General features: G+C 69.5%; 50 protein-coding genes, 1 tRNA gene and 1 CRISPR repeat array (1 of these 52 only partly in view). Of the genes, 23 read left to right on the plus strand and 28 right to left on the minus strand.

The genetic code is table 11. From position 1 onward, the window contains the following. Nucleotides 1-133: 133 nt before the first annotated feature. The gene (locus V5F53_RS11800) at nt 134-1,837 is read right to left on the minus strand and encodes an AAA family ATPase (RefSeq protein ID WP_393997602.1); all 1,704 of its coding nucleotides are present in this window, start codon (nt 1,835-1,837) and stop codon (nt 134-136) included. Between the two features lie 379 nt (nt 1,838-2,216). Between V5F53_RS11800 and V5F53_RS11805 the strand changes: the two genes are divergently transcribed. Beyond that, nucleotides 2,217-5,141, plus strand: a complete 2,925-nt coding sequence (locus V5F53_RS11805) for an EAL domain-containing protein (protein WP_393997601.1) — start codon at nt 2,217-2,219, stop codon at nt 5,139-5,141. A 625-nt stretch (nt 5,142-5,766) separates the two neighbouring features. Here V5F53_RS11805 and V5F53_RS11810 read toward each other — a convergent pair. Further along, nucleotides 5,767-6,384: a YqgE/AlgH family protein gene (locus V5F53_RS11810; protein ID WP_393997600.1), complete on the minus strand. Its 618-nt coding sequence runs from the start codon at nt 6,382-6,384 to the stop codon at nt 5,767-5,769. Nucleotides 6,385-6,631: 247 nt separating this feature from the next. Between V5F53_RS11810 and V5F53_RS11815 the strand changes: the two genes are divergently transcribed. After that, a complete protein-coding gene (locus tag V5F53_RS11815) occupies nt 6,632-7,444 on the plus strand; it encodes a protein-disulfide reductase DsbD domain-containing protein (RefSeq protein WP_393997599.1) in 813 nt (270 codons plus the stop codon). Between the two features lie 95 nt (nt 7,445-7,539). After that, nucleotides 7,540-8,025, plus strand: a complete 486-nt coding sequence (locus tag V5F53_RS11820; RefSeq protein ID WP_393997598.1) for a peroxiredoxin — start codon at nt 7,540-7,542, stop codon at nt 8,023-8,025. Between the two features lie 81 nt (nt 8,026-8,106). Here the strand turns inward: V5F53_RS11820 and V5F53_RS11825 are convergent, their stop codons facing one another. After that, complete coding sequence (locus V5F53_RS11825) at nt 8,107-8,313, minus strand: YdcH family protein (RefSeq protein WP_393997597.1); 207 nt, start codon at nt 8,311-8,313, stop codon at nt 8,107-8,109. Between the two features lie 395 nt (nt 8,314-8,708). Here V5F53_RS11825 and V5F53_RS11830 point away from each other — a divergent pair, with 395 nt between their 5' ends. The 7 genes from V5F53_RS11830 to V5F53_RS11860 all read left to right on the plus strand — a co-directional run bounded on the left by V5F53_RS11830 (nt 8,709) and on the right by V5F53_RS11860 (nt 18,082). Continuing rightward, a complete protein-coding gene (locus V5F53_RS11830) occupies nt 8,709-8,888 on the plus strand; it encodes a YdcH family protein (protein WP_393997596.1) in 180 nt (59 codons plus the stop codon). 192 nt (nt 8,889-9,080) lie between these two features. Beyond that, the gene (locus V5F53_RS11835; RefSeq protein ID WP_393997595.1) at nt 9,081-10,901 is read left to right on the plus strand and encodes an ABC-F family ATP-binding cassette domain-containing protein; all 1,821 of its coding nucleotides are present in this window, start codon (nt 9,081-9,083) and stop codon (nt 10,899-10,901) included. A 293-nt stretch (nt 10,902-11,194) separates the two neighbouring features. Beyond that, nucleotides 11,195-12,424 (plus strand): argininosuccinate synthase, encoded by a 1,230-nt coding sequence (locus tag V5F53_RS11840; protein WP_393997594.1) that lies wholly within the window; start codon nt 11,195-11,197, stop codon nt 12,422-12,424. 76 nt (nt 12,425-12,500) lie between these two features. After that, entirely contained in the window at nt 12,501-14,633 is a 2,133-nt protein-coding gene (locus tag V5F53_RS11845) for a LodA/GoxA family CTQ-dependent oxidase (protein WP_393997593.1), read from the plus strand. Between the two features lie 30 nt (nt 14,634-14,663). Continuing rightward, nucleotides 14,664-15,908 (plus strand): FAD-dependent monooxygenase, encoded by a 1,245-nt coding sequence (locus V5F53_RS11850; protein ID WP_393997592.1) that lies wholly within the window; start codon nt 14,664-14,666, stop codon nt 15,906-15,908. A gap of 116 nt (nt 15,909-16,024) precedes the next feature. Beyond that, nucleotides 16,025-17,002, plus strand: coding sequence for an iron exporter MbfA (gene mbfA / locus V5F53_RS11855; protein WP_393997591.1), 978 nt, complete (start codon nt 16,025-16,027; stop codon nt 17,000-17,002). A 90-nt stretch (nt 17,003-17,092) separates the two neighbouring features. Continuing rightward, complete coding sequence (locus V5F53_RS11860; protein ID WP_393997590.1) at nt 17,093-18,082, plus strand: zinc-dependent alcohol dehydrogenase family protein; 990 nt, start codon at nt 17,093-17,095, stop codon at nt 18,080-18,082. A 436-nt stretch (nt 18,083-18,518) separates the two neighbouring features. On the opposite strand, the gene V5F53_RS11865 is transcribed toward V5F53_RS11860, so the two are convergent. From V5F53_RS11865 to V5F53_RS11885, 5 genes are all read right to left on the minus strand, one after another. After that, entirely contained in the window at nt 18,519-20,459 is a 1,941-nt protein-coding gene (locus V5F53_RS11865) for a PHA/PHB synthase family protein (RefSeq protein WP_393997589.1), read from the minus strand. 278 nt (nt 20,460-20,737) lie between these two features. Then, on the minus strand, nt 20,738-21,640 hold the full coding sequence (locus V5F53_RS11870; RefSeq protein WP_393997588.1) for a CHAD domain-containing protein: 903 nt from the start codon (nt 21,638-21,640) through the stop codon (nt 20,738-20,740). Between the two features lie 191 nt (nt 21,641-21,831). After that, the gene (locus V5F53_RS11875; RefSeq protein ID WP_393997587.1) at nt 21,832-22,365 is read right to left on the minus strand and encodes a biotin transporter BioY; all 534 of its coding nucleotides are present in this window, start codon (nt 22,363-22,365) and stop codon (nt 21,832-21,834) included. Between the two features lie 36 nt (nt 22,366-22,401). After that, nucleotides 22,402-23,013 (minus strand): CbiQ family ECF transporter T component, encoded by a 612-nt coding sequence (locus V5F53_RS11880; RefSeq protein ID WP_393997586.1) that lies wholly within the window; start codon nt 23,011-23,013, stop codon nt 22,402-22,404. Continuing rightward, complete coding sequence (locus V5F53_RS11885) at nt 23,010-23,762, minus strand: energy-coupling factor ABC transporter ATP-binding protein (RefSeq protein ID WP_393997585.1); 753 nt, start codon at nt 23,760-23,762, stop codon at nt 23,010-23,012. Before V5F53_RS11885 ends, V5F53_RS11880 begins: the two co-directional genes overlap by 4 nt. 140 nt (nt 23,763-23,902) lie before the next feature. On the opposite strand from V5F53_RS11885, the gene V5F53_RS11890 reads away from it, so the two are divergent. Further along, nucleotides 23,903-24,667 (plus strand): GNAT family N-acetyltransferase, encoded by a 765-nt coding sequence (locus V5F53_RS11890; RefSeq protein WP_393997584.1) that lies wholly within the window; start codon nt 23,903-23,905, stop codon nt 24,665-24,667. Nucleotides 24,668-24,775: 108 nt separating this feature from the next. Here V5F53_RS11890 and V5F53_RS11895 read toward each other — a convergent pair whose 3' ends face one another. Then, the gene (locus V5F53_RS11895) at nt 24,776-25,225 is read right to left on the minus strand and encodes an arsenate-mycothiol transferase ArsC (protein WP_393997583.1); all 450 of its coding nucleotides are present in this window, start codon (nt 25,223-25,225) and stop codon (nt 24,776-24,778) included. 338 nt (nt 25,226-25,563) lie between these two features. On the opposite strand from V5F53_RS11895, the gene V5F53_RS11900 reads away from it, so the two are divergent. Continuing rightward, complete coding sequence (locus tag V5F53_RS11900; protein WP_393997582.1) at nt 25,564-26,490, plus strand: hypothetical protein; 927 nt, start codon at nt 25,564-25,566, stop codon at nt 26,488-26,490. Between the two features lie 80 nt (nt 26,491-26,570). On the opposite strand, the gene V5F53_RS11905 is transcribed toward V5F53_RS11900, so the two are convergent. From V5F53_RS11905 to V5F53_RS11920, 4 genes are all read right to left on the minus strand, one after another. After that, the gene (locus tag V5F53_RS11905; RefSeq protein WP_393997581.1) at nt 26,571-27,185 is read right to left on the minus strand and encodes an OmpA family protein; all 615 of its coding nucleotides are present in this window, start codon (nt 27,183-27,185) and stop codon (nt 26,571-26,573) included. Between the two features lie 32 nt (nt 27,186-27,217). Beyond that, nucleotides 27,218-27,631, minus strand: a complete 414-nt coding sequence (locus tag V5F53_RS11910; RefSeq protein WP_393997580.1) for a hypothetical protein — start codon at nt 27,629-27,631, stop codon at nt 27,218-27,220. Nucleotides 27,632-27,729: 98 nt separating this feature from the next. Beyond that, a complete protein-coding gene (locus V5F53_RS11915) occupies nt 27,730-29,073 on the minus strand; it encodes a multidrug effflux MFS transporter (RefSeq protein WP_393997579.1) in 1,344 nt (447 codons plus the stop codon). A 9-nt stretch (nt 29,074-29,082) separates the two neighbouring features. After that, nucleotides 29,083-29,553, minus strand: a complete 471-nt coding sequence (locus tag V5F53_RS11920; RefSeq protein WP_393997578.1) for a MarR family winged helix-turn-helix transcriptional regulator — start codon at nt 29,551-29,553, stop codon at nt 29,083-29,085. A 119-nt stretch (nt 29,554-29,672) separates the two neighbouring features. Between V5F53_RS11920 and V5F53_RS11925 the strand changes: the two genes are divergently transcribed. Continuing rightward, the gene (locus V5F53_RS11925; protein WP_393997577.1) at nt 29,673-30,782 is read left to right on the plus strand and encodes a site-2 protease family protein; all 1,110 of its coding nucleotides are present in this window, start codon (nt 29,673-29,675) and stop codon (nt 30,780-30,782) included. A 14-nt stretch (nt 30,783-30,796) separates the two neighbouring features. Here the strand turns inward: V5F53_RS11925 and ubiG are convergent, their stop codons facing one another. Then, the gene (gene ubiG, locus V5F53_RS11930) at nt 30,797-31,537 is read right to left on the minus strand and encodes a bifunctional 2-polyprenyl-6-hydroxyphenol methylase/3-demethylubiquinol 3-O-methyltransferase UbiG (RefSeq protein ID WP_393997576.1); all 741 of its coding nucleotides are present in this window, start codon (nt 31,535-31,537) and stop codon (nt 30,797-30,799) included. Between the two features lie 252 nt (nt 31,538-31,789). On the opposite strand from ubiG, the gene V5F53_RS11935 reads away from it, so the two are divergent. From V5F53_RS11935 to fdxA, 3 genes are all read left to right on the plus strand, one after another. Next, the gene (locus tag V5F53_RS11935; protein ID WP_393997575.1) at nt 31,790-35,092 is read left to right on the plus strand and encodes a helicase-related protein; all 3,303 of its coding nucleotides are present in this window, start codon (nt 31,790-31,792) and stop codon (nt 35,090-35,092) included. 154 nt (nt 35,093-35,246) lie between these two features. Next, entirely contained in the window at nt 35,247-35,489 is a 243-nt protein-coding gene (locus tag V5F53_RS11940; RefSeq protein WP_393997690.1) for a S4 domain-containing protein, read from the plus strand. 80 nt (nt 35,490-35,569) lie between these two features. Continuing rightward, nucleotides 35,570-35,905 (plus strand): ferredoxin FdxA, encoded by a 336-nt coding sequence (fdxA, locus tag V5F53_RS11945; protein ID WP_393997574.1) that lies wholly within the window; start codon nt 35,570-35,572, stop codon nt 35,903-35,905. Between the two features lie 770 nt (nt 35,906-36,675). Here the strand turns inward: fdxA and V5F53_RS11950 are convergent. Next, nucleotides 36,676-37,053 carry a hypothetical protein gene (locus tag V5F53_RS11950; protein WP_393997573.1) on the minus strand — a complete coding sequence of 126 codons (378 nt, stop codon included), beginning with the start codon at nt 37,051-37,053 and terminating at the stop codon, nt 36,676-36,678. A 183-nt stretch (nt 37,054-37,236) separates the two neighbouring features. Here V5F53_RS11950 and V5F53_RS11955 point away from each other — a divergent pair, with 183 nt between their 5' ends. The 3 genes from V5F53_RS11955 (at nt 37,237) to V5F53_RS11965 (ending at nt 40,225) form a co-directional block, all read left to right on the plus strand. Then, complete coding sequence (locus V5F53_RS11955) at nt 37,237-38,859, plus strand: peptide chain release factor 3 (protein ID WP_393997572.1); 1,623 nt, start codon at nt 37,237-37,239, stop codon at nt 38,857-38,859. A gap of 64 nt (nt 38,860-38,923) precedes the next feature. Then, nucleotides 38,924-39,784, plus strand: coding sequence for a 2,3,4,5-tetrahydropyridine-2,6-dicarboxylate N-succinyltransferase (gene dapD, locus V5F53_RS11960; RefSeq protein WP_393997571.1), 861 nt, complete (start codon nt 38,924-38,926; stop codon nt 39,782-39,784). A 351-nt stretch (nt 39,785-40,135) separates the two neighbouring features. Then, nucleotides 40,136-40,225: transfer RNA gene (locus tag V5F53_RS11965), tRNA-Ser, on the plus strand. A gap of 65 nt (nt 40,226-40,290) precedes the next feature. Here V5F53_RS11965 and V5F53_RS11970 read toward each other — a convergent pair. Together V5F53_RS11970 and V5F53_RS11975 are read right to left on the minus strand one after the other, a co-directional pair. Continuing rightward, a complete protein-coding gene (locus V5F53_RS11970; protein WP_509212297.1) occupies nt 40,291-41,280 on the minus strand; it encodes a tyrosine-type recombinase/integrase in 990 nt (329 codons plus the stop codon). 59 nt (nt 41,281-41,339) lie between these two features. Then, nucleotides 41,340-41,582: a hypothetical protein gene (locus V5F53_RS11975; protein WP_393997569.1), complete on the minus strand. Its 243-nt coding sequence runs from the start codon at nt 41,580-41,582 to the stop codon at nt 41,340-41,342. A 500-nt stretch (nt 41,583-42,082) separates the two neighbouring features. Between V5F53_RS11975 and V5F53_RS11980 the strand changes: the two genes are divergently transcribed. From V5F53_RS11980 to V5F53_RS11990, 3 genes are all read left to right on the plus strand, one after another. Further along, entirely contained in the window at nt 42,083-42,289 is a 207-nt protein-coding gene (locus tag V5F53_RS11980; RefSeq protein ID WP_393997568.1) for a hypothetical protein, read from the plus strand. A 218-nt stretch (nt 42,290-42,507) separates the two neighbouring features. Next, nucleotides 42,508-42,702, plus strand: a complete 195-nt coding sequence (locus V5F53_RS11985) for a hypothetical protein (protein WP_393997567.1) — start codon at nt 42,508-42,510, stop codon at nt 42,700-42,702. Nucleotides 42,703-42,716: 14 nt separating this feature from the next. Next, the gene (locus V5F53_RS11990; RefSeq protein ID WP_393997566.1) at nt 42,717-43,196 is read left to right on the plus strand and encodes a hypothetical protein; all 480 of its coding nucleotides are present in this window, start codon (nt 42,717-42,719) and stop codon (nt 43,194-43,196) included. Here V5F53_RS11990 and V5F53_RS11995 read toward each other — a convergent pair. The 11 genes from V5F53_RS11995 to cas3 form a co-directional block, all read right to left on the minus strand. After that, on the minus strand, nt 43,102-43,512 hold the full coding sequence (locus V5F53_RS11995) for a hypothetical protein (protein WP_509212300.1): 411 nt from the start codon (nt 43,510-43,512) through the stop codon (nt 43,102-43,104). The genes V5F53_RS11990 and V5F53_RS11995 overlap by 95 nt on opposite strands. An 18-nt stretch (nt 43,513-43,530) precedes the next feature. Beyond that, nucleotides 43,531-43,839 (minus strand): metallophosphoesterase, encoded by a 309-nt coding sequence (locus tag V5F53_RS12000; protein ID WP_393997564.1) that lies wholly within the window; start codon nt 43,837-43,839, stop codon nt 43,531-43,533. Between the two features lie 218 nt (nt 43,840-44,057). Further along, nucleotides 44,058-46,712: a CRISPR direct-repeat array (repeat unit 29 nt; unit sequence CGGTTCATCCCCGCGCATGCGGGGAACAG). Between the two features lie 77 nt (nt 46,713-46,789). After that, nucleotides 46,790-47,071 (minus strand): type I-E CRISPR-associated endoribonuclease Cas2e, encoded by a 282-nt coding sequence (gene cas2e, locus V5F53_RS12005; protein WP_393997563.1) that lies wholly within the window; start codon nt 47,069-47,071, stop codon nt 46,790-46,792. Then, entirely contained in the window at nt 47,068-47,499 is a 432-nt protein-coding gene (locus tag V5F53_RS12010) for a CRISPR-associated endonuclease Cas1 (RefSeq protein ID WP_393997562.1), read from the minus strand. The genes cas2e and V5F53_RS12010 overlap by 4 nt, the downstream gene beginning before the upstream one ends. An 85-nt stretch (nt 47,500-47,584) precedes the next feature. Then, the gene (locus V5F53_RS12015) at nt 47,585-48,115 is read right to left on the minus strand and encodes a CRISPR-associated endonuclease Cas1 (protein WP_393997561.1); all 531 of its coding nucleotides are present in this window, start codon (nt 48,113-48,115) and stop codon (nt 47,585-47,587) included. A gap of 1 nt (nt 48,116) precedes the next feature. Further along, nucleotides 48,117-48,857, minus strand: coding sequence for a type I-E CRISPR-associated protein Cas6/Cse3/CasE (gene cas6e, locus V5F53_RS12020; RefSeq protein ID WP_393997560.1), 741 nt, complete (start codon nt 48,855-48,857; stop codon nt 48,117-48,119). Next, the gene (cas5e, locus tag V5F53_RS12025; RefSeq protein ID WP_509212303.1) at nt 48,854-49,501 is read right to left on the minus strand and encodes a type I-E CRISPR-associated protein Cas5/CasD; all 648 of its coding nucleotides are present in this window, start codon (nt 49,499-49,501) and stop codon (nt 48,854-48,856) included. The genes cas6e and cas5e overlap by 4 nt, the downstream gene beginning before the upstream one ends. Nucleotides 49,502-49,538: 37 nt before the next feature. Next, nucleotides 49,539-50,615, minus strand: a complete 1,077-nt coding sequence (gene cas7e, locus V5F53_RS12030) for a type I-E CRISPR-associated protein Cas7/Cse4/CasC (protein WP_393997559.1) — start codon at nt 50,613-50,615, stop codon at nt 49,539-49,541. After that, a complete protein-coding gene (casB, locus tag V5F53_RS12035) occupies nt 50,612-51,139 on the minus strand; it encodes a type I-E CRISPR-associated protein Cse2/CasB (RefSeq protein WP_393997558.1) in 528 nt (175 codons plus the stop codon). The genes cas7e and casB overlap by 4 nt, the downstream gene beginning before the upstream one ends. Next, nucleotides 51,136-52,629: a type I-E CRISPR-associated protein Cse1/CasA gene (gene casA / locus V5F53_RS12040; protein ID WP_393997557.1), complete on the minus strand. Its 1,494-nt coding sequence runs from the start codon at nt 52,627-52,629 to the stop codon at nt 51,136-51,138. Before casA ends, casB begins: the two co-directional genes overlap by 4 nt. Nucleotides 52,630-52,990: 361 nt before the next feature. Beyond that, the gene (gene cas3 / locus V5F53_RS12045; protein ID WP_509212306.1) at nt 52,991-55,492 is read right to left on the minus strand and encodes a CRISPR-associated helicase Cas3'; all 2,502 of its coding nucleotides are present in this window, start codon (nt 55,490-55,492) and stop codon (nt 52,991-52,993) included. A 472-nt stretch (nt 55,493-55,964) separates the two neighbouring features. Here cas3 and V5F53_RS12050 point away from each other — a divergent pair, with 472 nt between their 5' ends. Next, nucleotides 55,965-56,322 carry the 5' portion of a recombinase family protein gene (locus tag V5F53_RS12050; protein ID WP_393997555.1) on the plus strand. It continues 200 nt past the right edge of the window, so the window shows 358 of its 558 coding nt (coding positions 1-358); it begins with the start codon at nt 55,965-55,967; its stop codon lies beyond the right edge, outside the window.

The raw sequence follows: 56,322 nt of genomic DNA on the forward strand, positions 1-56,322 counted from the left end.
ATCTGGCGCGGGCGTGTGAACCTGGGGCGGCGCCCTCGTGTTCGGGACGCTGCATCATCGAAGGCGCCCGCGTCGCACGAGCGGCGCTCACAAAGGACGGCGCTCACATGGGCGGCGCTCACATGGGCGGCGCTCACATGAGCGGCACGTCGAGGGCGCGGAAGATGGCGCAGCGGCGGAACACCTCGATGGTGGGCAGCTGCTGCTTCTGGGCGCAGAACTTGGCCACCAGCTTGGCCAGGCCCTTGATGTCGCGGCCGGAGGTCTCCGGGAACTGGGCAACGAGGGTGTCGATCAGATCGTCCGACAGCGACAGCGCGAACTGGTCCGCCATCACCCGCCAGATCTTGCGACGGTCGTCGGGGCCGGGCGAATGGTATTTGATGAGGGCGATGCAGCGCGAGACGATGGCCTCGTCGATATCGTCCACCCGGTTGGTGGTGAGGAACAGCAGGCCGTTGAAATATTCCAGCACGCGAAGGAACACGCCCACCACCGCGTTCATGGTGAGGTTGTCCTGGCGGCGCTTGATGTAGACATCCGCCTCGTCGATCAGCATCACCGCGCCCCAGCGCTGGGCCCGGGTGAGGGCGTCCTTGAGCTGGCTTTCCATGGTGGCGACATCGAGCCCGAGCTGGCCCGAATGCACCCGGTACAGCGGGCGCTGGATGATTTCCGAATACACCTCCGCCGTCAGCGTCTTGCCGACCCCGGGCGGGCCGGCGCACAGCACCGTGGTGCCGCCCGACTTGCCCACGACGATGTCGTCCATGAGCGTGTTCATCTCTGCGGTGAGAATGTCGATCAGGTCGGTCTGCTCGGGCGGCAGAACCAGTTTCTGTTTCAGCTCCGGATGATATTCATATGGCTTGATGTCATCCACATGCACCCAGACATGGTGGTGCAGCTCCAGATGGAACATCAGGATCAGCGGGTGCACCGGCATGTCGGTGAAGGCACCCTTTGGAATATTGTCCTTAGCCTTCTTCAGCGCCTCATCCACGGCCATGTCGAAGCAATTCTGCTTCTCCGCCTTCTTCACCAGCTTGTCGAGGAAGAAGCCGGAGGTCTCCGCGCCCAGCACCCGGTCGCCGAGCAGTTCCTCGTCGTTCACCAGCCGCGTCGGCGCGCCGGAGGAGGAAAGCACCACGGTGGACTTGCGCGCCCAGTCGGTGTCGCGCCGGTTGGCGGTGGGGTCCTCGGCGAACAGGCCGGTGCCGGTGGCGGAGAATTGCTGGCCATAGCGCCCGCGCCAATCGAAATAGCGAACGATCTGGTCGTCGAACGAGGCCAGCAGGCCGGGGTCCTCCAGCAGCCAGCCCTTGGCCGCCAGCGTGCCGGGAATGGTGAGGCCGCGCAGATCCTTGGAGCGGATCAGCACGTTCTCCATCTGGGTCCGGCCCCGGCTGTTGGCCTTCAGCTCCAGGATCACGCGGCCCGCCTCCTCGTCGCCCGCGGGGGTGAAATCCAGGCGGGTGATGAGATAGGGCTCGGGCTTGCCGCCGGGGGTCATGCGGAACAGCCAGCCGCGAATGCAGGTGTCCACCAGGAACAGGGCCAGCGCGCCGGCCAGCTCCTCCAGGTCGTCGGGGCCGAAGGTCTGGCCCTGGTGCTGGAACACGCGCACCAGGTTGGCGAGCTGCTCATCCTGGCCACGGATCGGCGTCCCGCCATTCTTCTGCACCAGGTCATGCAGGTGGGCGAGTTCGTCCGGCTTCAGCGTGTCGAGCCCCACCTCGACCCGATTGGAGAAACGCGGCTGCGCCAGCAGGTGGGCATGATCGGGAAAGGTGTCCACCAGGGACTCGACGACCAGACGTTCGACGACGAGCTTCATCGATCACCTCATAGGCAGGAGCGATGTCCGGCCTCCGACAAAAACGACGGGCCCGGCATCGGCGGCATGTCACCGAGCGGTTCAGCAAGAAGCGGGCCGATTTTGATCTGGCTCAAATCGACCGGCGCGCAGGCGCTCCCCTGCCGCAGCGGCAGAAACAACCAGCGCCGAAAGCGCCCGGAGCCGCGCCCGTTGGGGATTCCCAGCGCTTCCCCGGCCGGCTAGAGTGGGGGCCGGTCAGGGATCGACGCGACGGCTCACGCCGCGTCTCGACGTGCACGGCAGTATTATGTTACGGTCGGAGCGCCTTGCTCCAGCCGCATGCCTTCGTTAGTGAACGAATCGCCGCCCGACCGTTTCCGGGTGCGGAGACTTGACGTTGCGTTCATTCCTCGCTGCGACCATCGCGCTTGTCCTGGCTGCCGCCTTCGCGTTCCTCGGGTGTGACCCGGCGCGGGCGCTGGAGCCCATCGCGCTGCGCCTCGACGCCAAGGTGACCGACCTCGCCCCCGCCGTGGAGCGCGAGACCACCGACAACGGCCGTTTCCAGATTTCCACCGCGCCCGACTCCGAAGGCGTGGTCCGCCGCATCGAGGTGCAGAGCTCCGACGGGCGCCAGCATGTGGACTGGATCGCCTTCGCCCTCACCAACAACACCGACGAGCAGGTGGATCGCCTCATCGTCGCCCCCTATTACCGCATGGTGGGCTCGGGCCTGTTCTGGCCGGACCTCGGCAACCGGCGCATCATCTCGCTGACGCCGAGCCAGGGCTTCAAGCCGGAGCGGCAGAATTCGCCCGACGCCGACGTGTTCCTGGTGACGCTTGATCCCGGCTCCACCGTCACCTTCGTGGCCGAGCTGGGCTCCCCCACGGTGCCGCAGCTCTATCTGTGGGAGCCGGACGCCTACAAGGACCGGGTGAACGCCTTCACCCTCTACCACGGCATCGTCATCGGCATCGCCGGCCTGCTGGCCCTGTTCCTCACCATCCTGTTCGTGGTGAAGGGCTCCGTGATGTTCCCGGCGGCGGCGGCGCTGGCATGGGCGGTGCTGGGCTATATCGGCCTCGACTTCGCCTTCTGGTCCAAGGTGTTCGGCCTCTCGCCGGTGGCCGAGCAATTCTGGCGGGCGGCGGGCGAGGCCATTCTCACCGCCACCTTGCTGGTGTTCCTGTTCGCCTATCTCAACCTCAACCGCTGGCATGTGCGCTACGTGCACGTGGCGGCCGGCTGGCTCACCTTCCTGGCCGCCCTGGTGGTGGTGGCGCTGCTCGACGCGCCGGTGGCCGCCGGCATCGCCCGCCTGTCGCTGCTGGCGGTGGCGGTGGCCGGCTTCGGCATCGTGCTGTGGCTGTCGCAGCACGGCTACGACCGCGCCGTGCTCATCATCCCCACCTGGTCGCTGCTGCTGGTGTGGGTGCTCATGGCCGGGCTCACGGTGGCCGGGATCATCAGCAACGACCTCGCCGCCCCTGCCCTGTCCGGCGGCCTGGTGCTGATTGTCATGCTCATCGGCTTCACGGTGATGCAGCACGCCTTCGCCGGCATCGGCGTCATCCAGGGCTCCACCTCGGAGCTGGAGCGCCGGGCGCTGGCGCTGGCCGGGTCCGGCCTCATCGTCTGGGACTGGGATGTGGATACCGACAAGATCTACACCTCCCCGGAAGCGGAAGAAGCGCTGGGGCTGAAACGCCATTCCCTGGAAACCGAAGCCGCCGGCTGGCTGGAGGTGCTGCACCCCGCCGACCGCGACCGCTTCCGCGCCACGCTGGACGGCATCATCGACCAGCGCCGCGGCCGCATCGACCAGGACTTCCGCTTGAAGGCCATCGATGGCCACTATCTCACCTTCAACCTGAAGGCCCGCCCGGTGGTGGGGGCCGACGGCGAGGTGGTGCGCTGTGTCGGCACCCTGTTCGACGTCACCGGCGAGCGCATCGCCGCCGAGCGCCTGCTGCATGACGCCGTGCGCGACAATCTCACCGGCCTGCCCAACCGCGAGCTGTTCCTCGACCGGCTCGACCAGGCCCTCACCCTCGCCCGGCTCGACCAGAAGGTGAAGCCGACGGTGATGGTGATCGACCTCGACCGGTTCAAGCAGGTCAATGTCCAGGTCGGCATGGCGGTGGCTGATTCCATCCTGCTCACGGTGTCGCGCCGGCTGATGCGTCTGCTGCGCCCGCAGGACACCCTGGCCCGCATCTCCGGTGACCAGTTCGGCCTCATCCTGATGTCCGAACGCGACCCCGAGCGCATCACCACCTTCGCCGACACCCTGCGCCGCTCGCTCCGCGCGCCCATCACCTTCGCCGAGAAGGAGGTGTTCGTGACCGCGTCCATCGGCCTGGTGCTGTCGGGCCCGGAGGTGGGCAAGCGCGACGACGTGCTCAAGGATGCCGAGCTCGCCATGTATTATGGCAAGCGCATCGGCGGCGACCGCATCGAGGTGTTCCGCCCCGCCATGCGCCAGCAGAAGATCGACCGCGTGGCCCTGGAAGCGGAGCTGAAGGCGGCCCTCGACAATGGCGAGATCTTCGTGCGTTACCAGCCCATCGTTCGCCTGGGGGATCGCGCCATCGGCGGCTTCGAGGCCTATATGCGCTGGAATCACCCGCGCCTGGGTGAACTCACCGCCGCCGAGTTCCTGTCCCTGGCGGAAGAGACAGGGCTGATCCTCGACCTCGGCCTGTTCGTGCTGGAGAAGGCCGCCGGCCAGCTCGCCATCTGGCAGCGCATGCTGCGCGTGGACCCGCCGCTGTTCGTCCACGTCAACGTCTCCTCGCGCCAGCTGCTGCGGCACGACCTGGTGCAGGACCTGAAATCGGTGCTGGCGCGCAGCCACGTGGCGCCGGGCTCGCTGAAGCTCGAGATCACCGAGACGCTGGTGATGGAAAACCCCGAATACGCCGCCGTGCTGCTCAACCGCGTCAAGGAGCTGGGCGCCGGACTGGTGCTGGACGACTTCGGCACCGGCTATTCCTCCCTCGCCTACCTGCAGCGCTTCCCCTTCGACACCATCAAGATCAACCAGCGCTTTGTGCGCGATACCGCCAAGGGGCCGGCGCGGGCGGCCCGGCCCATCATCGTCAACTCCCTGGTGGAGCTGGCCCACGAACTGGGCATGGATGTCATCGCCGAGGGGTTGGAGCGCGAAGGCGAGGCGGTGGAGATGGGCCGCTACGGCTGCGAATACGCCCAGGGCGTGGTGTTCGGCGAGCCGCTCACGGCGGAGGACTGCCGCGCCCTGATCGAGCCGGCACCGGCGGAGCCGAAGAAAAAGAAGAAGAGCGCCGCGGCGGAGTGACCCCGCCACGGGCCGTGGCCAACTGGCTTCCCCAGGTGGCTCCAAAGTGGCTCCAAAGTGGCTCAGCTCAGCGGTGTAGCCAAGTTACGCCGACAGGTGGCGCCGACAACAGGTAGCGTCGCCTTGCGGCGGGAACCCGACAGGGCGCGAAATCTTGCGCCCAAGTCGTACACCAAAGCACCGACGGGCAATGCGATTCGCGATGCAGCCGGAGAGCCGAGGGGGCCACGCGAGGCTGGCCAAGCCCCGCCAAACGTTGCGGTCGCTCGCTCCAGCTTGATGTCGCGATCCTGCGGGATCGCGGGAAAGGGGCCACGCGCGGCCTTTGCGAAGGCCGCTTGGCTGAGGCCGCTCGGCGCAGCCGACGGCGGCTGCCATCGGGCCGTGGCCGGTGGCCTCACACCCGCGTCGCACGCCCTCCAGCCCGAAAGCTCAAGCCGCAGGGCCGAACCCGTGCAAACCGAAAGGCGCGCCCAAAACGATGGCGCGCGCGTTTCGGCCGCGGAATCGCCCGCGGAGGCGCTCATACCAAAGCCTGTGAGCGTGGCTCATGGGCCTTAGGTCACGCCCGCGCGGCGCTTGAGCGGACCCATTTGGCACCGGTCGAAGACCGGGGCCGATGGCATCAGGCGTGTCCGGCCTCGCTGGAGAGCATGCCCGGATCGATGCCGAGCTTGCGCAGCGCCGCGTCGTAACGGGTCTCGATGCTGCGACGGAAGATCAGGTCCGGATCGGCCGGGCAGTTGAGCCAGCCATTGGCCTGGATCTCGGCCTCCAGCTGGCCGGGCGCCCACCCGGCATAGCCCAGCGCCAGCACCGCGCTGCGCGGCCCCGTGCCGCCGGCGATGGCCTTCAGGATGTCGAGCGTCGCGGTGAGGCAGATGCCGTCGTCGATGGGCAGGGTGGAATTCTCGATGAAATAGTCGGCCGAATGCAGCACGAAGCCGCGCCCGGTCTCCACCGGCCCGCCCTTCAGCACCTTCACCGACCCGGCGCTCTCCGGCAGCAGGATGCGTTCGGCCGCCGGCACCACGTCGAGCTGCACCAGCAGGTCGCCGAAGTCGATATGGCTGGCCGGCTGGTTCACCACGATGCCCATGGCGCCCTCGGCGGAGTGGGCGCACAGATACACCAGGGTGCGCGCGAAATGCTCGTCGCGCATGGTGGGCATGGCGATCAGCATCTGCCCGTCGAGGAAAGGCGGGCCGCCTGCCGGCGCATTCGGGGTTTCGGTCGCGCTCATATCACAAGCGTAACCCGGCTCCGGCATTTTGGGAATGCACCAGCACGGGCGGCGCCATCACTTCGGCTTGCCCGTGGGGTGGCGCGGCTGGCGGCCCTCACGGCCTTGTGCGTGCGGACACCGTCGCGGGACCTTTGCGGACGCCGCGCGAGGCGCTACCGCCAACGGCATGCAAGCTCCCGCCCTCCCCCCTGCCGCCGGGCCCGCCGGCCCCCGTCCCGGGCGCCTTCTGGCGTCGGCGGGCGCCTTGATCCTCCTTGCGGGACTGAGCGCCGCCGGCGCCGCCGAAACCGACGCCGTGAGCGTGACCGGCGCCGAGGTCCGGCTGATCGCCGCCGGCGGCACCGCGGCGGTGCGCGAGGCCGGCCTCGAGATCCGCCTGCATCCGCAATGGAAGACCTATTGGCGCTATCCCGGCGACAGCGGCGTGCCGCCGGATATCTCCTTCGCGGGGTCACAGAACGTGGCCGCGGTGACGGTGGACTGGCCGGCGCCGCGGCGTTTCGCGGACGGCGGCAACGGCTTCGCCATCGGCTACAAGTCGAGCGTGCTGTTTCCCCTCACGGTCACGCTGAAGGACCCGGCGCTGCCGGCGCGGCTGGACCTCGACCTGAATTTCGCCGTCTGCGAGGCGCTGTGCATGCCCGCCAACGCGCGGCTCGCCCTGGCCCTCGACGGTCCCGTCGATGCCACGGCGGCGCAGCGCATCGCCGCCGCCCGCGCCAAGGTGCCGGAGCCGGTGGCGCTGGGCGCCGATGGCGTCCCCGCCATCCTCGCCGCCCGCATCGACGCCACGGCGACGCCACCGCGCCTGGAGGTGGAGGCGCGCGTGGCCACCCCCATGGCCGATCTGTTCGTGGAGGGGCCGGACAGCCACTGGGCGCTGCCGCTGCCGCAGAAGACCGCCCTGCCCGGGGGCCTCGCCCGCTTCACCCTGCCGCTGGAGGGGATGCCGCCCGGGGCGGAGCCGCGCGACACGCGCCTCACTTTCACCCTCTCGGACACGCCCCGCTCGGTGACCGCCGAAGCGGTGCCCCAGGCCGCGCCGTCATCGCGATAAGGCGGGCCGGGCGGCGGTACCGGGCCTTTCCTCCTCCGTAAAACCCCGTATTGTCCGGTCGCGGCCACTTGGGCCGCGTCCTCGCGGAGAGAGCCATGTCCATCTCGGTCGGCGACAGCCTGCCCGCCGCCACCTTTCGCGTGCCGACCGCCGACGGTCCGGTGCTCAAGACCACGGACGAGATCTTCAAGGGCAAGCGCGTGGTGCTGTTCGCGGTGCCCGGCGCCTTCACGCCCACCTGCCACAAGAACCACCTGCCGGGCTATGTGGCCCATGCCGAGGCCATCCGCGCCAAGGGCGTGGACACCATCGCCGTGGTGGCGGTGAACGATCCGTTCGTGATGGGCGCCTGGGAAGCCGTCTCCGGCGCCGCCGGCAAGATCCTGTTCCTGTCGGACGCGGATGCCAGCTTCGCCACCGCCCTGGGCCTCACCCTGGATGCGTCCGCGGGCGGCCTCGGCATCCGCTCGCAGCGTTATTCCATGCTGGTCGAGGACGGCGTGGTGAAAACGCTGAACATCGAGAATGCGCCCGGCAAGGCCGACATCTCGGGCGCCGTGGCGCTGCTCGCGCAGCTCTGAGCACGGCGCAGCTCCGAGAATAGCGCGGCTGCGCGCACGGCGCGGGGCGGGGGCCTCCCGGTGCGCCAGCGCGGCGCGCCGTCAGGCGATGATGTCGGGAAACATCTGGTCCTCGAGATGGGTAATGCGGTCCTTCAGCTGCAGCTTGCGCTTCTTCAGCCGCTGCAGCTGGAGCACGTCGGAGCCGGCGACCCCGGTCAGCGCCTCGATGGCCACATCGAGGTCGCGATGCTCCTGCTTCAGCCGCTCCAAGAGGATCTTGAGATCCCGTTCCTCGTCACTGGTCATGCACCCATCCGTCGCAACCCGCGCCCGCCCCGTGCCCGCCGCCCCGCGAGGGAGCCGCGGCAGCGGCGATCCAGCCGCCGCACCGCACCACGGGCCATCCGCCGTCTTCCCCGCCGGCCCGTCCCGAACCGACGGCCTCCGACATCACGCCCCCAACCCGCGCCCCACCAGGACAAGCCCCGGCGACGGTCCCGAAACGATGCCGCCGATGCCTTTTCAGGCGGCGCGCTCGCGGCCTGGGGACGCCGCGACACCCGCCGCCGCGCCCGACGACTATGGCATGGGCGTTTCGCACTGCAAGACATCTTCCCGCGCCGCTCGCAAGAAAGGTGGTCGACTCAGTGTCAACTCCGTGACACACTCCATGGCGTGATGCAGACAGGGAGTGGCTCAGCATGTCCATCCAGTCGCACGTTCAGGAGTTGAAGCGTCGCCACGCGGCCCTCGATCAGGAGCTCGCCCGCGAACTCGCCTCCCCCGCCACGGACTCCGTCCGTGTTGCGGAGCTCAAGCGCAAGAAGCTTGTTCTCAAAGATGAAATGAGGCGCCTGGGCGGCGCGACCACCTTCCATTGATACCGGTTCGGGATGTCGTCGACGTCGGGCTTGCGCCCGGCGGTGATCGTAGCACTGCGCATGCGGCTGCGAGCCCCTGGGCCGGCGTCCCGCGTGAATGATATGTCGCATTCACGACAAAACCGGCGTGGAGCAGCGGCCGTGGAACGCACCCCCTTTGCGTTCCGGCGCCGGTGGCTTTAAGCGGGCGTCATGGCCCCACCGCTGATCCTGCTCCAAGACATCCACCTGCGCTTCGGCGCTACCCCTCTGCTTGATGGGGCGGAACTCTCCGTCTCATCGGGCGACCGCGTGTGCTTGGTCGGGCGCAACGGCTCGGGCAAGTCGACACTGCTCAAGGTGGCGGCGGGCTTGATCGCGCCCGATGACGGGACGCGCTTCTTCCAGCCCGGCGCCACCGTGCGCTATCTGCCGCAGGAGCCGGACTTTGCCGGCTTCGCGACCACCCTCGCCTATGTCGAGGCCGGCCTCGGACCGGGCGACGAGGCGTATCGCGCGCAATATCTTCTGGAGCAGCTCGGCCTTACGGGGCACGAGGATCCGGCGCACCTGTCCGGCGGCGAGGCCCGCCGGGCAGCGCTTGCGCGCGTCATCGCCCCCGAGCCGGACGTGCTGCTGCTGGACGAGCCCACCAATCATCTCGACCTGCCCGCCATCGAATGGCTCGAAAGCGAGCTGAAGGGGCTGCGCTCGGCGCTGGTGCTCATCAGCCATGATCGGCGCTTCCTGGAAACCCTCTCCCGCGCCACCGTGTGGCTGGATCGTGGCCAGACCCGCCGCCTGGAGCAGGGCTTCACCGGCTTCGAGGCTTGGCGCGACGGCGTGCTGGAGCAGGAGGAGACCGAGCGCCACAAGCTCGATCGCAAGATCGTCGCCGAACTGGACTGGCTGCGCTACGGCGTCACCGCCCGGCGCAAGCGCAACGTGCGCCGGCTCGGCCTGCTGCATTCCATGCGCAAGGACCGGCGCGAGGAGCGCCGCGCCCAGGGCAATGTGAAGCTCCAGGTGACCGAGGGCGAGACCTCCGGCAAGCTGGTGATCGAGGCCAAGGCGATCACCAAGGCCTATGGCGAGCAGACCGTGGTCAAGGCCTTCTCCACCCGCATCCAGCGCGGCGACCGCATCGGCATCGTCGGCCCCAACGGCGCCGGCAAGACCACGCTCATCAAGCTGCTCACCGGCGAGCTCGCGCCTGATTCGGGCACCGTGAAGCTCGGCACCAACCTGGAGATCGCCTCCCTCGACCAGAAGCGCGCCGCGCTCGCCCCCACCACCACCCTGCGCGACGCGCTCACGGGCGGCGGCTCGGACTCGGTCATGGTGGGCGGCACCCCCAAGCATGTGATGGGCTATCTCAAGGACTTCCTGTTCACCCCGGAGCAGGCCAACACGCCGCTGTCGGTGCTCTCCGGCGGCGAGCGCGGCCGGCTCATGCTGGCCCGCGCCCTGGCGGCGCCCTCGAACCTGCTGGTGCTCGACGAGCCCACCAACGACCTCGACCTCGAAACCCTGGACCTGCTGCAGGAGATGGTCGCCGACTATTCCGGCACCGTGATCCTGGTGAGCCATGACCGCGACTTCCTCGACCGCACCGTGACCAGCGTCATCATGGCCGAGGGCGGCGGCGTGTTCAGCGAATATGCCGGCGGCTATTCGGACATGGTGATCCAGCGCGGGCGCGGGGTGGAGGCCAAGGCCAAGGCGGCCGCGCCCGCCGCCGCGCCGAAGGCGGAGGGGCCGGCCAAAAGCGAGGCCGCGGCCGCCGGCAAGGGCCGCAAGCGCCTGTCGTTCCATGAGCAGCATGCATTGAAGACCCTGCCGGCCACCATCGAGAAGCTGAAGGCGGAGGCCCAGGCGCTCGCCGCCGTCCTGGCCGACCCCCAGCTCTATGCCCGCGATCCGGCCCGGTTCGAGAAGACCTCCGCCGCCCTCGCCAAGGCCCACGGGGCGCTGGACGCCGCCGAGGAGGAATGGCTGCGGTTGGAGATCCTGCGGGAGGAGCTGGAGGGCTGAGCCCCCAAGCCCGCCCCCCAAGCCCGGCCCCCAAGGCCGGCCCCCCAGCCCGCGCGCCCGCCGGCCCAGCCGGCGGGTCGGGATGCGCCTTGGGCCTCCTCCCCCTCCCTCCGCCCGGCCCACCACGGCCCGGCACTTCCCCGTGCGGGCGCTCTCGTCCGGAAAGGCCATCCCGGCGTGGGGCTCTCCGCCCGTTGGGGGGGCGTCCCCTGCAGGCGCTCTCTTGCCAGCGCGGCGCGCGGGCCTATAGTCCGCGCCGGTTTTCCCCTTATCCCCTTGCATCGAGAGACCTGATGGCGCGTGACGTGAAGAAGGTGGTGCTGGCCTATTCCGGCGGGCTCGACACCTCCGTGATCCTGAAATGGCTCCAGACCACCTACCAGTGCGAGGTGATCACCTTCACCGCCGATCTCGGCCAGGGCGAGGAGCTGGAGCCGGCACGCAAGAAGGCCGAGCTGCTCGGCATCAAGCCGGAGAACATCTTCATCGAGGACGTGCGCGAGGAATTCGTGCGCGACTACGTGTTCCCCATGTTCCGCGCCAATGCGGTCTATGAGGGGCTGTACCTGCTGGGCACCTCCATCGCCCGGCCGCTGATCGCCAAGAAGCAGATCGAGATCGCCCGCAAGACGGGGGCCGACGCGGTGTCCCACGGCGCCACCGGCAAGGGCAACGACCAGGTGCGCTTCGAGCTGGGCTATTACGCCCTCGAGCCGGAAATCACCGTCATCGCCCCCTGGCGCGAGTGGGACCTGACCTCCCGCACCCGCCTTCTGGAATTCGCCGAGCAGCACCAGATTCCGATCTCCAAGGACAAGCGCGGCGAAGCCCCGTTCTCGGTGGACGCGAACCTTCTGCACTCCTCCTCCGAAGGAAAGGTGCTGGAAGACCCGGCCGAGGACGCGCCGGAATATGTCTACCAGCGCACCATCTCCCCGGAGGCCGCCCCCGATGAGGCGACCCTCATCACCATCGCCTTCGAGAAGGGCGACGCGGTGGCCATCGACGGCGAGGCGCTCTCCCCCGCCACCCTGCTCACCAAGCTCAACGCGCTCGGCAAGGCCAACGGCATCGGCCGCCTGGACCTGGTGGAGAACCGCTTCGTGGGCATGAAGTCGCGTGGCGTCTACGAGACCCCCGGCGGCACCATCCTGCTCGCCGCCCATCGCGGCATCGAGAGCATCACGCTCGATCGCGGCGCCGCCCACCTCAAGGACGAGCTGATGCCCCGCTATGCGGAGCTCATCTACAACGGCTTCTGGTTCTCGCCCGAGCGCGAGATGCTCCAGGCCGCCATCGACCACTCCCAGGCCTATGTGACCGGCGAGGTCACCGTGAAGCTCTACAAGGGCAATGCCACGGTGGTCGGCCGCAAGAGCCCCTACTCGCTCTACAACCAGGAGCTGGTTACGTTCGAGGAAGGCGCGGTCGCCTATGACCACCGCGACGCGGCCGGCTTCATCAAGCTGAACGCGCTGCGCCTGCGCACCCTCGGCAGCCGCGCCCGCAAGATCTCGGAATGAGCGGGAACAGCTCAGGTTACGTTTGAAACCGCCCCCGTTTCGCGCCACATTTCGCGCGGAACGGGGGCGACACACCATGGATCGACGCGACCTTCTGAAGGGCGCCGCGGGCACCACATTGCTTGCGGCGACGGCGGCCCTGGGCGCACGGCCCGCCGCCGGCGAGGCGCGCACGCCGGCGGTGGCGCCGGAACGGACCATCCTGCGCATCCACCCGGCCATCGGCGTGGCGCGCGTGGGTAATTCCAGCGCCTATTACCTTGCCCCCGAAACCGCCGCCGGCGAGCTGCCGGCCAGCGGCCCCGCCGTCTGGGGCGGGCTGCCGCTCGACCCCGACACCGGCGCCCCCATCGCCGCCGACGACTTCCGCGACCCGGCCGGCGGCCTGAAGCGGCAGGCCGTGCGCTTCCGCATCCATGCCTACGACACCACTGCCTACCCCACCGGCCAGAGCACCGAGGTGACCCTCGGCGCGGTGGTGAACGGCAGGACGGTGGTGGACATCGTCTGGCAGGTTCACCTCGCCAACAAGAAGCTCTCCTCCTTCGTGCTGGAGGAGGAGCCAGGCCGCGTGGCCGGCCTCAACCGCTATGTGAACGGCCGGCTGCCGCCGCTGCGCAATGCCCGCTTCGGCCCGGCGGAGGCGGTGGAACGGCGCCGCGCGCTGGTCATCGACCCCGGCCCCCGCGCGCTCTCGGCCCGCTCCGACGCCGGCCGGGTGGTGGCCTTCGACCGGACGACGCCGGCCACCGTCACCGGCCCCTCCGGCGCGGTGGTGCCGCTGCCGGCCTATCCACGGAGCTTTCCGGCGGACCATTTCGAGCTCGACGCGCCGCTCGGCCCCATCGACACCCTGGGCGACATGCGCGCCGAGGCCGGCACCGGCCGGCTGGTGCTGGCCCCCGGGCTGGGGCGGACCGTGGGCATCCGTGTCGACGGCGCCGCCCCCACCCTCGGCGCCGGTTACGGCACCGAGAACGACCTGTGGTTCGACGACATCGCCGACGGGCCGGTGACGGCCACCGTGATCTATGCCGACGGCAGCAGCGAACCGGCGGTGGGCGCCTGGGCGTTGGCCGGCGACCCCGGCTTCGCCCCGCAGACGCGCAACGTCGTCACCGCCTGGGACGAGGTGCACGACACCTTCGTGCGCGAGCTGGCGCTCACCCCGCAGCTCTATGCCGGCGGCGCCTTCAACACCGGCTACACCGTCTCGTTCGATGATGACATCCGCCCCTTCTTCAATGCGGTGGTGCTACAGCGCTGGAACACCAACCTGAGCGACGTGGCGGTGGCCGCGCACGCGCTGATCGGCGCCATCACCCCCGCCGACGACCCGCGCACCAAGATCGCCAGCATTTCCGGCCTCATCCGCAACCCGCAGGACCCGGCGGCGCTGACCACCGCCGCCCCGCTCATGCCGCTGGCCCTGGGCGACAACAACAATCCCTATCTCACCGTCACCCCCACCCAGTATTTCATGCTGCGCCAATGGCATGCCGGCCGCTTCGCGCCGGGCCCGCGCCGGGCGCTGGGCGCCGGGGAGGAACTGGACCGGGTGGCCCTGGCCAATTGCCTCGGCGGGCGCTTCAGCCCGGGCATCGAGGTCACGTTCCCGGTGCGCGACCCCAATCTCTACATCCGCGACTGGGCCGACACCGGCCCCTTCCGCATCAATCCCGCGCCGCTCGACTATGCCGCCGCCCGCGCCGACCAGCCGTTCCTCGGCGTCGGCTACATCCCGCTGCGGACGGCGCCGGTGGAGCCGGGTGACGTCACCAAGTTCATGGCCGTGCCCTGGCATGTCGACTACAACCGATGCGCGCTGCATCCGCCAAATCCGAACCCCAACAACGACCAGACCCTCTATTGGTCGTGGCCGGCGGAGCGGCCGGTGGCGGTGTTCCCGGCGGCGCTCTCGCACTTCGATCCCGGCACCGGCTGGACCCCCGGCCGCCAGGTGTTCGCCATCCGCGGCGCCGGCACCGCCACCCTCTATCCCGGCAATTTCGGCCGCTTCCAGAACGACCGCGCGTTCGTGGAAAACTGGTTCAAGACCGGCTTCGTGGTGCAGGCGAGCCGCATCAATCCCGAGGCGCGGCCTCCCGCTGCGGACGATCCGCTGCTGGAGGTGGCCTGCGGCTTCGAGACCGGGCCGGACGACACCGCCCCGCCCTGGCCCCTGTACAATAGCCCCCCCGCGCCCTGAGCGCGGCGACACCTCGCCCCCATGGCGAACATGCAGAGACACGCAGCGCAGGAACCGGCGCACCACACGACGCAGGACACGGGCGCTGCGGCGCCCGTCCCCGAGGCGGCGGCAGTCGCTATCGTCGGCGCTGGAATCGCCGGCTGCGCCACCGCAGTGACGCTGGCACGGCTGGGCGTCCGCCATGTGGTGCTCATCGACGCCGAAGGCGCGGACGATGCCCCGCCCGCTCCCCGCATCGGCGAGACCATCCCTGGCGCGGCGCGGGCGCCGTTGCTGCGCCTCGGCCTGTGGGACCGGTTCCTGGCCGCCGGACACCTGCCCTCCAGCGGCAGTTCCTCGCGCTGGGGCAAGGCGCGCACCGGCTACAACGACGCCATCTTCGCGCCGCTGGGCGGGGGCTGGCACCTCGACCGCGCCGGCTTCGACCGCATGGTGCGGCAGGCCGCGCGGGACGCCGGCCTTCCCCTCCTGGCCCGGACCCGGCTGCGCGGGCTGGAGCCGGGGCCGGCCGGCGGCCATCGCCTGCGCCTCGACGGCCCGGGCGGCGCCGTCCGGCTGACGGCGCGGCTGCTGGTGGATGCCTCGGGCGCGGCGGCGGTGGCGGCGCGGGCCCTGGGCGTCGCCCGCAACGCGCTCGACACGCTGCATGTCCACCATGCGCGCCTGCCCCTGGCCGGAGCGATGCCCGCCCGCACCCTGCTGGAAGCCACGCCGGACGGCTGGTGGTACGCCGCTCCCGTACCGGGCGGCCATGCCATCGTCGCCCTCGCCAGCGACGCCGCCGCCCGGCGCGCGGCCGGCCTCCGGGAGGCCGGCGCATGGCGACAGGCGCTGGCGCGAACGCTGCTGGTCGGCCCCGCCTTGGCGGCGGCACAGGCGGACCTCGACAGGGCGACGCCGCACGCGTCCCCGGCCCCGGTCGCCATCCTCAGCGCCGTCGTCGGGCCGGACTGGCTGGCGGTGGGCGATGCCGCCGCCAGCGGCGATCCGCTGCTGTCCCAGGGCATCATGAGCGCGCTGCAGGGCGGTTCCGACGCAGGGCACGCGGTGGCGCAGGCGCTCGGCGGCAATCCGGCCCCGCTCCAAGCCTACCAGGCCGACGTGTTCGCGCGCTTCACCGCCCATGTGCGCCAGCGCGCCACCTTCTACGCCCTGGAAGGGCGCTGGCCCGACGCCCCCTTCTGGCATCCCCGCCGCCTGCCGGCCCTGGCGGCGCTGCTGGATGCCGCCCGCGACCCGGACCCCGGCGCGCGCACCATGCCAGCGGTTTGAGATATGATACCGGCCGGCCCGGCGCCCCGGGCAATGGCGCGCGGCACAAGCTCCCCATTGAAGCGGAGGCGGAACGGGCTACATTTTAGAATAATTCTACTTTAGGACATTCCACGATGCCCTCATTCTTCCCCGGCCGCCGCCGCTTCTCCGATCTCTCGGAACGGGACGTGCTCGCCCTCGCCATCTCCTCCGAGGAGGACGATGCGCGCATCTACGCCGATTATGCCGACTACCTGCGCAAGGACTACCCCGACACCGCCAAGGTATTCGACGCCATGTCGAAGCAGGAGACCGGGCACCAGCGCAACCTGACCCGCGAGTTCGAGCGCCGCTTCGGTCCCCACGTGCCGCTGATCCGCCGCGAGAGCATCGCCGGCTACTACCAGCGCCGGCCGGTCTGGTACGTGTGCAACCTCGGCCTTGCGCGCATCCGTCAGGAAGTGGGCCTGATGGAGGACGAATCGGCGAACTTCTACCGCCACGCCAAGGACCGGGCCTCCGATCCCGACACCCGCGCCCTGCTGGAGCGGCTGCTGGGGGAAGAACTCCAGCACGAGGAAATCGCCGGCGAATTGGCCGAGCGGTACCTGCCCGTGGACAAGAAGGAGGAGGAGAACGAGAAAGCCCGCCGCCAGTTCGTGCTGACTTGGGTGCAGCCGGGGCTGGCCGGGCTCATGGACGGCTCGGTCTCCACCCTCGCTCCCATCTTCGCCACCGCCTTCGCCACGCAGAATTCCCACACCACGCTGCTGGTGGGCCTGGCAGCCGCGGTGGGCGCCGGCATCTCCATGGGCTTCACCGAGGCGGTGCATGACGACGGCGTCATCTCCGGGCGCGGCTCGCCGGTCAAGCGCGGCATCGCCTCCGGCTCCATGACCGCGCTGGGCGGCCTCGGCCATGCCCTGCCCTACCTCATCCCGGACTTCTGGACCGCCACCGCCATCGCCATCGCCGTGGTGTTCGTGGAGCTGTGGGCCATAGCCTTCATCCAGAACCGCTACATGGAAACCCCGTTCTGGCGCTCGGTGATGCAGGTGGTGCTCGGCGGCGCCCTGGTGCTGGCCGCCGGCATCTTCATCGGCGGCAGTTGAGCCGCGCGCCGCCGGCGTTGCGAAAGATCATGGCGCCGGCGCATCGCCTCGGGCGTAGCATGGGCGGTGCCCGAACCGAGGAGGCCGCCTGTGTTCGCCATGGTCCTGCATCACGCCGGAGGGACGCTGGTCGGCGAGGAGCGGCCTGATCCCGCACCCGGCCCCGGCCAGGTCCTCATCCAGGTCACCGCCTGCGGCGTCTGCCGCACCGATCTGCACGTGGTGGACGGTGAATTGCCCCAGACCCGCCTGCCCATCGTGCCCGGCCATGAGATCGTCGGCCGGGTGGCGGCCCTCGGCGCCGGCGTGTCCCACCTGCGACGCGGCGAACGGGTGGGGGTGGGCTGGCTCGGCCACGCCTGCGGCACCTGCCCCTATTGCGCCGCGCAGGAGGAAAACCTGTGCGACGCCCCGGACTTCACCGGCTGCACCCGCGACGGCGGCTTCGCCACCCATGCGCTGGCCGATGCCGCCTTCGCCTATCCGCTGGGGGAGGATGGCGCGGACGCCGCGCTGGCGCCATTGCTGTGCGCCGGCCTCATCGGCTGGCGCACGCTGAAGATGGCGGGAGACGGCCGGCGCATCGGCCTCTACGGCTTCGGCGCGGCGGCCCACATCATCGCCCAGGTGGCACGCTGGCAGGGACGAGAGGTCTATGCCTTCACCCGCCCCGGCGACACCCAGGCCCAGGCCTTCGCGCGCAGCCTCGGCGCCACCTATGCCGGCCCTTCGGATGCGCCGGCGCCGGAGCCGCTGGACGCGGCCCTGATCTTCGCCCCGGCGGGAGAGCTGGTGCCGCAGGCCCTGCGGGCGGTGAAAAAGGGCGGGCGCGTGGTGTGCGGCGGCATCCACATGAGCGACATCCCGTCCTTCCCCTATCGCTGGCTGTGGGAAGAGCGCAAGATCCTGTCGGTGGCCAACCTCACGCGGGCCGATGCACACGAATTCCTGGCGCTGGCGCCGCGGGCCGGCGTCACCACCCATGTGACGCCCTACCCGCTGACCCAGGCCAACGCGGCCCTTGATGACCTGCGCAGCGGCCGCCTCAGCGGCGCCGCGGTGCTGGTGCCCGACGTCTGAGCTGCCGCACCCCAACCCGCGCGCCAGCCCTGCCTTTCCGAATGCCCCCGCCCCTGCCGCGAGGGCGGTCCGGCGCCCCCCGGATTCGGCGCGCCACACTGCAGCACCTCCAACCCGGGCACCGGCAAGGGCAACGCCCCCGCCGCAGGCCCCCCGCTGGTAGCGCGCTCAATCGCCGCGCCAGCAAGTTCGGCCATCGCTCACGCGACACCCACCGAGTGCAGCGCCCGACCACGGGCGGAGCCCCTCACTTCGGCCCCCAAACGCGGCCCCCAAACGCGGCCCCTGACATGCGGCGCCGGCACGCCGGGCGTTTCCCGATGCGGGGCGCACCGCGGGCCGGGGGCCTGGAAAACCCGGCTTCGCTCCCGAAGGCCACCGGCCGCACCTCCAGCGGGTGGCCGCCGCGCGGCGGTGGCGACGGATGAAGCCGGCGTCAGCGCTCCAGCACGTAGGTCCCCGGTGCCGGGCACAGTGGCGCATAGCCGGGGGCGCCGAGGGGCGGCAGGCTGTAGCTGCCAGCGGACGACCGCGCGCTGAGCCAGGCTTCCCACTCCGGCCACCAGGACCCCTCCTCCGGCCCCAGCACCTCCACCCATTCGTCAGGACCGAGATGCAGTTCGCCGAGCTTGGTGGTGTGGATGCGATAGTGGCGGTGCTTGTGCCCCGGCTCGCTGACGATGCCGGCATTGTGCCCACCGGAAGCGAGCACGAAGGTCACGTCGGTATCGGTGAGCTGGTGGATCTTGTACACCGAGCGCCACGGCGCCACATGGTCGCGTTCGGTGCCCACCACGAACAACGGCACCCGCAGGTTCAGCAGCGACACCGGCCGGCCGTCCACCTCATAGCGGCCGGCGGCAAGGTCGTTGTCCAGGAACAGCTTGCGCAGATAGTCCGAATGCATGCGGTAGGGCATGCGGGTGGCATCCGCGTTCCACGCCATCAGGTCGTTCATGGGCGCGCGCTCGCCCATAAGGTATTCATGCACCATGCGCGACCATACGAGATCGTTGGAGCGCAGCATCTGGAACGCGCCAGCCATCTGCCCGGCGGACAGGTAGCCTTGGTTCCACATCATGCTTTCCAGAATGTAGAGTTCGCTCGGGTCCACGAACAGTTGCAGCTCGCCGGCCTCCGAGAAATCGGTCTGCGCCGCGAACAGGGTCACCGAGGCCAGCCGGTCGTCCTTGGCCCGGGCCATGGCGGCGGCGGCCACCGACAGGATGGTGCCGCCCAGGCAATAGCCCGCGGCGTGGATCTTGCGCCCCGGCACCACCGCGCTCACCGCGTCCAGCGCCGCCATCACCCCCAGCCGGCGATAGTCGTCGAAGCCGAGGTCGCGGTCTTCCTCCCACACGTTCCGCCAGGAGATGCAGAACACCGTGTGCCCCTTGTCCACCAAGTAGCGGATCAGGGAATTATGCGGCGAAAGGTCGAGGATATAATACTTCATGATCCACGCCGGCACGATCAGCACCGGCTCGGCCTTCACCTCGCTGGTGGTGGCGCGATACTGGATCAGCTCGATGAGATGGTTGCGGAAGATCACCTCGCCGGGTGTCACCGCCACGGTCTCGCCGGGCTGGAACGCCTCGGCGCCGGGCGGCGGACGGTTGGCCGCCTTGCGGGTCAGGTCCTCGACGGCGTTGCGCCAGCCCTGAACGAAATTCATGCCCCCGGTGGCCAGCGTGCGGTGCACCACCTCCGGATTGGTGAAGGGATTGTTGGACGGCGAGGCCATATCCAGCAGCTGCCGCACCACGAACGCCACCACCGCCTCGTTGTGGGGATCGGTGCCGGGCACGTCATGGGTGGCGTTGTGCCACCACTGCTGCTGCAGCAGGAACGCCTGCGACCAGAAGCGATAGGGCCACGTCTGCCATTCCGGCGCGCGGAAGCGGTCGTCGCCCTCCAGCGGCGTGATGGCCGGGCCGGTCGAACGGTCGAGGCCGGCGGCGAGCATGCTCGGATAGAAGCGCGCCAGCTTGCGCGCCGCCTTCACCGCCAGCTCGGCGCGCTTGCCCGGCGCAGCGGACAGGTGCATCCACCAGTCGATGAAGGCGAGGGTAAGCGCGGTCGGCGAGAAGCCGGAGGTCAGATGCGCCACCCCGGCGGCCACCGCCCGGTCCACGGCGCGCAAGGCCTCCAGCCCGCTACCCCGGTCGAAATCGCTGTCGTCGAGCCGGCTGAGGGTGACCAGCGCCCGCGCGATCAGCAGGTCCGGACGCGGCAGCTGCCCACCCGCCGGCTCTTCCGGCGCTCCCGCCGCCGTATCGACGCGGGCCGGCAGGTGCGGTGCCGGCGCCGGCTGCGGGACGCCCGACACCGTGTCCCGGACAACATCGGCGGCGGCGACAGGGGGTTCGGCGGGCATGGATCACTCTTCCTTATCTCGCGGCGCGGCACGCGCCGGCCTCTCGTCCCATCGGCTCCGGCCCTCGATTGGGGCGCGATCACACGCCGCTCAATGGCCGTGCGGGCGGGAACCGCCTCTCACCCCGCCGCCGACCACGACGGCGGGACGATTCCGTAGCGCTGGCAGGAAACCACATCGAGGAACCTCCCACATTGGGGAATTTCCCGCATCGCGGCGCTGGCGACGCCACCCTCCATGATTGTGACGAAACACGGCGGCCGCAAGGGCACGCGGCATCACGCCGCCTCGGCCGCCGCCAGGCGCCGCTCGAGCTTGCGCGCGAACTGCCGCGACGACGCGCCGAACAGCGCCTTGTGCTGGCGCTGCGCATGGCGCCGCAGGCGCTTCTGCAGGCGCGCCATGGCGTGATCGAGGCGCTTCACGACTCCAGGCTCCAGCCGGGGCGCGGCATCATGCAGCATGGGGCGCAGGGTCTCCAGATCCTGGAAGGCCCCCAGCACGTCGCGCAGGCGCTGCGCCCGGCCGGCCCGGACCGCGCCCCGGCCGGTGAGGTAGGTCGCCGCGAAACTCATCTGGTATCGATGCGTCACCACCCGCTTGCGGGTTTCATGCAGCGCCACCGCCGCGTCGAGGCGGCCGCGCCGGGCCGCCCGATAGCCCCGCCGCAGGCCGGCCACGAGATCGGCCCCCGCCGCCTCGGCCTCCAGGCCGGCCTCAAGCCGCGCCCCGGCATCGGCGCGGAACCCCGCTAGGATCGCCCGCAACGCCTCCAGATCGCCATCCGCCTGCGAATCGTCAGCCACCCCCAGCGCCGCGCGCGCTGCCTGGAGGTCTGCGGCCAGCCCCACGCCCTCCAGCAGGTCGAGCGCCTCCCGCGCGGTGGCGCGGTCCCGCGCCGGGGCCAGTTGGCGCGCCACCTCCGCCGCGTGGCGGCGCGCGGCGCGGGCCGCAGCGCCCGGCACCAGGCGCAGCAGGGCGCGGTATTCCTTCAGGCTCTTGCGGGCCTCGTGCACCACTTCCACCCCATCCTCCCCGGCCGCCGCGTGCTCGACCTTGCCGAGGGTGGCGCGCAGCGCCGCGGGAAGCGGGGCGGCGCCGGCGCCCGGCTCCACCCCCGCACCGCCTTCGGGAACGGGCACGGAGCCCGGAAAAAGCGGAACCTGGAAGGTCTGTGTCATCGAACACGTTCCGATGCGGATGAAGGGTTGAGCCAAGGGGCGGCGAAGGGGCGGCGAAGGGGAGGCCAAAGGGCGGCATCGCGGCCGGTGAGCGCCGCCCGGGCCCTCCCCCAACGCCACCGCCACCGTCGCGTTCCGGGGCCCGCCCGGACCGCATACAGCGCGCCCGTGGCGGGGTGGTGACGCCGCCGTCAGGACCGCCGGCCGACCCGCCAGGCCTGCAGCACCGTGGTGGCGAGCACCGCCGCGGCCACCGACTTCAACACGTCGCCCGGCAGGAACACCGCGGCGCCGAGCGCCGCCTTCGCCAGGCCGATGCCGGCCACCGCCGCCAGCGCCGGAATGCCGCACAGATACACCACCAGCACCCCGCCCACGAACGCCGCCACCAGCGCCGACGCCAATGGCGCGAGCCGCAGCCGCTCCGCCAGCAGGCCGGTGACGAAGGCGCCGGGTATGAAGCCGAGGAAGAACCCGACCGTGGGGCCCGCCAGCACCCCGAGGCCGCCGCGCCCGCCGGTCAGCAACGGCGCCCCCAGCAGCACCACGAAAACGAACAGCGCCGCCGCCGCCGCTCCGCCGCGCGCGCCCAGCAGCAGGCCCGCCAGCATCACCCCCAGATTCTGCGTGGTGATGGGCACCCCCGCCACCAGCGGCAGGAAGACGGGCGGCACCAGCCCCAGCGCCCCGATGAGCGCCGCCACCAGGGCCACGCGAACCAGCATCCGTGTTTCCAACCCCGTTCCTCCCTGTCGCGGCCGTCAGTCTCGGCCCTCGCGCGCGGAAAAGCCGCGCGCCTCCAGCGCCTCGGCCACCTGGTCGGCGCTCCGCAGCGCGCCGGAGAAAAAAGCGCCCACCAGCGCCAGCCCTGGCCGCCGCCCGCTGCGCGCCCGCCACGCCTCGGCGCGGCCCTGCCAATTGGCCGCCAGCGCCGGCACGAACCGCAGCACCAGCGCCACCGCCAGCGACAGCCGCCGGGCATCGAGGCCGAACCGCCCGAGCGGCCGCAGCACCACCATCAGCGCGTCCATCATGTCCTGCAGGCGGGTGGAAAGGGTCACGAGGTCCGCCAGCAGCACCATCAGCAGGATGCGCAGCAGGCTCACCGCCGCCACCTCGACCGAGGCCGCCCACACCTGCAGCACGCCGATCACCGCCAGCACCGGCAGCAGCGCCCGCCAGCGCGCCAGGCGCGCCACCCCGGCCCGCCCCAGGCCGGCATAGGCCAGCACCACCGCCGCCAGCGCCGCCGCCAGCAGGAACGGGTCGTCCAGCGGCAGCAGCAGCAGGGACAGCAGCGCCAGCGCCACCAGCTTGGCCCCGGCCGGAAGCCGGTGCAGTGGGCTGGTCCCTGCCAGGTAGCCGCCGATCATCGCCGCTCCGCCGCCCGGGCCCGGGCATGCCCCTCGTACAGGGCGATCACCTCGTCCGGCGCCCCATCGGCCGCCACCCGGCCGGCCTTGAGCCACACCACCCGGTCGAAGCCGGCGAACAGGCCGAGGTCGTGGCTCGCCATGATCACCTGCTGGTCGAGGCCGGCGAGCCGCTCGGACAAGGCAATCCGGGTCGGCAGGTCCAGCGCCGAGAACGGCTCGTCGAGCAGCAGCAGGCGCGGCCCGCACGCCAGGGCTGCGAGAATGCACACCAGCTGTTTCTGGCCCTCCGACAATTCCTCCACCGCCCGGTCGCCCCAGCCGGAACAGCCGTGGGCGGCCAGCAGCCGCTCGGCGATGGCGGTGGCGACCGACCGGGACAACCCCTGCTCCAGCGGCCCGAAGGCGATCTCCTCCCCCACGGTGGGGAAGATGATCTGGTGATCCACGTTCTGGAACACGAAGCCCACCTGCGCCGGCAGCTGGCGGCGATGGCGGCGGGTGTCGAGCCCCGCCACCTCCACCGTTCCGGCATCGGGCAGGACCAGGCCGTTGAGGAGCCGCAGCAGGGTGCTCTTGCCCGACCCGTTGTCGCCGATGAGGCCGATGCGCCGCTCGCCAAGGGACAGGTCGAGGCCGCTGAACACCACCCGCGCGCCGCGCGTCACCTCCACCCCGACAAGGCGCGCGCCGCGGTCCGGAGCGGGCGGCGGGGCGGGACGGCGGGGGGAGAGGGAGGGAAACGGCATGGGGCACCTGCGACGCCCTCGATATACCGATCTCCGGCGCGCGCAAGGCCTCCGCCCCGCCATGGTGTCCCGCCGCGCGCTGGCGTATCTGATGCCCCCAGGGGCGGCGCCACCGTTGCCGCCCCCGCAACGAGATCGCCATGTCCGCCCCTCGCCCCCCCGACAGCCCCCGCCCCGACAGTCCCGCCGCCGAAGGCCCGCCGCTGGGCCCGCCGCTGGGCCCGCCGGTGGAGGGGCCGCCGGCCCGCCGCCCGGAACCGGTGCGCCTTGAGGGGCGCTTGGTGCGGGTGGTGCCGTTCGATCCCGGGCGCCATGGGGCGGAGCTGCACGCCTTGTCCCATGGGCCGGAGCGGGACGCGCTGTGGGCCTATCTGGGCGCCGCCCCGTTTGCCGATCGCGACGCCTTCGTCCGCTTCTATGCCCAGGCCGCCACCAAGGCCGATCCCCTGCTGTTCGCGCTGGAGCAGACGGCGGACGGGCGCGCCGTGGGCCACGCCACCTACATGCGGGTCGAGCCCGCCCATCGGGTGGTGGAGGTGGGCAATATCCTGTTCACGCCCGCGCTCCAGCGCCGCCCCGCCGGCACCGAGGCCATGTATCTCATGGCGCGCCACGCCTTCGAGGACCTCGGCTTCCGCCGCTACGAATGGAAGTGCAACGCCTTGAACGCCCCCTCGCGGCGCGCGGCCGAGCGGCTTGGCTTCACCTTCGAGGGGGTGTTCCGCCAGCACATGATCGTCAAGGGCCGCAACCGCGACACCGCCTGGTATGCCATGCTCGACACCGACTGGCCGCGCGCCAGGGCCGCGTTCGAGGCCTGGCTCGATCCCGCCAATTTCGACGCCGAGGGCCGCCAGCGCCGTGCCCTGGAGGATGTGCGCGCCGCCCTGCCGGTCACGCCCTGAGGACGCCTCACGTCACGGACAGCGGCCGTGGACCACCACCAGGCGAGCCACCGGCTCGCCGCGCGGGCTGTCCCGACGATCGATCAGTGGAGCTCACGGGTCCCGGCTTCAGGCGGCGGCGGGGGCCAGTTCCTGCTCCACCAGGGTCGCCACCGCCTCGCGCAGCAGCGGCAGCAGGCAGCGATAGGCACGGCGGCGCTGCTGTGCGTCGCTGACGCGCGAGACGTCCTCGAAGCCCCAGCCGCGCAGCCGCAGCGGGTGCATCCAGGGCAGGCGGCGGGCGGCACGATGCGCCTCGTCCACCAGCGCCACCACCATGTCCACCCGTGGCGCGCCCGACAGGCCGAACACCTCCACCGGCTTGGCCGACAACCCGTCGACGGCGATGCCGCAGCGCTCCAGGCAGTCGAGCGCCGCCGCGTCCACCGGCGCGGGCGCCGACATGGCCGCGCTGAAGGCCCGCACGCCGGCGTGAAGATGCGTCGTGAGGGCCTCGGCCATGAGGCTGAGCCCCGCATTGTCGCGGCACACGAAGAGAATGGACGCACGCGCGATCATGATGCCCGCTCCTGTCGCCGGCCAGGCCCAGCCCCCGGCGGCGATTCGGCCCGGGCGGGACCCTAGTCGCCCCCCTCGACGCGGGCATGACAGGCTGCCGTTGCAGAAAGGACACAGCGAAAGGAATTTCCCCACCGCGAAGCGCGGTCGCTCAGCGTCAATATATTGAAATCGATAGCTTATTTTCGCCCGCCGCCGGCCCCGGCACGATCTTCCGCCGGCTACGTTTTACACGAAACTTGCGTTATTCACAGCGAGGTTGTTCCACAAGATCAATGGGATGCTGGCGGAAGACCGATTCGCGAATGCTTCGCCCGCGGCCAGATGTGGAGGCGAGAATGGCGAAGACGGAAGTGACCGGCGCCGCGGTCAGCAAGATCGCCGCGAAGGCGCTCAAGGACCCCGGCAGCATCACCCACGACGAGATCCGGAAGCTGGCCGCGTCGTGCCTGACCCAGGCGGCGGACAGGCCCCGGGAGGAGAGGAAGGGGAAATCGGCGCCCGCGCCCACCGCGCCCATGGCCCGGCCGGTGAAGGCCGCCGCCGCCGACGCCCCGACCCCCAAGGCCGCGGCGCCGGCCAAGGCCGCCCGCGCCGAGAATGAAGGCACCACGGGTAAAGGCGCCACGGCCGGGGGCGGCGACGCGAACCTCGAACCGGCGGTTCGCACGGGCGCCGCGAAGGCGGACGACAACAGCGCCGACGCAGCGGCCGCCGCCATCCCCGCCCCGGCGCGAAAGACCGCCAAGAAGACCGCCACGAAGACCGCCACGAAGAGCCCGCCGATGGCGGCACCCGACACGGCACCGCTTCAGGAGACACCCGCGCGCGCGGCAACGACACCAGCGGACGTGCCCGCCAAGGCCACGAAGACCACGAAGGTCCCCAAGGCGGCAACGACCGCCAAGAGCGCTACTGCTACAAGCACTACTGCTACAAGCACCGCTGCTACAAGCGCCACCGCCACGGGCGCGACCGTCAAGAGCGCGACCGCCAGGGCCACGCCCGTCGCAGCGGCCCGGCCGGCGGTGAAAGCCACGGCTGAAACACCCCGGACCGCGACCAAGGCGGGCGCCAAGGCACCGACAGAGACCTCGCCCAAGGCACCCGCCAAGACCTTGCCCAGGCTCGCGCCCAAGCCCGCGAACGACAGGCCCGCGAGCGACAGGCCCGCGAGCACCACCCGGCCCGACAAGGCCTCGGCGAAGGCCCCGTCAGCGGCGCCAGCCAAAGCCGAACGGAAGACCGTGCGGAAGGGCGGATAAGACACCGGCCGCGCAGCGTCCCGCGCCCCCGCGTGGCACCGCCGGCTTGGCCGGCTGGCGGTGCCACGCGGAGCACGGGCCTATTGCGGCAGCGGGCCGGCGCGGCCGATGTTGAAGATCTGCACCCGGCGATTGATCGCCGCGTCGGGGTGCTTGGGATCCTGCAGTGCTTCCTCGCCGACGCCCACGGCCTGGATGCGGCGCGGGTCCACCCGGAAGGTGGTGGTCAGCGCCTGGGCGATGGCGTCGGCCCGCTCCTGGCTGAGCTTCAGATTGTAGTCGCGGGTGCCGGTGGCGTCGGTATTGCCCACCACCAGGAATTTGTAGCCCAGCAGCACCGGATTGTGCATGGCATCGGCGATGGAGCCCAGGGTCCGGTAGGACGACGGCTTCACCATGGCCGAGTTCAGGTCGAACTCGATCTCCACGTTGATCTGGGCGAGGTTGTCGAGCTGCAGCGCCAGCGGCGGCCGGCTCTCCGGCGGGCCCTGGTACTGCATGTGCGCCACGGCCAGATTGCGCAGCGCCTCGGCCGACACGCCGGGCACGTCATCCACGGAGCTGACGAGCCCCTGGACGATCTGCGCGTTGGGGGTGAAGACCTGGGCGGCGGCCGGCGCCGACGCGCCGAGGGCCAGCGCGGCGCCGGCGCACAGCGCGGCGGCGACACCGAGGGTGAGACGCGTGAAGCTCATGATGCCGATCTCCTGCTCGTTCCCGGCGCGGTTCAGCGATAGCCGGCATTGGTGAGGGCGGCGGTGCAGGTCTGGCTCACCACCTTGGATGCCTCGACGAGGCAGGAGACGAGGTTGCCGTCGCCGGGCACGACGCCGGCGCAGAACTCGGCCCGGTCGCGGTCGCACGCCGCATAGACCGCCTTCTGGGCGGCGGCGCGGGCCTCGGTCAGCTGGCGGATGGAATCGTGATTGGCGGCGCAGGCCGGCGAAAGCTGGGCCTGATGGGCGACGAGGCACTGCTGGATGGCGCCGCTGCCCAGATTCACGCCGCGGCAGTGGCTCATGATGTCGCCGCCGCAATGCTGCGCCAGCAGGCCGGCGGCCTCGGCATAGCTCACCGTCTGCGCGTGCGCCGATGCCGGCAGCGCCATGAGCGCCGCCAGGACAAGTCCCGCGAACTTCATTTGAATCTCCCCCACCCCAGGCCGCCGCGCGGCCGCGGGAGATTGATCACGACCTCCCGAGGTCGGTCAACCGGGAATTCGGAGGGCTCGCGCGCGGACTAATTCCGTCGGGCGTAGGTCTCGGCCTCGATCTCGTCGCCGGCGGCGCCGACCACGCCCAGCGGGTCGGCGGCCAGCTCCAGGTCGGTCGCCTCCACCGTCCCGGCGTCCGCGGGCCCCCCGGCGCGGCGGGGCCGCAGCAGCACATGGCCGCCGAGGGCCACCAGGGCCATGGCCGGCACCAGCGTGGCGAGCGCCCCGAGCGGCGAGGGAAACAGCACCGCCACCACCGTGCCGAGGAAGCCGCCGCCGATCTGCATGAAGCCCATCAGCGCCGAGGCCGCCCCGGCGATGCGGGGAAAGCCCGCCAGCGCCGCGGTGGTGCAGCCCGGCAGCAGCATGGCGATGCCGCAGGCCCACAGGCCCACCGGCGCCATCACCGTCGCCGGCACCGTCGGCAGCAGCCGCAAGCCGACGCCGAAGCCCACCGCGCCGGCCGCCACCAGCGCCAGGCCAACCGGCACGATCGCCATGGCGCTCATGCGCTTCAGCAGACGCCCGGCCACCAGGGTGCCGAACAGGAACGAGCCGGTCTGCACCAGCATGGCGAGGCCGAATTCCGTCGGCGAAAGCCCCACCTGCTGGATCAGCACGAACGGCAGCAGCGCCGACAGCGTGTAGATCGCCCCGAGCCCGCCGCCGAGCACCAGACTGGCGCGCATGAAGGTGCGGTCGGCGAGGAGTTGCGCATAGCTGCGGGCGATGCCGAGCGGGGCCGCCAGGGCGGCATCGCGGGCGCGGTTGGTCTCGGGCACGAAGAAGGCGAGCAGCACCACCAGCACCACGCCGTAGGCCGCCATGCCCATGAAGATCATGTGCCAGCCGGCGAGCCCCAGGATGAGGCCGCCCAGGGTGGGCGAGACCGCCGGGCCGATGGCCAGCATGGTGCCGATGAGGTTCATGATGTGGGCCGACGCCGGCCCCGCATACTGGTCGCGCACGATGGCCCGCGAGATGGCGATGCCGGCGGCGCAGCCGATGCCCTGGAGCCCGCGCCCGACGATGAGCCAGCCCATGGAGGGCGCCCAGGTGGCCACCAGCGAGCCCAGCAGGTAGACGGAGAAGAAGCCGAGCGCCACCGGCCGCCGCCCGAAGGCGTCTGACAGCGGCCCGCACACCAGTTGCGAGAAGGCGAAGCCGAGAAAGAATACCGTCAGCGTCATCTTGACCGCCGCCGGCGTGGTGTCGAACGCGGTGACCAGGGTGGGCATCGCCGGGGTGTACATGGCGAGGCTGATGGGGCCGAGCATCACCATCAAGGCGCCGATCACGGCGACCCGCACCTGCGACATCATCGGGATCGGCGCGGGTGGCGGCGGGGCTTGGAACTCGGCGGGCTTCATGGCGTGTCCTTATTTCTCGTCCCGGTCCCCGTCGTCCCTGCAGCTCTCCTCCCGGCTCCGGGCGAGAGTGTCGCGGATGCGCACCAGCAGATCGCGGAGCACGGCCTGATCGTCGGCAGTGAAGCCGGCCAGCGCATCCCCCCGCGCCACCGCCGCCGCCGACTGGACCGCGGCGAGATAGGGCGCCGCCGCCGGAGTCAGGCGCACGATCTTGGCCCGGCGGTCCTTCGGGTCGGTCTCGCGCGCCACCAGGCCCCGCGTCTCCAGGGCGTCGAGGAAGCCCACCAGCGTCATGGGCTCCACGTTCATCTTCACCGCCAGCGCACTCTGCTTCAGGCCGGGATGAAGGTCCGCGTAGGCAAGGGTGCGCGCCTCCCCGGCGGTCAGGCCAAGGCCGGCGTGGGTGAAGGCGCGGTCGATGCGCGCCCGATAAAGGCGCGCGGCGTCGACCAGCAGAAAGCCAAGGGGTGTGTCCGCCATTTCATATATAGCCTTATAATAAGGTGACCTTATATTCAATTGCTTTCCGCGACCGGAGGGCGCCCTGTTGCGCGGCCCGCCGGCGGGCCTAGTGTGGCGGGCCCGTTCGGAGAAGCCCCATGCCCTGGTCCTTGACCATCGGCCGCCTCGGCGAGACCGCCATTCGCATCCACGTCACCTTCCTGCTGTTCCTGGTGTGGATCTGGGCCGCCTATTATCGCGCCGGCGGCGCCGAGGCGGCCTGGCAGGGGGTGCTGTTCGTCGCCCTGCTGTTCGCCTGCGTGCTGCTGCACGAGCTGGGCCATGTGGTCGCGGCCCGCCACTACGGGGTCAAGACCCCCGACATCACCCTGTGGCCGTTCGGCGGCATCGCCAGCCTGGAGCGGATTCCCGAGAAGCCCTCGGAGGAGCTGGTGGTGGCGGTGGCCGGGCCGCTGGTGAACGTGGTCATCGCGGCGGCGCTGCTGCTGGTGCTCGGCGCCGGCGCGCCGGTGGACGACCTGTCCAGGATCGAGGACCCCGGCACCTCCATGCTGGTGAAGCTGGCCGGGGCCAACATCTTCCTGGTGGTGTTCAATCTCATTCCCGCCTTTCCCATGGACGGCGGGCGGGTGCTGCGGGCGCTGCTGGCCATGCGCATGGGCTTCGGCCGGGCCACCGCCCTGGCCGCCAGCATCGGCCAGGGCCTCGCCATCGCCTTCGGGCTGGCCGGGATCTTCTTCAATCCCATGCTGATGATCATCGGCGTGTTCGTGTTCCTCGCGGCCTCGGGAGAGGCCGGGCAGGCCCAGCTGAAGGAGGCCTCGCGCGGGCTGAGCGTCGCCGATGCCATGATCACCCATTTCGAGACGCTGGGGCCCGGGTCCACCGTGGACGACGCGGCCGACGCCCTCATCCGCACCACCCAGCGCGAATTCCCGGTGGTGGATGGCGCCGGGCACCTGCGCGGGGTGCTGACCCGCGACGCCATGATCGGCGCCCTGAAGGACGACGGCCCGCGGACACCCGTGGCCGAGGTGATGCGCCGGGACATTCCCACCGTGGACGCACGCGCCCGCCTGGACGCGGCCCTGAAGCTCCTCACCGCCGCCCAGGCGCCGGCGGTGGGCGTGCTCGACGGCGAGGGACGGCTGGTCGGGCTGCTTACTCCGGAGAACGTGGGCGAGCTGATGATGCTCCACGCCGCCCGCCCGGAGCACGGCGCCGGCCTGTTCCGCCGCGCCGTTTGACCGGCCCGCGCGCTTCAGGCGCGCGTCGCCACCACGAAATAGTTCACGCCGAGATCGGGCGACAGCTTGAACTCCCGGGTCAGCGGATTGTAGGCGAGGCCGATCTTCTGGGTCGGCGTGTAGCCCGCCGCCGCCAGCGTCGCCTCGAGCTCGTCCGGGGTGATGAACTTCTCCCAGGTGTGGGTGCCCGGCGGCAGCCAGCGCAGCACGTATTCGGCGCCCACGATGGCCAAAGCGAAGCTCTTGGCGGTGCGGTTCAAGGTGGACAGGACGAGCACCCCGCCCTCGTCCACCAGTTGCCCGGCGGTGCGCACGAACAGGGCGACGTCCGCCACGTGCTCCACCACCTCCAGCGCCACCACTGCATTGAAGCGGGCGCCGCGCGCGGCCAGCTCCTCCGCCGTGGAGGGCAGGTATTCGATGTCGAGGCCGGCGGCGCGGCCGTGGGCGCGGGCCACCTCGATGTTGCCGGGCGCGGGGTCAACGCCGGTCACCTGGGCCCCCATGCGCGACAGGGGCTCGCTGAGCAGCCCGCCGCCGCAGCCGATGTCGAGCACGCGCAGGCCGTGGAGCGGACGCAGCGCGGCCTCGTCCCGGCCGAAATGGCGCACCAACGCAGACCGCAGGAAGGTGAGCCGCGCCGGATTCATGGCGTGGAGCGGGGCCATCTTGCCCTTCTCGTTCCACCATTCCGCGCCGAGCGCATCGAAGCGGGCGACCTCTTCCGGATCGACCGTGGCCTGGGACAGTGGCATGGAAGCCTCCTTCTCGCCATCGGGGCGGTGGAACCGGCCTAGAGCTTTACGCAGCCTCGCCCTCCCCCACAAGGGCGGGCAACCGGGAGGGACGGCTTCGGCGGAACGGAACGGGACGCACCGGCACGACGCGATTCGCGCGTGTTTTGTCGATGATTCGTTCCGCGATCGCCCATCCACACCTTTCGGCCTCGCCCTTGCGGCCCGATATGATACAGATCCCCCACACGAGAGCGGACGAAGCCGACGCCGATGGACGATGTCACCCAATGGGCCGTTTTGCCGCGCACCGTGCGGGCGCGGGGGGTGAGCGCCATCCTCGGCCCCACCAATACCGGCAAGACCCATCTCGCCATCGAGCGCATGCTGGGCCACGAAAGCGGCATCATCGGCCTGCCGCTGCGCCTGCTGGCGCGCGAGGTCTACCAGCGCATCGTCGAGAAGGTGGGGACCGACACGGTCGCCCTCGTCACCGGCGAGGAGAAGATCAAGCCCAAGCGCACCCGCTACTGGGTCTCCACGGTGGAGGCGATGCCGCGCGATCTCGACGTGGCGTTCGTGGCCATCGACGAGATCCAGCTCGCCACCGACCTCGACCGCGGCCACGTCTTCACCGACCGCATGCTGAACCGGCGCGGCCGCCACGAAACCTTGCTGCTCGGCGCCGCCACCATGCGGCCGCTGATCGAGAAGCTGCTGCCGGGCGTCACGGTGATGATGCGCCCGCGCCTGTCCACCCTCACCTTCGCCGGCGAGCGGAAGATCTCGCGCCTGCCGCGCCGCTCGGCCATCGTCGCCTTCTCGGCGGAGGAGGTCTATGCCATCGCCGAGTTCATCCGCCGCCAGCGCGGCGGGGCGGCGGTGGTGATGGGGGCGCTCTCGCCGCGCACCCGCAACGCCCAGGTGGAGCTCTACCAGTCCGGCGACGTGGACTATCTGGTGGCCACCGACGCCATCGGCATGGGCCTCAACCTGGACGTGGACCACGTGGCCTTCGCCTCGGACCGCAAGTTCGACGGCTGGCAGTTCCGCCGCCTCAACCCCTCCGAGATGGCGCAGATCGCCGGGCGCGCCGGGCGGGCGCTGCGCGACGGCAGCTTCGGCACCACCGGCCGCTGCCCGCCATTCGACCAGGAACTGGTGGAGCGCCTGGAGGACCATGCGTTCGACACCGCGAAGGTGTTGCAATGGCGCAACGCGGTCCTCGACTTCTCCTCCCTGCGCGGCCTGATGGCCTCTTTGTCGCAGCCCCCGCGCGAGGACGGGCTGACCCGCGCGCCCACCGCCGACGACGTCGCCGTGCTCGAAATCCTGAGCCGTGACATGGAGCTGGCGGCCCGCGCCACCACCCCCGCCCAGGTGGAGCGGCTGTGGGAGGTGTGCCAGGTGCCCGACTATCGCAAGGTGTCGCCGGGCGCCCATGCGGAGCTGGTCGCCACCCTGTTCGGGCATGTGGAAGGCGGCGGCTACATCCCCGATGAGTGGTTCAAACGTCAAATCGCCTTGACCGATCGCCCAGAAGGCGACATCGACACGTTGTCGAGCCGGATTGCGCAGGTGAGGACACTCACCTTCGTGGCCAACCGGCCCGACTGGCTCAAGGATCCGGAGCACTGGCAAGGCGTCACGAGAGGGGTCGAAGACAAGCTGTCCGACGCGCTGCACGAAAGGCTGGCCCAGCGTTTCGTGGATCGACGGACCAGCGTGCTCATGCGGCGCCTGCGAGAGAAAAAGATGCTCGAAACTGAAATCAGCAAGACCGGCGACGTCACCGTCGAAGGACACGTGATCGGCCACCTCCACGGCTTCCAGTTCCAGGCGGAACCGACCGCCGGCGGAGAGGAGGCCAAGGCGCTGCGCGCCGCCGCCCAGCAGGCGCTGGCCGGAGAGATCGAATCCCGCGCCAACCGCCTCTCGCAGGCGGTGGACGAGGCGTTCGTGCTCACCGCCGACGGCACCGTGCGCTGGACCGGCGAGGCCGTGGCCAAGCTCATTCCCGGCGACGAGGTGTTGAAGCCGCGCTTCAAGATCATCGCCGACGAGCACTTGAGCGGCCCCGCCCGCGACCAGGTGGACGCGCGCATCGCCCTGTGGATCACCGCCCACATCGACAAGCTGCTCGGGGCGCTCCTGAAGCTGCAGGCGGCGGAGGATGTCACCGGCATCGCCCGCGGCATCGCCTTCCAGATCGTCGAATCGCTCGGCGTGCTGGAGCGCGCACGCGTCGCCGAGGACATGAAGAGCCTGGAGCAGGCGGCCCGCGCCACCCTGCGCGGCTACGGCGTGCGATTCGGCGCCCACCATATCTACCTGCCGGCGCTGCTGAAGCCCGCGCCCCGCGCCCTGGCGGCCGAGCTCTATGCGCTGAAGCATGGGGGTCTCGCCCAGAAGGGCCTCGACGAATTGCCGCACCTGGCGGCGTCCGGGCGCACCTCCATCCCGGTGGACCACGAGATCCAGAAGGGCCTCTACCGGGCCGTCGGCTTCCGCGTGTGCGGCGAGCGGGCGGTGCGCGTGGACATCCTGGAACGCCTCGCGGACCTGATCCGTCCGGCGCTGGACTGGCGTCCCGCCTCGCCCGGGCCCAAGCCCGCCGGAGCCGTGGACGGGCGTGGCTTCACCGTGACCGTGGGCATGACCTCGCTTGCCGGCTGCTCGGGGGAGGATTTCGCCTCCATCCTGAAGTCGCTGGGCTATCGCATGGAGCGCCGCCCGCCGCCGCCCGAGGCCCCGGCCCCGGTGGCAGCTGCCCCGGCTGAGCTTGCCCCCGTCCCCGAGGGCGCCATCGAAGCCGACCTGCTGTTCGACACCCCCGCCGACATCGAGGAGACGCACGGGCACGACGATCCGACCGACGCGACCGTCGCCATCGACATCGTCGAGATCGACACCGTCGCCGGCACGCCGGAGGCGGCCGAATCCGGCGCCTCGTCCGATGCCGCCGAGCCCGTCGCGATCCCTGTCGCGATTCCCCTGGCTGACGCCGAGCCGGCGCCGACAGAGGAGCTCGTGGAGGCGGAGGCCGCCGTCGCGGCGCTCGACGCCAGCGGCGACCCCACCGCCGCAGAAGTCGCTGCGGAGGTGGACGCCCCGGCCGCGCCGGGCGGATCCGAGGTCGTGGAGGGCGTGCCCGCCGAGCCGGAGATGATCGAGGTGTGGCGGCCGGGCCGCCCGCCGGGCGCGCCGCGCCGCGATCGTCCCCAGCGCGAGGGCCAGCGCTTCGGCGGCAAGGACGGCGAGCGCAAGGAGGGGCACCGCCGGGGGGGCGAGCGCCGCGACGACCGCCGTGAGGGCGGGCCCGGCCATCGCCGGCCCGACCGTGCCGAGCCGGCCGCCGCCGCCGAGGCCCCGCCCGCCGAGGGCGAGCGCGCGCCGCGTCCGCCCCGGGGCGATCGCCCGCAGCGCGGACCGCGCGAGGACAATCGCGGCCCCCGCCCCGAGCACCGCCCGCCCCACACGGAGCGCCGCCGCGACAAGCCGGTGGACCCCGACAGCCCGTTCGCCGCCCTCGCCGCCCTCAAGGCGCGCATGGACGCGGACAAGAAGGGCAAGTGACCGCCGGCTGGCGCCCGCCAGGGCCGGCACCACGGCACGCGTGAGAAAGACGCGCCCCTCCAAAGCCGCCTCGCCCGCTCACGCTTCAAGCAAACGTGAACGGGCGGCGGACACCGGCGCGGCGGAGCCGGCCGCCGACCGGCAGCGGCTAGACCTGTGGATCTGGCATGCCCGGGTGGTGCGCAGCCGCGCCGATGCGGCGGAACTGGTCCGCGCCGGCCATGTCCGCCTCGACGGGGCGCGCGTCACCACGCCGGGACAGGGGGTGCGCGCGGGACAGGTGCTCACCATCGCCCTCACGCAGCGCATCAGGGTGCTGCGAGTCTTGAGCTTTTCTGAACGGCGCGGAGATGCTACATCAGCCTCCGAGCTTTTCGATGAAATCACCGAAAACTGAAGTGCAATAAAAGAGCGCGGCGAGCGCCCGCTTGCACCCATCCCCCGGGTGCGCTACGCGAGGCCGCGAAAGGGATTGCCATGGCTTACGTCGTCACCGAGAACTGCATCCGCTGCAAGTACACGGATTGTGTCGCGGTGTGCCCCGTGGATTGCTTCTACGAGGGCGAGAACATGCTCGTCATTCACCCCGACGAGTGCATCGACTGCGGCGTATGCGAGCCGGAATGCCCGGCCGAGGCCATCAAGCCGGATTCCGAGCCCGGCCTGGAAAAGTGGGCGGCGCTGAACGCCGAATACGCCCAGGTGTGGCCCAACATCACCATCAAGCGCGACGCCCCGCCCGACGCCAAGGAATGGGACGGCAAGCCCGGCAAGGAGCCCCTGTTCTCGCCCGAGCCCGGCACCGGGGACTGAGGACCCGCAGGCGGCCCCAGGCGCCCGGCCCGCAAGGCTGCTTCCAAAGCTGCCTCCCAGCCCGACACGTCCGCCACCGGCCCGCCGACCGCAGGCCGGTGGCGGACGTGTCAGGGTGTGCGAGACGGGACGCAAAACCTCGCGCCCGCCTCGCGCGCGGTCCCGACACCCGATAGCCCTGGCCTCTCCTCCGCCGCGTGCAAAGATACGCCGTGCGCAAGGATGCGCGCGCAGGGCGACGACACGCGCCGCCGCCCCGTCCAACCCATCCGCCAGATCGGCGCGCACATCATGCTCCCGCGAACGGGACGCGCCACCCGCCCGCCCGGATCAGCCCCGCCTCGTCTGCCCCACGCCGCCGCGCGTGGGGCGGCCGTTGCGGCCCGCGTCGTCGCGCTGGTTTCGCGCCCCACGCGCCGGCGCGTGGGGCGACCGCACGTCTCTGAAGCGTTTCTCCATCAACGTGAATTCGCACGTCTTGCGCACACCGGCGCAAAGAGCCTCTCGGCCGCGCCGCCCGGCGTGGACCGGCCTTCGGCTTCATGCCGCGCGATCAAGAGCTTGGACACTCGCGCGAACCCCAGCGGAAAAGCGCGGCCGCGACTGGATCGCGCGCCGGCCCACCGGCCCCAGCCCGCCCCGAAAGCCGGCGCGCCCCACACCATGTGCCGCGCCGGCCGGCGCGCCAGGCGCCACGGACGCCCCCGGGTTGAGGCGCGATGCCGCTCCTGCCCCGCGCGAGGCGCCGTCGAGGGCGGGGGCCGCGCGCCTCAGGGCAGGCGCTCCAGCTGCTGGTATTGCGATTGCACAATCTGCCCGGCCGCGTCGAGCCAGGCCCGGCCATACCGGGAGGCCGACAGGCTCGGTACCGGCTGGTAGATGGTGCCGCCCAGCGGCGGCTGCGCGCCCGGCTGCACACAGGGCACCGCCAGCGCCACCGCGCCGCCCGGCTTGAAGGCGGCGCCGCGTTCCACCTTCGCCACCCTGCCCTCCACCCGGCAGGCGCCGAACGGCGTGGACGGGGGCATCACAGTCCGGACCTCGATCACGATGACACTGGCGGCATCGCGGCGCGCGTTCTCATAGACATAGGGCGGCATCAGCGCCGCCGCCGGCCCCGACGCCAGCAGCGGAACCGCCAGCAGCACGAGCGTCGCCGCCGGCCCCGGGCGCGATCCGCGCCACCGCCCGGCGCCCTCCCTGCCCGGCGCGCCCGCCGCCTCACCGCTCCGGGCAGGTCCCGCCCCTCGATGCGCTGTTCCGCTCGTCATCCGTCGGGCTCCCCCGTGTTGGCCGTTTATCGGCGCGGCGTTTCACATTATATAGCCGCCATGCTCGAGACCACAGAACACGGTGCGGCGTGCGCCGCCGCCAAGCCAGGCGACCTGCCCGACTATGCCCGTCGGCGCACCTTCGCCATCATCTCCCATCCGGATGCCGGCAAGACGACGCTCACGGAAAAGCTGCTGCTCGCCTCCGGCGCCATCCGCATGGCCGGCCATGTGAAGGCGCGCGGCGAGCGCCGGCGCACCCGCTCCGACTGGATGGAGATCGAGCAGCAGCGCGGCATTTCCGTGACCTCCTCGGTGATGACGTTCGAGCGCGACGGCATCGTCTTCAACCTGCTCGACACGCCGGGCCACTCGGACTTCTCCGAGGACACCTACCGCACCCTTTCGGCGGTGGACGCGGCGGTGATGGTGATCGACGCCGCCAAGGGCATCGAGAGCCAGACGCGCAAGCTGTTCGAGGTTTGCCGCCTGCGCGACATCCCCATTTTCACCTTCGTCAACAAGGTGGACCGCGAGGGCCTCGACCCCATCGCTTTGATGGACGAGGTCTCCTCCACCCTGGCCCTGGACCTGACCCCGCTCACCTGGCCCATCGGCCTCGGCGTGGACTTCCGCGGCCTCATCGACATCCACGCCAGGCGCGCCCTGCTCGCCACCGAGCGGGGCGGGCCGCTGGTGCGCGAGGTGCCGTTCGAGACGCCGGAGGACCTGATCGGCCTGGAAGGCGTGGAAGAGCGCATCCTCACCGAGGCGGTGGAGAGCCTCACCCTGGCGCTGGGCGTGCTGCCGCCGTTCGATCTCGAGGCCTTCCGCGAGGGCCATCTCTCCCCGGTCTATTTCGGCAGCGCGCTGAAGGAGGCCGGTGTCGCCGAGCTGCTCGCCGGCCTCGGCAGCGTTGGGCCCAGCCCCCTGCCCCGCGCCGCCAAGGACCGCTCCGTGGAGCCGGCCGAAGACATGGTCTCCGGCTTCGTGTTCAAGGTGCAGGCCAACATGGACCCGAACCATCGCGACCGGGTGGCCTTCGTGCGCCTCTGCTCGGGCCGCTTCAAGCGCGGCATGAAGCTCTACAATGCCCGCGAGAAGCGGCAGATGGCCATCGCCAACCCCATCTTCTTCTTCGCCCAGGAACGCGAGACGGTGGACGAGGCGGTGGCCGGCGACATCATCGGCATTCCCAACCATGGCATGCTCCGGGTGGGCGACACCCTGTCCGAGGGCGAGACCATCCGCTTCGAGGGGCTCCCCGACTTCGCCCCCGAAATCCTGCGCCGGGTGCTGCTGGCCGACCCCATGAAGGCCAAGCAGCTCCTGAAGGCCCTGCAGGACATGGCCGAGGAAGGGGTGGTGCAGGTGTTGAAGCCGGTGTCCGACCCCGCCCCCATCGTCGGCGTGGTGGGGCCGCTGCAGCTTGAGGTGCTGGCGGCGCGGCTGGAGAAGGAATACGGCGTGCCGATCCGCTACGAGACGGTGTCGTTCGTCACCGCCCGCTGGATCGTCGGCGAGCGCACCGAGGTGGATCGCTTCCTCGATTCCAACCGCTCCTCCACCGCCCGCGACCGCGACGACGCCCCGGTCTACCTGGCGCGCAGCCAATGGGTGCTGGACCGGGCCATCGAGGAGTGGCCCAAGCTCAAGTTCGTGGCGGTGAAAGAGCGCGGCTGAGCCCGCCTCCCGCTTCCCCTTGTCATCGAACCGGCCGGGACCGCCCCGGCCCAAAGGAAGACCCATGCCCGCATCCGCGACCGACCTGACCTCGCTTGCAGCCATCATCGACGCCGCCTTCGAGCGCCGTGCCGACATCGGCTTTTCCACCACGGGCGAGGTGCGAGACGCTGTCGACACCGCGCTCGCCCTGCTCGACGCCGGCCAGGCCCGGGTGGCGGAGCGCCAGGCGGATGGCCAGTGGCAGGTGAACCAGTGGCTGAAGAAGGCGGTGCTGCTCTCGTTCCGCCTCAACGACATGGCCACCATCGCCGGCGGCCCCGGCGGCGCCAGCTGGTGGGACAAGGTGCCCTCCAAGTTCCTGGCCTGGACCGAGGCCGATTTCCGCGCCGCCGGCTTCCGTGCGGTGCCGGGCGCCATCGTGCGCCGCTCCGCCTTCATCGCGCCCAACGTGGTGCTCATGCCCTCGTTCGTGAATCTCGGCGCCCATGTGGGCGAGGGCACCATGGTGGATACCTGGGCCACCGTGGGCTCGTGCGCGCAGATCGGCCGGAACGTGCACCTGTCCGGCGGCGTGGGCATCGGCGGGGTGCTGGAGCCGCTGCAGGCGGGCCCGGTCATCATCGAGGACGACTGCTTCATCGGCGCCCGCTCCGAGGTGGTGGAAGGCGTGGTGGTGCGCACCGGCTCGGTGCTGTCCATGGGCGTGTTCATCTCCGCCTCCACCAAGATCGTCGACCGCGAGACCGGCGAGGTGTTCGTGGGCGAGGTGCCGGCCTATTCGGTGGTGGTGCCGGGCACCCTGCCGGGTAAGCCGCTGCCCAATGGCCAGCCGGGGCCTTCGCTCTCCTGCGCGGTCATCGTCAAGCGCGTGGACGCCCAGACCCGCTCCAAGACCTCCATCAACGACCTGCTGCGCGACTGATCGCCAGGATGCGGGGGCGGCCATGCCCCCGCGTCGTTATGATGCCGGCGCGCGGTGGACGGCGGCAGATCCCGGGGCCCGCGCCGCCGGACGACGGCCTGGTGAAGACCCTGTGCACAGCGCATGAAAAGCCTGAGAATGCCGCTTGCACCGATACGATGAGCCTGTATATTCCGCCGCCTCTGCAGGGTGCAGCGCATCAACCGGCGCGGCATGTTTCATCGGTTTCGGTGAAAACAGCCTTGAAGAGCCGCCAGCCGTGTCCTTCACGGGCGGCGGGAGCTGAAGGTGATCGGCACCCCCGATCCCCAGACTGCTCATCCGGTTCCACATGCGCCCGCGCATGCGGCTGGAGAGGTGGCCGAGTGGTTGAAGGCGCACGCCTGGAACGCGTGTATACGGGCAACCGTATCGAGGGTTCGAATCCCTCTCTCTCCGCCATCCACATTCGCCCGCCCTTTATTTTCAATAGGTTATAAGGGGAATTGTCTAACTTTCAGCAGCGGTTAGACAGGCTTTTGTTCTTGCTCCATTCCATAGGTCATGGCCATCGCTTGTTCAGCCAAGCGCACCTGATCCGCAGCCTCAGTGTAGCGCGACACCTCCTTGTCTGTCTTGTGACCCGTGATGGCCTTGATCTGCTGATTGCTGCATCCGGCCTCGGCCATGCGGCGGGCAGCGGCCTTCCGCAGCCCGTGCGCCGAGCATTGAGGCAAACCAGCTTCGTCACAGCGATCTCGGAACCAGTTGCCAAAGCCGGCAGGGGTGAACGGCTTGCCATACTCGGTGACCAGAAATGTCAGGTTGTTGCGAGGCCTGCCGGCCATAACCGTCTGTAAGATCGGATGCATCGGGATGGCGAGGCGAACCTTCGTCTTGATCTGACGCACCTTGATCTTGCTGCCGGCGACATGCTGCCACCCCAGCGTGACCGCATCGCTGCGCCGCTGTCCGGTGTAGAGCATGAGAGCCAGAGCAAGGTGAGGCTTGGTCGCGATCGGGTGACGCTGTCCGAAAGCCGCGATCTCTTCCTCAGTCCAGGTGTGGAACCCATCAGTCTCGTTGCTGAAGCCGCGGATGCCCGATGTCGGATCATCCGAGCGCATGCGGATATCGAGGGCGAGTCGAAACAGGCCTTTAAGACGATCCAGCAGATTGTTCGCAGCGGCGGGCGTCTCGTGCATGGCGCCAATGATCGCCTTGACGTGCTTGCGCTCGATGGTCGCCACGCGCTTTTCGCCGTGCTTGACGCGGAAGCGCTCAATGATCCCGCGATATGTCGCCTGGGTGCTCTCCGCGCGACCCGTGAATTCCGGAGACCCATAATAGGCGGCGATGAGGGCATTCAACGTGCCCGGCAATGAGCGAGCCAGCCCCGGCTGAACAACGGGCGCGGCTTGTGCGGAAAGACAAGCCTGGTATTCCTGCATGAAGTCAGGCGTCCAGGGAATTGATTTGAAGTAGTAGCTCTCGTACCCTTTGCGGCGAAAGCGCACTCGCAGCTTTCCGTGCCTATCTTTAAATTCGGAGACGTATTTAGGAAGGGGGCAACGTGTCATTTACGCGCCTCCAGAACCTCATCCCATTCGTTTGCAATCCTGTTCGCAGGAGCGGCGGACAGCTCACCCAATAGCAACACCGGCCCTTCGGCGGTGATCTTGACGCCTGCGAGTCGATCCATCGGGATTCCCGCCGCCAAAACACATTGAACCAGCCGCATGATATCATGCTGGCGACAGAACTTGCGAAATCGAGATGTAATGAGAGTCACAGATTCGTGCATATTTTCTTCCGGCATTAGCTCATCGCTCTGACAATGAATATTTTGTAGCGAAAATGCTATTCACCATCAGATATCAAATTTTATGAAGCGACGTTTCCTGTCAAACACTGAGTACTGGTCCAAACACGACAATGTATCGCTCAATTTTATCCGGAAGGAACACTTCCAACGATCCCTCAACGATACCTATCGATTAAAAATCGTTGAAAATTGTATGCAATTTTGCTGCGCAGAGTGCTGACGCAGATGCGAAATTCCTGTGAATAACGGCGGTCATGCTCCGCCAGCTCACCGCAGTTGGCTCGTAAGGAAGCGCTGGCGTTCACCGTAGAGATCTTCGCGCGACTCGCACCATCATCCCGCTTCCGGGGAAGGACAGGGGAAGTCGCATGGCGGGAGATTAGGCAAACGTGCAACGCGCATGGTATCACCACGACGCGGAAATCAGGTCTATCGCGAAGCCCTACCTCTGGTGGAAGCCGCGGGAGGGTGTACCGCACGCGATCGAGCGCGCCATGGCGCAGATCATGAACCTCGGCACCTATGATGACATCCAGAAGCTTGAGGCGCTGCTGCCGCCGGCTGAGTTCGCCGACATCATGCGCCTGGCGCAGCCGGGCTGGCTCTCGCCCCGCTCCTGGTCGTTCTGGCTTGGCCGCCTCGGCGTGGACACCTGCGTGGCGGGGATCGCCGAGGAAGCGCCCCGCCGGACGTTCGGATAAGCAAGTAAGTTTGTGGCTTAATGGCACTCTAATGGTGCATATTTGCACCATGAAACAGAAGGCGCGCATCCCCTCCCTGCGGGCGGCGGCCGGGCTGGTGAAGCTCGGCGAGGACATCGCCATCGCGCGCAAGCGCCGGCGCTTCACGCAGCAGCGGCTGGCGGACGGGGCGGTTCAACGTCGCCACCATCCGGCGTCTGGAGCGCGGGGACCCCGGTGTGTCCATCGGCACGCTGGCGATGGTGTTCCTGACCCTGGGCGAGCAAGGACGCATGGCGGATCTGCTCGACGTGTCGAAGGATGACATCGGCCTCACGATCAGCGTGAACGCGCTGCCGAAGCGGGTGCGCGCCGGCCGCAAGCGGACCGGCAAGGTCCCTGGTGGTCAGGGAACGGATGAGGTGGCGTTCTGAGCACGGGACGGACCATGCTGATTCCGACGAGCGGTGGCGTGCTCCGTCAGCTCGCCGCGGCCGGCGCCCTGGACGCGGCGACGTTTGCCGGCTGGCAGGTTGTCATTGCCGACCTGGTGGAGAGGGAAGCCCGCGGCTGGGAGAGGGGTCCGCCCCAAGCGCGAGAGGTCCTCTCCTGGATCGAGAGCGCCGGCGGCGCTGTGCAGCGGGTGGAGACTGCGCCGGGGATCGCCTATGGCGCCCTGGTGGCGCGGAAAGAAACGCCACAGGCTGCAGCTATGCTCAAACACCTGCGGCGCGGCGGCGGCGCCCGCGCCGTGCGCGATGTCGTCGAGGGGCTGGAGCCGGGCGAGGTCGGCTCCGTCCTCGTGGTTGATGACGATCCGGGCGTCGCCGCCCTCATGAGCGCGGCTCGGGTGCCCGTGCGGTGCCTGCCGGCAGCACACGCGCTTCAGCTTCTTCTTGCCGAGCGGGCTCCCCGATCACCTCGATGAAATCGACGGGCCCGCCCGGCGTGTCGTCATCGAACACGCCAACGACGAGGCGGCCGGTGGACCAGGCGAAGGTGTCGAGATCGGTGCGGTGCGTCTTCAGCACCGGGCCGTCGGCAAACTGGTGATGACCATGAACCACATGGAAGTCACCGTGCCCGCCCTGTTCATCGTCGCCATAGAGGGCCCAGAGCAGGGTGCTTTCCCGCTGGCGGTGGAGGGGACGATAAGGGTCGACGGCCGCATGCACATAGACCCGCTGCAGGTCCACATGCATGAGGGGGAGACCCTTCAGCCAATCGATATGGGTATCGGGCACGAAATCGGCAGAGTCGCCCTAGGACCGAAGCGTCGCATCGCCCCCGTTGCTCATCCACAGCTTGCGCTCGATGAACACGGCCTCGCAGCCGGTGAGCGCCCGCAGCATCATCTCCTCGTGGTTGCCGCGCAGGCAAACCCATTCCCAGCCCTGTGACGGGCCGGCGACCAGGCGCGCGATGACCTGCTTGCTCTTCGGCCCCCGGTCCACATCGTCGCCCAGGAACACAACGGTGCCGCTCGCCACGCGCGCTTCGATGGCGGCCAGGGCCGCCTCCAGGAGGTCGGCCCGGCCGTGCAGGTCGGCAATGGCGAAGGTCAGCGACATGGGATTTCTCGCGACGTGTGAGAAGGCGCTCCCCTCCCCGAAGTGGCAGGGGTTGGGGGTGGGAGGAAGGCGGCCATTGTGGCGCTGGCCGGGGATCAGGCGCTACCCCCTCATTCTGCCCCTTGTTTGATCCGGGCCGGAGGCCGGAGAGAACCCGCGGAGCGCGCACGGTGGCAACCGGAACGCCTCCACCCCGTAACCAGACGAGCGCCCATCTGCGGTTCATCCCCGCGCATGCGGGGAACAGGGCGTTGCTGCTGACTCGTCCACGATGGACGGCGGTTCATCCCCGCGCATGCGGGGAACAGGCCAGAGCCGTCAATGTGGCGTCGATAGGCTGCGGTTCATCCCCGCGCATGCGGGGAACAGTCTATCAAATCCTCACCGCTGCCGGCCGGGTGCGGTTCATCCCCGCGCATGCGGGGAACAGGAGCGACTGCCCGTAGACCAGGACGTGCATGACGGTTCATCCCCGCGCATGCGGGGAACAGGCGTCGAGAGCCGCGTATCCGTAGGGCACGCCCGGTTCATCCCCGCGCATGCGGGGAACAGCGGCCGGGGCTCGCCCACGCATCCAAGGTGTCCGGTTCATCCCCGCGCATGCGGGGAACAGGGGCGGGATGCGCGGCTGGCCATTCTCGCGGCCGGTTCATCCCCGCGCATGCGGGGAACAGTCCTTGCGGTCGTACCAGCGCGCGCGAGCCCGCGGTTCATCCCCGCGCATGCGGGGAACAGGACGGCAACGCCTCGGCGCGTCCAGGCGGGACCGGTTCATCCCCGCGCATGCGGGGAACAGTTGCCCAGCGCCGCGCCGAGCGATCTCGCGAGCGGTTCATCCCCGCGCATGCGGGGAACAGCCCTTATGGGCCGCCTGCTCGGCGGTGTCGGCCGGTTCATCCCCGCGCATGCGGGGAACAGTTCACGGTCACGGCGCAGAGCTACACTGTTAGCGGTTCATCCCCGCGCATGCGGGGAACAGGACCGATCCGGAGACCGGGCACGTCGTCCTGCCGGTTCATCCCCGCGCATGCGGGGAACAGAGCCTCAGCGCCTCCGTGCGCTCCCGGGTCTGCGGTTCATCCCCGCGCATGCGGGGAACAGATACGATTGAAGGCGGCGTCGAGGTCCTCAGCTGGTTCATCCCCGCGCATGCGGGGAACAGAACTCGACATACCGCCCCGCATAGAGCGGATACGGTTCATCCCCGCGCATGCGGGGAACAGAGCCGCGCCGCCAGCACCTCTTCCCCGCCCATCGGTTCATCCCCGCGCATGCGGGGAACAGTTCGGTTTGAGCGAGGCTCACAGAGACAAACCCGGTTCATCCCCGCGCATGCGGGGAACAGACAGCTAGGCTCGGGCTGGTGTCTCTCACTCACGGTTCATCCCCGCGCATGCGGGGAACAGCGCGCCATGAAAATCAGATTAACCACACTGGGCGGTTCATCCCCGCGCATGCGGGGAACAGTGCATGTTGGCGGTGCCATCCTTGGCCCAATACGGTTCATCCCCGCGCATGCGGGGAACAGAGTTCCTCGGCCGGGTCGATCTCCACGCCGAGCGGTTCATCCCCGCGCATGCGGGGAACAGCGAGACCGCTGAAGGCCAAACAATCTTGATCCCGGTTCATCCCCGCGCATGTGGGGAACAGATCCGGAGAGCCGAGCAGAGGAAAGCCTGACCCGGTTCATCCCCGCGCATGCGGGGAACAGAGCGCTTGGCCTTGGCCTGCGTCATACCCTTCCGGTTCATCCCCGCGCATGCGGGGAACAGCAAGCGGCGCGGCCGTCAGCCGGGAGCCGTAGCGGTTCATCCCCGCGCATGCGGGGAACAGGCATTGATGTGCGCCTCCATGTCGGCGCGCATCGGTTCATCCCCGCGCATGCGGGGAACAGTCCGTAGCTGTAGCGCGTCGCGATCCACCATGCGGTTCATCCCCGCGCATGCGGGGAACAGTTTTGGCTTTGCCATTCGCTTTTGCCTTTCGCCGGTTCATCCCCGCGCATGCGGGGAACAGATCAACCTCGTGGCAGCTGCGGGATCGACCGACGGTTCATCCCCGCGCATGCGGGGAACAGGGCGATGCCGTCCACCACCAGGCCATTGGCGGCGGTTCATCCCCGCGCATGCGGGGAACAGCATGAAGTGGATGGGGAACGTCATAAACCCCTCGGTTCATCCCCGCGCATGCGGGGAACAGCCACATCCGTGTTCCAAGACGCCCGCACCCTCCGGTTCATCCCCGCGCATGCGAGGAACAGATATGTCTCCACCATCAATTTCCGGAGACAGACGGTTCATCCCCGCGCATGCGGGGAACAGGGAACCGTCTCGGCGGCGCTCGCAATATCGATCGGTTCATCCCCGCGCATGCGGGGAACAGTCTACCGCCGCCCTGAATCGGGTGCGGCGGTCCGGTTCATCCCCGCGCATGCGGGGAACAGGGTTTCGACGCCCCGGTGACGGTCTCGGTGTACGGTTCATCCCCGCGCATGCGGGGAACAGCAGACAGTGAATGCCGTGCCATAATAACGCACACGCGGTTCATCCCCGCGCATGCGGGGAACAGGCCAAGGCGGTCAAGGTGCTGTCCGCCGGCTGCGGTTCATCCCCGCGCATGCGGGGAACAGAACTCGCGGGGCCGAAGGGCGCCCATCACATCCGGTTCATCCCCGCGCATGCGGGGAACAGAGCCCGAGCGCATCGCGCGCCGCATGGTCGCGCGGTTCATCCCCGCGCATGCGGGGAACAGCCGAAACCGCCGTTCATGACGGTCTGGATTTTCGGTTCATCCCCGCGCATGCGGGGAACAGTCACGATCACCTGCGCCGTCCCCACCGGGCCTCGGTTCATCCCCGCGCATGCGGGGAACAGACCAATTGCAAACGATTGATCCAGATTAGAATTTCCGGCGCCCGTCCGGCTACCGGATTTTCGCATGTGCGGAAAGCTCACTCCTTTGGTGCGAAGGAGACCAGCTTGAGCCCATCAAAATCGACGGGCATTCGCCGGTTTGTCCCGGCCGTGGCGAAGTCGAACCCCTGGTCGGTCGGCGCCCGCCAGACCATCACGGCATCGCCCTGTTCGATAGAGGCGATCACCTGCTCCCAGATCCGCTCCCGCGTCCGGGCCGAATAGTCCCCCACATAGACGCCCGCCCGCACTTCCAGCAGCCAGGCCGCCAGGCGGCCGCGCAGGCGCGGCGGCGCGTTGGAAACGACGACGACCATCATCCCCGGTGTCCCTCGTCGCCCGATGGTTCGCCATCGTCAAAGGCCGGCCCGAGCGCCTCGGGTGGCGGATCGAGGCGGGCAAGCTCACCCGCCGCCAACACCTGCTCGATCTGCGGAATGATCTTGGCCAGCAGACCAGAGCGCCGGAAGGCATCCCGGCAGGCCAGCCGCACGGCGCGATCCGGCGCCATCTCCAGCTTGCCCTTGGCATGCAGGCCGGCGATGCGGAACGCTTCCGGCACCACGGTGTCGAGCTTCCAGAGATCGGCGATGTCGTAGACGAAGGACAGCGGCTTCCCGGTGTGGAGAAAGCCGATTGCCGGCGCGTAGCCCGCAGCCAGAACCGCGGCTTCAGTCAGCCCATGCAGGCACGCGGTCGCGGCGGAAAGGCAGCGGTTCGGCACGTCGCTCGCCTCCCAGTCGCCCACGTCGTACCGGCGTCGTTGCCATCGCACCGCGTGGGCCTGAGCGAGTAAGACCAAAGGTCCATGAGCTTGACTCATGGGCCTTTGGTTAAACCCGCGCGGCGCTTGAGTGGACCCACTTGGCACCGGTCGAAGACCGGGGCCGATGGTACAATTCGCAGGATTTGCGGACCCGGGCCCCCTCGATGCCGCGCAACTGCTCGATGGAGCGCCGTTCGGGCGCCGCCTCGCCGAACCGGATCTCGTACATCTTGCGCACCACCCGCAGCCGCGCGGCGGGATCGAGTGCGATCGCGGCCTGCCAGAGCAGCCGGTCGGCCCGAGCCCCGCCCGGCTGGCCGGCGGCGTAGAGCCGAACCCCCGCCTCGCCGACCCAGGTGATGAGCGTTCCCACCCGCGCCGCAAGCGAGACGGCGGCATGGGAAATCCGTGCGCCGGGCTCCAGCATGATGCCGGCCAGGCCTCCGACAGGGATATGCGTTCGCGTGCCATCCGCATTGACCGCCACAAAGGCCCCGTCCTGCACGTCGAGCTGCGCCTTCTCCACAAAGACCAGTGAGGCCCGGTCTTTGAGCGGGATCGGCTTGGGCGGCGGCAGGCCGGGAACGGACCCCGCCATCTCACGCGCGCCTTATCAGCATAAGGCCGCACCCGAAGGCCTTGGCGCGACCAAAGCCCTGGGCCAATGCCGCGCGCAGGAGCGCGGGGTCGCCCACGCGAATCTGGCCGGCCAGATCCATGACGCCGAACTGCGTTTGCCCCCGCCGCGGCCCGACCTGGGCCGGCAGGGGCACGACGGAATAATCGTCCACAATCAAGTGTTCGAGGATGAAGCCTGCCTTGGCTCCCTGCTGTTCCAGCCAGCGCCGTCCGGCGTCCTCGGCTGCGCTCATGCGTGCCTCCCGCCGCGCGTTGCACGCGCGACCGGAGGGCAGCGCATGGATGGTGTCCATCACCAGATCGACGCGCGCGCCCCGCTTCTGTGGATCAGTCGGGTCCTTTCTGGTCCGCGTCGCATTGGCACGCAGCACGAAGGCCAGCCGATCGCCCTCTCGCAGATCCGGGGCGAACGCCTTGGTCTGCGGGGGACTGAACAAGCCGGCGCCATCGGCTGAAGGCGGCCGATGCGAAAGAACGAGGAACTGCCCCTTGCCTTCCGAGCGCCAGAGGAAATCGCGCGCGCGCTCCGACGTGTCACCAAACAGCGACCAGATCAGGCGATGGTGGGCATCCATGATGCGCCCTTGCCCCGGATCCCGCAGGCCGCCTCGGGCCGGAGCGGGCAAGGGATCGATCAGCGCGCGGATCGCCGCCACCGTCGGATTGCGGGCAATGGTAAGCCGCGACAGATAGAGGGTCATGCCTCATCCTCCCCGCGCGCCGGGCGATGCGTGTAAACCGCGCGGCTCGCGAAATGCCATTTGCCCCGGTCGATGGCCACGTCGTTGCGCGTGTCTTCCACATCGTCCGCCGCGATCCGCTCGTCCGACGCCACCAGCCGGATGCGGCCAAAGGGCCGGAACGGCGGCAGAAGCGCGTGCGCCAGCGCCATGACCGGCCCTGCCGCGTCCACGCGGCGCGGCGCGGGCGGAGCCGACAGCGGGCAGGACTTGCGCCCCAGATAGAGCGCAAAGACCGGCCGCGTCAGCGCCTCGGCGAGGCCGTCGAGCGGCGCGCCCCAGAGCGCCACCGCATAGGCCACGCCCACGCGGTAATCCCGCAGGGTGATGGCGGTGTTGGTGGCGCGCCCGGCGGCCAGGATGGCGACCGGGCGGCTGTCCGGGCGCTTCGCCGCCGCGGTGGGAATGGTCTCCACCGTGTGATAGTCGCGCAACGGGACGCCATCGTCGATGACGCCCACGGCCACGCGCAGCTGCTCAAGCCGAGCCAGGCCCTGGGTGTCGTCGCGCCGGATGCCTGCCGCCGCGGCGACCAGGCCCAGCACGGCCGAGCGGCCCGGCCAAGTGAGCGTGCCCCGCCGCTCATGGCCCGCCAGATCGCCCATGGCCGCCATCCCGGCACACAGAGTGAAGACGAGGTATTCAGCCATCGTGCGGCACCGCCGAGGCGGCGAAGGCGACGATCTCATCGAGCGTACCCTTGCCGGCGACCACGTCCATCACCGCGTCCCGCTCCGAAGCAGGTCCGTAAGCGGCATCGATCCGGCCCGCCATATCCTCGAGAGCCAGGACGGAGGCGGCCAGCAACTGCTCGCCCGCCACCGCCTTCAGGAAGGCCCCGGTGAGGTCGCGCGGGGCATCCGAGCCGATCTCGGCGCGGATGTAGCCGGCGCGGGGGTGATGGGCGTGGCTGTTCTGCTTGCCCTTCGGCGTCGCCGTGGCCAGCGCCCGGGCCAGGGCTTCAAGCCCCTTGCGGGCCAAGGCCGTGTCCTTCTGTAGATTTTCAACCAGGAGGTCGCAGTTCACGCAGGCATAAAGGTAGTAGACGCCTGATCCGAACGCGTGCTCGCCGAGATGGGCGCCGCCCGCATCCTCCTCGCGCGTCTTGAGATCATCGACGGCGGTGAAGAAATCGTCTTCCGCCTCGGCGCGGTGGGTGGTGATGGCGTGCCCCACCTGCACCGCAGCCTCACGGCTGAAGTCGGGATTGTCGGCCAGCATCCGGCCGAACATGGCGATGTCCACCGCGCCATCGGCGCTGCGCAGGACCGTCTTGGCCAAGTCCTTGTCGGAAGGCAGGGCCTCGCCCTTGGCCGCCTTCTGCGCCAGATCGAGCGCCAAGGTCCGCTCCTCGGGTGAAATGAAGGCGAGCGTGGTGCCTTGCACCCATGCGGGACGCTTCTTGTCCTGCGGCTCGATCTTGCCGAATGCCTTGGCCACGTCCTCGGCGATCTTGCGCGCTTTGTCGGCGGCGAGCCCTTCCGCTTCCAGATGCTCCCGGATCACATTGCCGATCAGCTTGGTGCGCTGGGCAAGATGACCTGCAAGCCCCTCCTGGAACGGCGCGGACATGCGCACCGCTCGCTTGATGGACTGGCTCGACAGCCGCAGGCGCGGTGTGCCGCCGAAGTGGGCTTCCTTGGGGCGCCCCTGATCGTCGCGATTGGGGTTGGACGGTGGATAAACCGTTAGCAGGTGGAATTGCAGGAACGTGGTCACGCGGTTTCCTCCGTTTCAGACACGGCAGGCGCGGCATCGGGGGGCGCCTTGCCGAAATAGTCGAAGCACCAGCGAACGCGGACGCGCTCGTCCCACCTCAGGAAATCCTCGCCGAGAGCCGCGACGTTGCAGGCGTGGCCGACGAGGGGCAGGGCGCGCCGCAAGGCCAAGGCCAGCGCATCGCCGTCGGACCGGATCAGCCGCTGGAACCGCAGATGCGACAGGGGCGGCGCGTCGCCGGCGCCCAAGGCGCGCGCGATCCGATGACCGTCGTGCCGCTCGACCGCGGCCAGCAGCGAGGCCAGCGCGGCGAGGCGCACCGGATCGTGGCGCCGGCCGAGCGCGTCGTGCAGTGCGATCACCTGCGGCTCGGCCAGCACATCGACCACATGGGTGGCCCGGCGCAGCCGGGCACGCAATCCGCGGGCCAGACCAAAATCCGGGTCGGGACGCAGGTTCGCGCGCCACCAGCCCAGAATGATCGCGCCGTCGCTCTTGTCTGGCTTGTCAGCGTCCCCGGTCATGTGGCCTCCTTCTTCTTTTGGCGCGGTTTGAGGTCGAGCCGGCTATAGGCGTCGCTCCCCGGACGGCGCCAACCGGCGAAGACCGCGCGCAATCCGTCATAAGCGGCGATGATCGCCTCCATGTCCTCGGCCTTTCTCTGGTCGAGCCCCGGCAGGGCCTCGCGCTCGAAGATGCGCAGCGCGACGCGCTCCAGAGCACGCACCCATGCCCCGGCCACCTCGACGGGCGGTTCCCCGCGCAGCAGCGCATCGACGCCAGCGTCGAAGGCGGACTGCGTGTCGATGAAGAAGGCTTCACGCAGCGCGTCGAGCGCGGTTCCCTCGCCCGCCACCGGCTTCAGCGCGCCCCGCAACGCGGACCCGAAGATCTCCGCGGCCTCGATCATCGCAGCAAGCGTCAGTGCCGCCTCGCCGTCCAACGGCAGGAGCGGCTGGCGCGACAGGATGAAATCCCGCGGCTTCATGTTATCCATGGACCAGCCGGCGACGATGATCCGCGGGTCCGGCAGCGGCTCGGGGAGATCGCGGCACCGCTCCCCATATTCCTCCACCGCCTTTGCGCGCTGGCCTAATTCCACCCGCTCCTCGGTCATGGCCAGAACCACGCCCAGCCAGTTGCGATAGCCGAACACCCCCGCGCGGGGGTGCATCGGCAAAGGCTCGGCCCCGGCCTTCAGCCTGTAGTAGGGCGTCAGCGGATGGACCCAGCCGGCATAATTGGTGCCGTAGGGGCGCTGGACGACGCCCGTGACCCGGCCCGCCTCGGAGACGAGGCGCAGGCGGCGCGGCATGCCGAAGAAGGCTTCGGCGGGGTGGCCGTGCTGCGGATAGGTCTCGGACCCCTTGGCTTGCGACGTCCGGGTCCGCTTCATCCAGGGCAGCACGTCCGGCGCCGCCGGCTTGCCATAGGGCACGTTAGCCCAGATCAGGTCCCAGAGCCGGCCGGTTCCGGGATCGACCAGACTGACCAGCGGCCCGCCGCCGCGCATGGAGGTGCGGTTGCCGGCCCCGCCCGAGGGCGCGTGCGCCTGAAGGAGATAAAGCGCCATGGCCGCAAGGGGCAGATCGAGGTCGGGATAGCGGTTCCGTCGAACCATCAGGTCCGCATTGTTCCGCGCCGTGTTGCCACCCGCCGAATCGATGAACAGCATGTCGGGCGGGTTCGGCTCGCCGTCGAGCGGATCGAGATCCTGCAGGAAGAGTGGCCCCTCTCCCGTCAGGTTGAAGGCCGGCGCCAGCCGCGCGAGGGCGGTGCGCAGGCGTTCGGGGTCGGGCGCCCTGCGGGCCTGCCAGTCATGGAGGTCGGCCGGGGGATCGGCGAGGAAGACCATGCCGATCAGGAGTTCGAGAACGGCGATATTGAGGTCTGGGCGGGGCCAGTCGGGAAAGGCGAGGCCGGGATCAGCGATCTCATCCGGACGGATGACTGAGGCTGCGCCGTCGGAGCGGCGGATGGGGATCCAGCGGTCGGCGATGAGATTGACGGGCATGACCGCTCTCGGAGAAGGAGATCGCGGATGAAAAGGCCCACGCACGTGAGGTACGTGGGCCTTGTCCCCGCCTGGGCGAGTACCTAAAGTGGCAACCGCTCAAGCGGGGTGCGGTATTATTTTATGCACTGTGCCAACCCCTCTGTTTCTTGCCGTTGCAGCGGCGGGGAGCTTGAGCGCGACAGCGGCGGGCCGGTTTTCCGAGCCCGCCGCATTTGCATACTGCGCACCAAAAAGTTGCGCAGTCAATAGACTTCAGATATTCCAGCTATACACTTAATAATCCCCGCAAATGCGGGGAACGTGCTGACATCCTCACGGATATGCCCGCGATACACGGGTCATCCCCGCGCATGCGAGGCTAGAGCAATAGACCCGTGGCCGCCTGATAGTGCAAGCCCTCAGTGATCGACCCATCGTCCGCGACCGGGCAGACGGTCATCCCGTTCCGGCGCCACTCCGGCCAATCCTTCGTCACGGCCGCAATCTCGGGCGCGCGCTGATCCGGCAGTTCCAGCCGCTCGAGGCGCCGCGCGTCGGCCTGCACCTCCGACAGCATCCAGCCCTCGACGGCATCCGCGCCGTGGCCTTCGGCCCAGGGCACCAGCATTCCAGCCCGCCGCCGTGCCAGCACCAAAGTTCGCGTCGGCCGCCCGAGGCGGGTGGGAAAGGTGGTATCGTCAGCGCTGGCGCCTGCTCGGCGGTAGCCCGCAGCAAAGTCGATGAGGTTGTGCGTGGCGCGATTGGCTTCAGCATAGCCTTGCCCAATGCGCTCCATCTCCGCCCCCTCCAACGGCGCGGGCACCGGCTTCGCCTCGGAGCGGACCGCCTCGATCAGGTCACGCAGCCCGGCCGGCGACGTGATCATCCCGGTGCGAAAGAGAACATCGGCGGTGCGCCATTGTTCGGCGACCGGATAGACCCAGGCGCTCTGCCCCAGCACATCCACCAGCCACCGTTCATCCACGACCACGGCTGGATCGGGCGAGAGCACATGCAGCACCGGTTCCGGCACGGGACGCAGCGCGCGAGGGCGTTCCGCCATGTGCCGCCATAGCCGGCCCGCCCGCTGGATCAAAGCAGCGATGGGCGCGAGGTCGGATATCATCACGTCGAAATCCAGATCGAGACTCGATTCGACGACCTGGGTCGCGACCAGCACCCGGCCGGCCCGCCCTTCGCCCATCCTGCCGAAGCGGTCAATCTCAGCCTGCTCGATCCGCTTGCGGTCGCAAAGCGCGAAGCGCGCATGCAGCAAGGATGCCGGCACGCCGCGCGCGCGCAACGCCTCGACGGCAGCGATTGCCTCGTCCACCGCATTGCGCACCCAGACGCAGGCCGCGCCGCGCGCCGCCTGCGTCGTCAGCAGATCGAGCGCCGCCTCCATCGCCTGCAGCCGTACCACCCGGACAGGCCCTTTCAGACCGGGCTTTTGGTCGAAGTCGCGCCGGGCCTCGCCACCGGGAATCGACAGGGCCGGGTAGCTCTGGTCCGCATCTACGGGCCAGTCACGCCCCGCCCCCTGGGCGAAGGCGTGCGTCAGCATCGCTCGATCCTGAAGTGGCAGGGTGGCGGTGAGCAGGATCGCCGAGCCCCCCAGCGCGGCATGAACCCGCAACAATGCGGCAAGCAGCTCCGCCATATAGTGATCGCCGCTGATCTCGTGCGCCTCGTCGACGATCAGAATCTTCGAGGCAAGGCCCCACATGCGGAGCGTGGAGAAGCGAGTTGGCATCACCGACAAAAGCGCCTGGTCGATCGTCCCCACCCCCACGTCGGCCAGCAGCGCGCGGCGCCGGCTGTCCGCGAGCCAGGGCGCGCAGATCACGTCGTCGCTGATCGCAGAGCGGCCTACCAGATCGCGGAAGGGCTGGGACAGCGTGGCCCGGCCATGAGCCAGCGTCAGCGAGGGCGCCTCGAACAGCCGGCCAATGACTTTTGCGGCACGCATGAACATGGCGTCCGCCGTGGCCATGGTGGGGAGGGCAAAATACAGGCCCTTCCCCTTGCCGGCGATCAGCATGCGCTGGGCGAGGATGAGCGCAGCTTCGGTCTTGCCCGCGCCGGTCTCGTCTTCAACGAATGCCAGCATTGGCCCGGCCGGAAGGTCAATATTCCGCGCCGCGATCTGCATCGGGCGCAAGGGGAAGTCGAAAAGCGGTTCTTCGCCCAGCCGTGCGGCCTGCAGCCCGGCCTCCTGCACAGCGACGATGGCTCGCGCCCTCGCTTCGGCGAGATATTCGGGCAAGCCGAGGTCAGGCTTGCGTGCCGGAAACCATACCGGATTCGAGCCAACCCAATCTGCCGCCACCGTAAGGCCGGAGAGCCACCAACTCAACCGCTTAGCTTCTTGTTCTGTGACGCCAGCGAGCAAAGCGTGAGGCCAGAGCGAAAAAAGGGCGTCGATGATTGCAGGAACATCCCGCGCGGCCTGCGCCCCCTCTGCCCTGCAAAACCGTTGGAAATATTCCATCTCCCGCTTCAGGGGCTTGCCGGACGGCTTCGGCGGCCTGCCATGATGCCCAGCGATCGCCGCCACCAAATCCGTCCAGGCCGCACCGTTCGCCCCGAGCCGCGCGCGCAGAGGATCATTCGGCAGCAGCCAGGCATTGGTCAATTCCCAGTGACGGAGCGTCTGGGCTGAGCCAACCCGGATCATGTTGCGGAAGCCGTCACCGATCTTTCCGAGATCGTGCAGAGCTATGAGAAGGACGAAGGCAGCTTTGATCTCCTCGGTGAATGGACTTGAAATCAGAAATCGCTCCGCTACCGACGCGACATCCAGCATATGATAAACTGCAGGATGTTCTGGACAGGCCTCCCGTGCGCTCTTTCCAGGCCAGTCTGTTAGATAGCTTTCCATATCGAGCAATTCCATTTCAGCATAAAATGACGCAATAAATATTATGGATGCTAATCGGTTAAGGCGTTCCGCCCATGGGGGGATGGCATCAAAGTTGGCGCTATATTTTCTACTGCTATCCGCTGTCCGCGGACAGACGATGACCTTACCCTTTTGCCAACTGGACGTGTGATCGCAATTGAGCGTCCCCTTCCGCAGATGGCTCGATATGAACGGAGCCGACGCCAATGCTTAGAGCAGGAATGGAAGTACATTTTACTGCTATCAAGGATACGACCTCGCATCGCTCCGCCCAACCGATACGGCTGTATGACCCCATAGGTTGCTCACCCAAACATGTTGATCTCGCACCATCGCACAACTCCTAAGTTTCGCGACAATGCGGGCGCGCTGTAGCCACGCCCCTTTGAGGGTTGCAAAAGATTGTCGCATAAAGCGATAATTATGCGACGTGTTTTGCGACGAGAACTCCATGCTGCTGGGCTATGCGCGCGTCTCGACCGAGGATCAGGATCTCCGGCAACAACGCAGCGTCCTCCGGGAGGCCGGCTGCGAGCGGCTGTTCGAGGAGAAAGTCAGCGGAGCGACCCGGGTTCGGCCGCAGCTCACCGCCATGCTGGATCATCTGAGGGCGGGAGATGTGGTGGTCGTGACCCGGCTCGACCGCCTCGCCCGATCCACCCGTGACCTGCTCGACATCGCCGAGCGCCTGTCTGCCGCGGGGGCTGGCCTACGGTCCCTGGCCGAGCCCTGGGCCGACACGACCTCACCGGCGGGGCGGATGGTGCTCACGGTCTTCGCCGGCATCGCAGAGTTCGAGCGGGCGTTGA

The sequence above is a fragment of the Xanthobacter cornucopiae genome (genome assembly GCF_043195065.2).
Taxonomy (GTDB): Bacteria; Pseudomonadota; Alphaproteobacteria; order Rhizobiales; family Xanthobacteraceae; genus Xanthobacter.

Coding starts and splice junctions, on each gene's coding strand:
- V5F53_RS11865 (WP_393997589.1), bottom strand. CDS start 20,459: ATGCCCGCCGAACCCCCTGTCGCCGCCGCCGATGTTGTCCGGGACACG.
- cas5e (WP_509212303.1), bottom strand. CDS start 49,501: ATGGGCGATCTGGCGGGCCATGAGCGGCGGGGCACGCTCACTTGGCCG.
- V5F53_RS11975 (WP_393997569.1), bottom strand. CDS start 41,582: ATGCCGGAAGAAAATATGCACGAATCTGTGACTCTCATTACATCTCGA.
- V5F53_RS11955 (WP_393997572.1), top strand. CDS start 37,237: ATGCTCGAGACCACAGAACACGGTGCGGCGTGCGCCGCCGCCAAGCCA.
- V5F53_RS11845 (WP_393997593.1), top strand. CDS start 12,501: ATGGATCGACGCGACCTTCTGAAGGGCGCCGCGGGCACCACATTGCTT.
- V5F53_RS11885 (WP_393997585.1), bottom strand. CDS start 23,762: ATGCCGTTTCCCTCCCTCTCCCCCCGCCGTCCCGCCCCGCCGCCCGCT.
- mbfA (WP_393997591.1), top strand. CDS start 16,025: ATGCCCTCATTCTTCCCCGGCCGCCGCCGCTTCTCCGATCTCTCGGAA.
- V5F53_RS11870 (WP_393997588.1), bottom strand. CDS start 21,640: ATGACACAGACCTTCCAGGTTCCGCTTTTTCCGGGCTCCGTGCCCGTT.
- V5F53_RS11830 (WP_393997596.1), top strand. CDS start 8,709: ATGTCCATCCAGTCGCACGTTCAGGAGTTGAAGCGTCGCCACGCGGCC.
- V5F53_RS11935 (WP_393997575.1), top strand. CDS start 31,790: ATGGACGATGTCACCCAATGGGCCGTTTTGCCGCGCACCGTGCGGGCG.
- V5F53_RS11895 (WP_393997583.1), bottom strand. CDS start 25,225: ATGATCGCGCGTGCGTCCATTCTCTTCGTGTGCCGCGACAATGCGGGG.
- cas2e (WP_393997563.1), bottom strand. CDS start 47,071: ATGATGGTCGTCGTCGTTTCCAACGCGCCGCCGCGCCTGCGCGGCCGC.
- ubiG (WP_393997576.1), bottom strand. CDS start 31,537: ATGCCACTGTCCCAGGCCACGGTCGATCCGGAAGAGGTCGCCCGCTTC.
- V5F53_RS11900 (WP_393997582.1), top strand. CDS start 25,564: ATGGCGAAGACGGAAGTGACCGGCGCCGCGGTCAGCAAGATCGCCGCG.
- dapD (WP_393997571.1), top strand. CDS start 38,924: ATGCCCGCATCCGCGACCGACCTGACCTCGCTTGCAGCCATCATCGAC.
- V5F53_RS11890 (WP_393997584.1), top strand. CDS start 23,903: ATGTCCGCCCCTCGCCCCCCCGACAGCCCCCGCCCCGACAGTCCCGCC.
- V5F53_RS11800 (WP_393997602.1), bottom strand. CDS start 1,837: ATGAAGCTCGTCGTCGAACGTCTGGTCGTCGAGTCCCTGGTGGACACC.
- V5F53_RS11910 (WP_393997580.1), bottom strand. CDS start 27,631: ATGAAGTTCGCGGGACTTGTCCTGGCGGCGCTCATGGCGCTGCCGGCA.
- fdxA (WP_393997574.1), top strand. CDS start 35,570: ATGGCTTACGTCGTCACCGAGAACTGCATCCGCTGCAAGTACACGGAT.
- V5F53_RS11840 (WP_393997594.1), top strand. CDS start 11,195: ATGGCGCGTGACGTGAAGAAGGTGGTGCTGGCCTATTCCGGCGGGCTC.
- cas6e (WP_393997560.1), bottom strand. CDS start 48,857: ATGACCCTCTATCTGTCGCGGCTTACCATTGCCCGCAATCCGACGGTG.
- V5F53_RS11810 (WP_393997600.1), bottom strand. CDS start 6,384: ATGAGCGCGACCGAAACCCCGAATGCGCCGGCAGGCGGCCCGCCTTTC.
- V5F53_RS11915 (WP_393997579.1), bottom strand. CDS start 29,073: ATGAAGCCCGCCGAGTTCCAAGCCCCGCCGCCACCCGCGCCGATCCCG.
- V5F53_RS11905 (WP_393997581.1), bottom strand. CDS start 27,185: ATGAGCTTCACGCGTCTCACCCTCGGTGTCGCCGCCGCGCTGTGCGCC.
- V5F53_RS12000 (WP_393997564.1), bottom strand. CDS start 43,839: ATGTCGCTGACCTTCGCCATTGCCGACCTGCACGGCCGGGCCGACCTC.
- V5F53_RS11835 (WP_393997595.1), top strand. CDS start 9,081: ATGGCCCCACCGCTGATCCTGCTCCAAGACATCCACCTGCGCTTCGGC.
- casA (WP_393997557.1), bottom strand. CDS start 52,629: ATGCCCGTCAATCTCATCGCCGACCGCTGGATCCCCATCCGCCGCTCC.
- V5F53_RS11990 (WP_393997566.1), top strand. CDS start 42,717: ATGCTGATTCCGACGAGCGGTGGCGTGCTCCGTCAGCTCGCCGCGGCC.
- casB (WP_393997558.1), bottom strand. CDS start 51,139: ATGACCGGGGACGCTGACAAGCCAGACAAGAGCGACGGCGCGATCATT.
- V5F53_RS11925 (WP_393997577.1), top strand. CDS start 29,673: ATGCCCTGGTCCTTGACCATCGGCCGCCTCGGCGAGACCGCCATTCGC.
- V5F53_RS11820 (WP_393997598.1), top strand. CDS start 7,540: ATGTCCATCTCGGTCGGCGACAGCCTGCCCGCCGCCACCTTTCGCGTG.
- V5F53_RS11880 (WP_393997586.1), bottom strand. CDS start 23,013: ATGATCGGCGGCTACCTGGCAGGGACCAGCCCACTGCACCGGCTTCCG.
- V5F53_RS11825 (WP_393997597.1), bottom strand. CDS start 8,313: ATGACCAGTGACGAGGAACGGGATCTCAAGATCCTCTTGGAGCGGCTG.
- cas3 (WP_509212306.1), bottom strand. CDS start 55,492: ATGGAAAGCTATCTAACAGACTGGCCTGGAAAGAGCGCACGGGAGGCC.
- V5F53_RS11850 (WP_393997592.1), top strand. CDS start 14,664: ATGCAGAGACACGCAGCGCAGGAACCGGCGCACCACACGACGCAGGAC.
- V5F53_RS12015 (WP_393997561.1), bottom strand. CDS start 48,115: ATGGCGGGGTCCGTTCCCGGCCTGCCGCCGCCCAAGCCGATCCCGCTC.
- V5F53_RS11875 (WP_393997587.1), bottom strand. CDS start 22,365: ATGCTGGTTCGCGTGGCCCTGGTGGCGGCGCTCATCGGGGCGCTGGGG.
- V5F53_RS11980 (WP_393997568.1), top strand. CDS start 42,083: ATGGCGCAGATCATGAACCTCGGCACCTATGATGACATCCAGAAGCTT.
- V5F53_RS11920 (WP_393997578.1), bottom strand. CDS start 29,553: ATGGCGGACACACCCCTTGGCTTTCTGCTGGTCGACGCCGCGCGCCTT.